The following is a 47,830-nucleotide window of genomic DNA, read 5'->3' as shown; positions in this document are numbered from 1 at the left end:
GCCGCCGGTGCCGCGCCCGCTCCGGCGCTGGCTGCCGCCTTCACATCCTCGCCGTCGCCGGCCATGACCGCGATGACGTCGTTGACCGGCACGTCCTGCGTGCCCTCGGGCACCAGGATCCTGGCGATCGTGCCTTCATCGACCGCCTCGACTTCCATCGTCGCCTTGTCGGTCTCGATCTCCGCGATCACGTCGCCGGACTTGACCTTGTCGCCCTCTTTCTTGAGCCACTTGGCGAGGTTGCCCTTTTCCATCGTCGGCGACAGCGCGGGCATGAGAATATTGATCGGCATTGTCAGTGACCTTGTTGCGACCGCGGTTTGGTTTGGCCCATGTCGGTCGGCCGGGCGATTTCGGCTTCGAACATCTCGACGATGCGCGCGAGCGCCTCGTCTTCGGTGTATTCGCTCTCGCGCGAATAGGCACGCGCAGCGTGACGGGCGATGTCGACGAGCATCAGCCCCCACATGTCCGGCTCCTCGAAGGCGCGCTGGAACGCGATCGACAGGCCGCCGTCGACGACAAAGGCGCGCAGCACCTCGATGGCGTCGTCGCGGCCCATCACGTCAGGCGGCAGCGGCTGCTCCTTGGGACCGGCCATCGGCGTTACCGGTAGGACACGGCCTTGGCGGCTGCGACCACCTCGGCGACGGAGGGCAGAGCGAGCTTTTCGAGGTTGGCCGCGTAAGGCATCGGCACGTCCTTGCCCGAGACGCGCGCAACCGGCGCATCGAGATAGTCGAAGGCGTGCTCCATGATGCGCGCCGCGACCTCGGAGCCGACACCGCTCTGCTGCCAGCCCTCCTCCACCGTGACCGCACGGCCGGTCTTCTTCACCGAGTTGATGATGGTCTCGGTATCCATCGGACGGATGGTGCGGAGATCGATCACTTCGGCCTCGACGCCCTCCTTGGCGAGCTCGTCGGCAGCCTTCAGCGCATAAGACATGCCCATCGCCCAGGAGACGATGGTGACGTCCTTGCCGGCCCGCGCAATGCGCGCCTTGCCGATCGGCACCACGAAATCGTCGAGCTTCGGTATCTCGCCGGTGTGGCCGTACAGCATCTCGTTCTCGAGGAACACCACCGGATTGGGATCGCGGATCGCGGCCTTGAGCAGGCCCTTGTAGTCGGAGGCCGAATACGGCGCGACCACCTTCAGGCCCGGCACCTGCGAGTACCAGGCGGCGTAGTCCTGGCTGTGCTGGGCGGCGACGCGCGCGCGGCACCGTTCGGGCCGCGGAACACGATCGAGCAGCCCATCTGGCCGCCCGACATATAGAGCGTCTTGGCCGCGGAGTTGATGATCTGGTCGATCGCCTGCATCGCGAAATTCCAGGTCATGAACTCGACGATCGGCTTCAGCCCGGCCATCGCCGCGCCGACGCCGACGCCGGCAAAGCCGTGCTCGGTGATCGGCGTATCGATCACGCGCCGGGCGCCGAACTCCTGCAACAGGCCCTGCGTCACCTTGTAGGCGCCCTGATACTCGGCGACCTCCTCGCCCATGATGAAGACGTCGCCGTCGCGGCGCATCTCCTCGGCCATCGCATCGCGCAGCGCCTCACGAATGGTCTGCGTGACCATCTCGGTGCCCGCAGGGATTTCCGGATCGGGCAGCGCTTCGCTGACCGGTGCGGCCGGCACCTTCGCCGCGGGCTGCGGCGCTTCCGCCTTTGCATCTCCCTTGGCCTCGGCAGCCTTCGGCGCCGGCGCGGCGGGCACCTTGGCAAGGTCGGCGGCGCTTTCGCCGTCGGCAAGGATGGTCGCGATCGGCGTGTTGACAAGGACGTCGGCGGTGCCTTCCGGAATCAGGATCTTGCCGAGCGTGCCCTCGTCGGTTGCCTCGACCTCCATCGTCGCCTTGTCGGTCTCGATCTCGGCGATGACGTCACCGGACTTGATGGTCTCGCCTTCCTTTTTCAGCCATTTGGCGAGGTTGCCCTTCTCCATGGTGGGCGACAGCGCAGGCATCAGCACTTGAATGGGCATATCGGCTCCCGAAATCGGTCTTGAAATTCGTCTGCGCGGGTGGGGTCAGCGGTAGATGTCGGTGTAGAGCTCGGCCGCATCGGGCTCCGGATCGTGCTGCGCGAAGTCGGCGGCTTCGTTGACGATCTCGCGCACTTCGGCGTCGATCGCCTTGAGGTCCTGCTCGCTCACGCCGTCGGCCAGCAATCGGTTGCGCACCTGCTCGATCGGGTCCTGGTCGTGGCGAACCTTTTCGACTTCCTCACGCGTCCGGTACTTCGCGGGATCGGACATCGAGTGACCGCGGTAACGATAGGTCTGCATCTCCAGGATGATCGGACCGTTGCCGCCGCGGCACCAGGCCGTGGCCTCATCGGCGGCGGCCTTGACTGCGCGCACGTCCATGCCGTCGACCTGCTTGCCTGGAATGTTGAAGGAGACGCCGCGCTTGGAGAAGTCCTGCTGGGCCGACGCGCGCGACACCGAGGTGCCCATCGCATACCGATTGTTCTCGATCACGTAGATCACCGGCAGCTTCCACAGCTCTGCCATGTTGAAGCTCTCGTAGACCTGGCCCTGGTTCGCCGCGCCGTCGCCGAAATAGGTCACGCTGACGTTATCGTTGCCGCGATAGCGATTGGCGAACGCCAGGCCGGTGCCGAGCGACACCTGCGCGCCCACGATTCCGTGACCGCCGTAGAAATGCTTCTCCTTGCTGAACATGTGCATGGAGCCGCCCTTGCCGCGGGAATAGCCGCCGCGCCGGCCGGTCAGTTCGGCCATCACGCCGCGGGATTCCATCCCGCAGGCCAGCATGTGGCCGTGGTCGCGGTAGCCGGTTATGACCTCGTCGCCCTGCTTCAGCGCCATCTGCATGCCGACCACGACCGCTTCCTGGCCGATATAGAGATGGCAGAAACCGCCGATCGCACCCATGCCGTAGAGCTGACCGGCCTTCTCCTCGAAGCGCCGGATCAGCAGCATGTCCCGCAGTGCCTTGAGCTCCTGCTCCCTGCTGAATTCGGGAGGAGAGCCCGCCTTCTCCTGCCCTGATTCTTTTGCGACGGTTTTCTTGGGTGTGGCCATGGCAATTCCGGGTGAGAGAAGTCGAAGAACCCTCTCTAACCCAACTCAAATCACCTTGGAAGGATTGCATTCGCCGGATGGAATTTTGCTATGCCGCACTGCAACGCGGCGCGACATTTTTGTGATGTTGATCGATCAATTTTGAAATTTGAAGAACGGGCGCGAGTTAATTTCGGACAAGCGCTGTCCAAAAATCACTGCCGGTGTCAGTTCGCCTTGTTGATCCGAACCAGATCGCGCGGATTGGCGTAGTCGAGCTGAAAGCGCGCACGCTCGTCCAGCATATCAGGGTCGACCCGGTCCGACCGCAGCAGCGACACCCGCTGCTCGCCCTCGGCTCGTTCCTTCTTCAGCCGCGCCAGCTCCGAAGTCAGCGCGATAATTTCCTGGTCGAGCTCCTGCCGCGCGTTCAGGCCGTATTTGCCGGTATAGGCGTTGACGCCGAAATAGCCGACCATCAGCGCCGCCAGCGTGTAGAGGGCGAGCCCGGTCAGAATCGATTTGAGGCGTGTGCGGGAAACCATGGCCGCGAAGATGCGGCCATGCGGTTAACGGAGTGCTAAACCAGAGCGTTTTCGAGCGAAGCCTGTCCCGGACTTGATCCGGGATGGATAGCGATTCGCGCGCAGAAACCCGTCAAAACAACAAGCCTGGAGCCCCGCTCCGATCCATCGGAACGGGGCGCCGGGTCAGCCGTTCTGCTTTTCGACGAAGGCGGCGAAGGCGGCGAGGTACTGCTGCAACACCGTCTTGAGCGCTTCCTTGGTCAGTTCGCCCTTGTCGTCGAAGGCATCGCCGACGCCGTTGAGATAGGTTTCCGGCTGACCGAGGATCGGGCCGGAAATGCCCGGCAGGATGTTCTGCAGGTGCTTCGCCGCGCTGACGCCGCCGAGCGGACCCGGCGAGTTGGAGATGATGCCGACCGGCTTGCCGATGAATGAACTCTTGCCATAGGGCCGCGAGGCGACGTCGATCGCGTTCTTCAGCACGCCCGGAACCGAGCGGTTGTATTCGGGGGTCACGAACAGCACGCCGTTCGACTTCTGCAGCTTCTCGCGAAAGGCCAGCCAGTCCGCCGGCGGCGCCGCCTCGAGGTCCTGGTTGAAGAAGGAAATGCCCTCGAGGGTCGTCACATCGAGCTTCAGCGAGGCCGGCGCGAGCTTGGCCAGCGCATTGGCGATCTTGAGCGAGAAGCTCTGCTTGCGGATGCTGCCGACAATGGTGACGATGTTATAGGCCATTGCAAAATTCCCCTCGGGTTGCGCGTAAGACTGGTGCACTTCACCTACCGGCACGCCAAGAAAGATGCAAGTGCATGGAACGTCTAATTCCGGAAACGCAGCGTTCGCGAATTTTGGACGAACGGCCCTGAGGCCCACTGCTCAGGCGCTGTCAGCTCGCCGCGGGGAGAACGCCATTCCGCCCGAAAGCTGCGTCGGGCGCTACCGGCGGCAAATTGTCGACACGTTCCTCGAAACATACTGCACCGATTCCACGCAGCATCGAGCCGACCGAAGAGCAGCTGATGGCAGAGCGCAAGATCCGGATTGCAATCCTGTTCGGCGGGCGATCGGCCGAACATGACGTCTCGCGGGCGTCGGCCGCCAATGTGCTTCGCTCGCTCGACCCGGATCGCTATGACGCCACGGCGATCGGCGTCACCCGCGACGGCCGCTGGGTTGTCACCGATGCGGGAAACGGCGCCGGCACCGGCAGCGGCGCGCTGATCATTCCGGACCAGGCACCGCAACTCGCTTTGCTGCCTGGCGGGCAGGGCCGCGTCGTGGTGCTTCAGGGACCGCCGGCGGCGCCAGCGGAATTGCCGGCGTTCGATGTCGTCTTCCCGGTCCTGCATGGCCCGAACGGCGAGGACGGCACGGTGCAGGGCGCGATGGAGCTGTCCGACGTGGCTTATGTCGGCTCGCGCGTGATGGGCTCGGCGGCCGGAATGGACAAGGACGTCGCCAAGCGGCTGATGCGCGAGGCAGGATTGCCGATCGTCCCCTTTGTCGCGATGTCGACCGCAGCACCCATCAGCTATGACGACGCCGTCGGCGCGCTCGGATCGCCGGAGGTCTTCGTCAAGCCCGCCAACATGGGATCGTCGGTCGGCGTGTCTAAGGCGCGCACCGCAGAGGAGTTCGAGGCCGGTTGCAGATTGGCGTTCCGCTTCGACACCAAAATCCTGATCGAGCGCTGCGTCGCGCCGATCCGCGAGGTCGAGTGCTCCGTGCTCGAGGATGCCGCAGGCCGCATCCGCGCCTCGCAGCTCGGAGAGATCGTTCCCTCCGACAAGCACGGCTTCTACTCCTACGACGCGAAATATCTCGATGCGGATGGCGCGCGGCTTCAGGTGCCCGCGAACGTCCCCACGGCCGTCGCCGATCGCATCCGGGAGCTCGCGATCAAGACGTTCGGCGTGCTCGGCTGCGAAGGCATGGCACGGATCGACTTCTTCCTCCATGGCGAGCAGGCGTTCGTCAATGAGGCGAACACCCTGCCCGGCTTCACCAACATCAGCATGTATCCGCGGCTATGGGAGGCCAGCGGCCTGCCGCAATCCGAGCTGATGGATGTCCTGATCCGCCATGCCCTGGAGCGTCACAAGCGCTCCAGGAAGCTGGCATTCGAGCGCGAATAGAGCGCTTTCGAGCGAAGTGGCCGCGCGGTTACGCGCCCTTGTTCGGGTTGATCAGGAATTTTTCTCCGGTCGCACGCTTGCCGTAGACGGCGATGTTGTCGAGCTGCAAGGTCTCCTGCAACGAGACCACCTTGGTGTAGTGGCTCGCGAAGGTCGTCTTCAACTCGGCCACTACGCGCTGGCGCAGCTTGTTGCCCGCCTCCGGACCGATCTTCATCAGGAACGGGAACAGCAGCCAGCCGCCGACGCCCCACGCCATGCCGAAGCCGCGCGGCAGCTCGATCGAGCGGTTGTCGAGGCTGCCGTAGACGTAGACCTGCTTGTGCACATTCGAGCCGTAACGGCTATAGGCCTTGGCGGTCTTGTTGATCGCGGTCTCCATCGCGACCAGGATCTGGCCCGCGAGCTTGCCGCCGCCGATCGCATCGAAGGCAATGGTCGCGCCCGTCTCGACCAGCGCGTTGGTCAGCTTGTCCATGAAATCGGGCGCGCTGGAATCGACGACATGCCTGGCGCCGATCTTGTGCAGGATGCCGGCCTGCTCCTCGTTGCGCACGATGTTGACGAGGCCGATGCCGTCCTTGAGGCAGATCTTGTTGAGCATCTGGCCGAGGTTGGACGCCGCCGCGGTGTGCACCAGCGCCTTGTGTCCCTCGCGCCGCATCGTCTCGGTCATGCCGAGCGCGGTCAGCGGATTGACGAAGCAGGAGGCGCCTTCCGCCGGTGTGATGCCCTCGGGCAGCGGCAGGCATTCGTTGACCCGCAACGTACGGTATTGTGCATACATCGCACCACCGATCATCGCGACCGTCCGGCCCATCAGCGCTTTCGCGGCGTCCGACGAACCGGTCCTGATCACGACGCCGGCACCTTCATTGCCGACCGGCATCGACTCGTCGAGCCGCGCGGCCATGCCGGCCAACGCCGCGTCCGGCACGCGCGCGGTCACGACAGGCAAGTCCTTGCTGCCGGAGACCTTTGCGGCCGACATGTCGGCCGGGCCGACCAAGAGACCGAGGTCGGACGGATTGATCGGGGTCGCCTCGACCCGGACCACGACCTCGTCGGGTCCGGGCTCGGGGGTCGGGACATTGACCAGCGACAATTCCAGCTCGCCATTCTTCTTGAGCAGCGAACGCAGTTGCAGACCGCTCTTGCCGTCGCTCATCCCGACCTCCCTTTTTTGCGTTTGTTCAGTCCCGATCAGTTGGGGCGTTACGCCAGTGCCTTCAAGGCCGCCCTGCCGGCGTATTTCGCCTGCGTGCCGAGCTGCTGTTCGATGCGCAGCAGCTGGTTGTACTTGGCGGTGCGGTCGGAACGCGCCAGCGAGCCGGTCTTGATCTGCCCGCAATTGGTGGCGACCGCGAGATCGGAGATGGTGGAGTCCTCGGTCTCGCCGGAGCGGTGCGACATCACGGCGGTGTAGCCGGCCTTGTAGGCCATCTCGATCGCCGCCAGCGTCTCGGTCAGCGTGCCGATCTGGTTGACCTTGACCAGGATCGAATTGCCGCGGCCGTTCTTGATGCCGTCGGCGAGCCGGGTGACGTTGGTGACGAACAAATCGTCGCCGACCAGCTGGCATTTCTTGCCGATCGCATCCGTCAGCTCCTTCCAGCCGTCCATGTCGTCCTCCGACATGCCGTCCTCGATGGTGACGATCGGATAGCGGCCGACGAGATCGGCGAGGTACTTTACCTGCTCCGAACGCGAGCGGGTCTTGTTCTCGCCGCCGTAGACGTAGGCGCCTTCCTTGAAGAATTCGGTGGAGGCGCAGTCGAGGCCGAGCACGACGTCGTCACCCGCCTTGTAGCCGGCCTTGCCGATCGCGTTCATGACGAACTCGAGCGCGGCGTCGGCCGACGGCAGGTTCGGCGCGAAGCCGCCCTCGTCGCCGACATTGGTGTTGTGACCGGCTTTCTTCAATTCGCCGCGCAGCGTGTGGAAGATCTCCGAACCGCAACGCAGCGCCTCGGCGAACGAGGTGGCGCCGACCGGCAGGATCATGAATTCCTGGAAGTCGATCGGATTGTCGGCATGCACGCCGCCATTGATGATGTTCATCATCGGCACCGGCAGCGTCCGCGCCGAGGTGCCGCCGACATAGCGATACAGCGGCATGTCGAAGGATTCGGCGGCGGCCTTGGCGCAGGCCAGCGAGACGCCGAGGATGGCGTTGGCGCCCAGCCTGCTCTTGTTCGGCGTGCCGTCGAGCTCGATCATGATCTGGTCGATCGCGACCTGCTCCTCGACCGGCTGATCGGCGAGCGCCTCGAAGATCTCACCGTTGACGGCGGCGACCGCCTTCTCGACGCCCTTGCCGAGATAGCGCGACTTGTCGCCATCGCGCAGTTCCACCGCCTCATGGGCGCCGGTGGAGGCGCCCGACGGCACCGCCGCGCGACCGATCGACCCATCCTCCAGCACCACATCGACCTCGACCGTGGGGTTGCCGCGGCTATCCAGGATTTCGCGGCCGATGATGTCGACGATGTCAGTCATGAGAACCTCTTATGGGCAGTGAGGGGGGCGGATGGCGGTGCTTCTACCGCAATGCATCGAGGGGGAAAAGGCCGGGTCACGGTCCCCCGCATTGCCGTTCTTTGCATGGGGTTGATTTGCAGGAAAACCGGTTTCCACTTTTCCGGATCATGCTCTATGAGACCTCACGGAGACCCGAATGGCAAAGAAATCCAGCAAATCAACGACCTCCCCCGGCCTGCAACTCGGCCGTGCGGTGGAATGGCCCGACACGCCGGAAAAGGCGCAGCTCGACCGCGTGCCCAATCCGCAGGCTGGTACCGATTATCTGGTCCGCTTCACGGTGCCGGAATTCACCTCAATCTGCCCGGTGACGGGCCAACCGGATTTCGCGCATCTGGTGATCGACTATGTGCCGGGCCGCTGGCTCCTGGAATCCAAATCGCTGAAACTGTTCGCCGCGAGCTTCCGCAACCATGGCGCCTTCCATGAGGACTGCACGGTCATGATCGGCAAGCGGATATCAGACGAGATCAAGCCGAAATGGCTGCGCATCGGCGGCTACTGGTATCCGCGCGGCGGCATCCCGATCGATGTGTTCTTCCAGACCGGCCGGCTGCCGAAGGGGGTCTGGGTTCCCGATCAGGGCGTCGCGACGTATCGCGGGCGGGGCTAGGTCAGGCAGCCAAGATTCGCGACGCGAAGCGGCCTTGCTAATAGGACCACTCTATGACGCGAGATAACGAGGCGATTGAACGGGTCCGATCTGATGGTCGGCAAAAGACCTTTGCCATTAGCTCAGACAGGGAACTTAAGATTGCCTTCCTGATCCGCGGTGATGATTGGCGTCCTCTCAGGGCGCCGTGGTGGCGGGGGAAAGATGTCTCGATTATTGGCGCAGACCTCGATGGCAACTTCATCCTTCGCCATTGTGATGGCTCGGTGCGATTGTGGGATCATTCAAAGCAGGCGGACGAAATTCTAGCGTCCGGTGTAGTGGATTTTTGCAGGCGTCTGGGGCCGCCATTCCAAGCTCGGCCATAACGAAATTCAAACTCGGCTCGCGCACGCAACTTGACCCGCCGGCTGCCGAAGGGACTCTGGGTTCCCGATCAGGGCGTCGCAACTTATCGCGGGCGGGGCTAGGTCGGGCCCCCGTCAGTTCGCCACGTCTGCTGATCCTCGGAAACCGGCGCAGAAGCCGACATGCATGTCGGCCTTGGGTCCAGGAACTGACGTGGCGCTCCCTTCGATGTGTGATATGTTCGATAATGGCTGCTCCGATAATGGCTGCGCCAATGTGGCCGAAGCGACCACGATCGAAGGCGAATGACACGCTCGTTATAGGCGGCGCGTAAGCTGGCCGGCCATGAGCCATCATTTGAATAAATCAGGCATAGTGAGCAGACGCGGGCATTATCGTGAGTGGGAGTAGTTCAGCACGGCGAATAGTATACTCGTATTGACGGAGGCAGATTTGGGTAGAATGTTTTTGGATTGCCGAGATTACCCAAGTGAAATGAACTGCACGATCGCGATTTCAGCTGATACTCAAAAGGAACTTCTGGAAGCGGCGGTACAACACGCTGTCGCGGTGCATGGCCATCACGATAGCCCGGAATTGCGCCATGAACTGGCGAAGATGATAAAGACCCAGTAGGCAGGCCAATGGGCCTGTGACCGCCACGAAGCGGAATTGAATGCATGCGCTTTCAACTTGCGCGACCCACGTAAGCGCGCTTCCTCTAGCGTCTCAGTGCTTTAGGAGAAGACGGTGACCGCTTTCAATGCTGTGCGTTTTCGAGTGAAGCCGGGGCGCGATCAAGAGTTCTTGGACGCTCACAAGACAATTGGAGCAACTTGGCCGGGTTTATTGCATGCCAACATCATCAAAACCGGTGACCGCTCCTACTGCATTATCGCCGAGTGGCAAGATAAGGACGCGTGCATCGAGGCTCGGCCAGCTATGATTTCCATTCTAAATTCTTTTCGCGACACGCTCGAAGACCTCGGCAACGGTCTCGGCGTGACCGATCCGGTTGCGGGTCCGATCATCTTATCTTTGAAATAGCCGTTGCGGAAATGAGCGGGCCGAGATGACCTGAGGGATCGCCAGGGCTCGACGTCTGGCCGCGCGTCGGCATCGGCCGGACGCCGCAGCTTCAGGATTCTCGCTCAGATGCAGCCGAGCACGACCATCGCGGCGGCCGAGACCAGCGTCTCTTGCCGTGCTGATTTCGCAGCAACACTTTCGTGATGCGCGCGGAACACGCGCGAAAGCGCTTGAGCCATCGGGACGACTCGCAATCGCGAAAAGGTTCCACCATCGTTGGAAAAATTCGCGCGGCCAATCGTCACACAGGCGTCGTCCACCCAGCGTTTCCTCCTGTTTCCAAAGATTGCAAACACATGGAGGATCGACATGGTCACGATCAGCGGGATGAAGACGTTCGCGTCGGGGACGACGATTGGCGCGACGGCTCCGGATTCCATCACGACAGCGAACGGGACGATCTTCGTCGAATACGGCAATGGCGCAGACTCGACCGGTGCCGGTGGCTCGAGCACAATCGTACAGTACAACAAGAACGGCAGCGTCGAGCACAGCTATGCGATCGCAGGTTCCGTCGATGGCTTGAAATACAACCCGTACACCGGCGAGATCTGGGCGCTGCAGAACCAGGATGGAAACTCCACGCTCACCCTGATCGATCCCCTCACCCACAAGGTGACCGGCCCGTTGAGCTTTGCCAATCCATCCGCAACGCGCGGCTATGACGACGTCGTGTTCAAGGGCGACAAGGTGTTCCTGAGCTACACCAATCCGAACGGCAGCGGCGATCCGACGCTTGTCGAACTGCTCAATGGCGACCATCCGAGCGGGACATTGCTGACGGCGACAATCCTCGCCGACGGTGCCACGGGCTTCAACACGGTCACCGGCGCGACCGAAGTCGTGCCGCAATCCGATCCGGATTCGCTCAAGCTCGCGCCCAATGGCGACCTGATCTTCACTGACGGTGCCGACGGCACCATCATCGATGTTCAGCATCCCGGGACCAGCAGCCAAGCGATCGCGTTCACGACAATCAAGGGAATCCCTGCCGGCTCCGTCGGCAAAGCCGGCCTCGATGACGTGATCAAGCCCGGTGCGACCGCGGGCACGTTCTACCTGACCGATACGAAATCGGGGGACGTCTACTCGTTCCACGCGAGCGGCCTCAACACCAACGACTACTACGCCTCGGTTGCGAGCCTCGGCGGTTTCGGCCAGGTCGATCCGACCACCGGCGTCTTCACGCCGCTCGTGACAGGCGCGAACTTTGCCGCCGCGCACGGCCTGACCTTCGTTCCCGACAAGAATGCCCCGCCGATGGCTCATGTCGATTCGGTCAAGACATTTGCCGCTCACCCGAATGGGGTGACCGGACTGGATTCGATCACCCTCGCAAACAAGTACGTGTTCGTGGAATACGGCAACGGCGTCGACTCGACGGGCGTCGTGCCGGGCAACAGCACGATCATCCAGTACGACCGCGCGGGACACTTCGTGCATGCCTACTCGATCGCGGGATCGGTCGATGGGCTGAAGTACAACCCCGAGACCGGAATGGTCTGGGCGCTGCAAAACCAGGACGGGCACTCGTCGCTGTCTCTGATCGATCCCAACACGCAAACGGTCACAGCGCATTTCAACTACGCCAACCCGTCGGCCTCGCGCGGCTATGACGACGTCGTGTTCAAGGGCAACGAGGTGTTCCTCAGCTACACGAATCCGACCGGCAACGGCGATCCGACTATCGTGAAGCTGCTGAACGGCACCAACCCGGAGCCTGGCGACCTGCTCACCACCGCCCCCGTGCTGCTCGACGGCGCCATCGGCTACGACACCGTGACGGGCAAGATGGAGGCGGTACCGCAGAGCGATCCGGATTCGCTGAAGCTTGCCGCCAACGGCGATCTGATCTTCTCGAGCAACGCCGACGGCGCGATCATCGATATCCAGAATCCGGGGACCTCCAGTCAGGCCATCGCCTTCACCCCGATCCAGGGCATTCCCGCCAGTTCGGTCGGGAACGCCGGCCTGGATGACGTGATCAAGCCGACCGCGACGTCGGGAACGTTCTACATTTCGGACGCAAAGGACGGCCACGTCTTGGCGGTGCACGCCAGCGGCCTCAATCCCAACGACTACTATGCCTCGGTCGGCTCGCTCGGGGCGTTCGGCCAAGTCGACGAGAACACCGGTATCTTCACCTCGCTGGTGTCAAGCGAGAATGCCCCGGGCTTCAGCTTCGGTTCGCCGCACGGCGTTGTGTTCGTTCCCGACAAGAACGCGGCGCCATTTCCTGAGATCGGCACGGTCAAGACCTTCCATGCCCCGGCCGACGGTTCGACCCAGCCTGATTCCGTCACGACCGCACACGGCTCGACCTTTGTCGAATATGGCAACGGCGCAGATTCGACTGGCGCCGGAGGCTCGAGCACAATCGTGCAATACGACAAACATGGCAGTGTAGAATATACATATTCGATCGCGGGATCGGTCGATGGCCTGAAATACAATCCCACGACCGGCGATATCTGGGCGCTGCAGAACCAGGACGGCAATCCCACCCTGACGCTGATCAATCCGGAGACGCATGCCGTCTCCGCGCCGCTCAGCTACGCCGATTCGAGTGCGAGCCGCGGCTATGACGATGTGGTGTTCAAGGGCGACAAGGTGTTCCTGAGCTACACCAACCCGGTCAATCCCGGCGACGCCACCGTGGTCCAGCTCGACAACGGCGATCATCCGTCGGGCACGCTGACCACCAAGCCCATCCTCGAATTTGGCGCCACCGGGCTGGACACCGTGACCGGCAAGATGGAGGTGGTGCCACAGAACGATCCAGACTCGCTGAAACTCGCGCCGAATGGCGACCTGTTGCTGTCGAGCGGCGACGACGGGACCATCATCGATATCAAGAACCCCGGTACGACCCACCAATCGGTGTCGTTCACGCCGATTGCAGGCGTCGGCGCCAAGGCGGGCCTTGACGATGTCATCAAAGCCGGTGCCACGTCAGGTACGTTCACGTTGACCGATACGGCCACCGACAAGGTCTACTCGTTTCACGCGACCGGCCTGAACACCGACGATTACTACGCCTCGGTCGGCAGCCTGAAGGGGTTCGGCCAGGTGGACCCGACGACGGGTGCCTTCACGCCGTTGCTGTCAGCCGACAATGCACCTGGCTTCAACTTCAGCTCCCCGCACGGCGTCAGCTTCACGCCCGATCCGTCTCCCGCGGCCGGTCATGTCGTTGCATCGATGCAGGGCGACGGCTTCGTGTTCCCCAGCGGTGGTGGCGCCGCAGTCAACGCCCCTCCGCCAATCTCCGTCGATGGTCCTTCGCATGCAGAGCAGCTTGCGCAACTCGCTTCAGACGTCTCGCATAACAGTTCGGATTGGCTGCATGAGAATGCGATGGTGTACGTCGCGATGGGGCACGATGCCTTCCATCTGACGTAGCGATCGCGTGACCCGAAATGGTGCTGCGAGGACGCCCTCGCAGCCGCGCTCAGGAGCCTGCATGCGCGTCGGCGGGTGCGCGCTCCCTGAGGAATCTCGCGCAGATAAATCCGAGCACGACCATCACGGCGGCAGCCGAGACCAGCGTTGCGGTCTTGCCGGCGTGTTGCAGGCCGAAGCCGTAGGCGATCGGGCCGACGGTCTGGCCCATGAAGAAGAAGAACGAGTGCAGCGACAGCGCGGTGGCGCGCGCCTCGACCGACAGCTCGCTGGCGAACACCTGCAAGCAGCCGTGGATCATGTAGAAGCCGAGGCCCATCACCAGGAGGCCCGCCATCTGCAGCTTCCAGTGCGGCCCGAAGGCGACGCCGACGAGTTGGATGGCGACCAGCGTCGCGCCAACGATCATCATCCCCCTCACCCCGATCAACGGCAAAAGGCGCGCCACCGTCAGCGTGTAGAGCAGGCCGCCGATCGCAAAGCCCGCGATCACGATGCCGGCGATCGACAGCGAGGTCTCGCCGAGCTCGAACAGGAACGAGGCGATGAAGGGGAACAGCCCGAGCACGCAGCAGCCTTCGACGAAGACGGCCGAATAGCAGATGCGCGCGTTCGGGTTGGTGAAGATGGTGCGATAGCCGTGGCGCAGTGCCCTCAGGCTGGTGCGCGGCGGACGGTTCAACTCAGCGCCGCGGAAGCCGGCCGCAACCGCGACCGCGACGATGATGACGAGACCGCCGAGCACCGCGAGCACACCGCGCCAGCCGAGCAGATCGCCGATCAGGCCGGAGGCCGTGGCGCCGAGCAAATTGCCGGTCATCGAGCCCGCCAGCGTTCGGCCGATCGCGAGCTGCCGCTTGTCAGCGCCGACGAGGTCGCTGGTCAGCGACAGCGCCACCGGAAACACGCCGCCCGAGCCGATACCGGCCAGGATGCGGGTCACGAACAGCATCGGAAACGAGGTCGAGAGTGCGCCGAGGATGTTGGCAACGCCGAGCAGCCCGAGGCAGATCGTCATCAGCCGCGCCTTGCCGAACAAATCGGCAGCCGCGCCGATCGCCGGCTGAATCGCGGCAAAGGTGAAGGCGAATACCGCGGCAAAGCTCGCCGCGGTCGCGATGCTGACGCCGAAATCCTCCGCGACATGCGGCAGCACCGGATCGAGCGCGCGCACCGACAGGCTCGCCGCGAAGGTCGCCAGCGTGATGACGTTGAGGGCCGGCGGCATGCCGCTCTTTGCGGTCATGTCGTTCCGCCGGTCAGGCTGCCGTCTTGGCGAGCGCGTCGAACTGCATCAGCCGCTTGACGAGGGATTCGAAGTCGCGGAGCGGCACCATGTTGGGGCCATCGGACGGCGCATGATCCGGATCCGGATGGGTCTCGATAAACACACCGGCGACGCCGACCGCGACCGCAGCCCGCGCCAGCACCGGCACGAATTCGCGCTCGCCGCCCGACGAAGTGCCCTTGCCGCCCGGCTGCTGCACCGAATGGGTGGCGTCGAAGATCACAGGCGCGCCGGTGGTGCGCGAAAGGATCGGCAGCGCGCGCATGTCCGAGACCAGCGTGTTGTAGCCGAACGACGCGCCACGCTCGGTGACCAGCACATTGGCGTTGCCGGCGCCGGTGATCTTGCTCACCACATTGGCCATGTCCCACGGCGCCAGAAACTGGCCCTTCTTGACGTTGACGGCCTTGCCGGTGGCGGCCGCGGCCAGCAGCAGATCGGTCTGCCGGCACAGGAAGGCCGGGATCTGGAGCACGTCGACGGCCTGCGCTGCTTCGGCGCACTGGTCGGGTTCATGCACGTCGGTCAGCACGGGCAGCCCGAGCGAAGAACGGATCTCGGCGAAGATCGGCAGCGCCTGCTTCAGCCCGATGCCGCGCGCGGCCGACGCGCTGGTGCGGTTCGCCTTGTCGAACGAGGTCTTGTAGACCAGACCGATCTTGAGCCGGGCCGCGATCTCCTTCAGCGCAGAAGCCACTTCAAGCGCGTGCGCGCGGCTCTCGAGCTGGCAGGGACCGGCGATGATCGAGATCGGCAAGGCGTTGCCGAATTTGGCCGATCCGACGGCAACGATCGGCGCGGCTTGCGCGGAAACCTGATTGGTCAAAATGCTGCATCCTTCTGGCCTGCGACCATGCAATCCCGCGCGGGAGGGATCAAGCCATCCTGCACGATGAGGGGGTTGCGCTGACGCCGTGGGTGCGCCGTGCTATCACAATCCTGCCCCAACCGCCCCTATAGACTGCCGGGGAACAGATTCCCAATGAGGAACGACATGCGCTCTTCGCCTGTGATCATAGCCGTGGCCGCCCTGTCGGCGATGCCGGGCCTCGCCTTTGGCCAGACCAGCAACCAGCCCGGCGTCGTCACCAGCGGCGCCACCGGCGTCACCATCAACGGCAAGCCGGCCGCGCGCAGCGGCGACACCACCAGCAATGGCGGCCCCCTGGTCGAAGGCGTGCCCAATGTCCTGATCAACGGCAAGCCAGCGGTCGTGATCGGTGACCGCACGCATTGCGGCGGCAAGGCGGCCTCCGGCGCCAATGGCGTCTTCATCAACGGCAAGCCGATGGTCCGCGAAGGCGATCAGACCTCGGGCTGCGCGAACTAGGGTCCGGACTGATCACGCAGCGGGACAGCAAGAGCTTGCGGCGCGGAAGTACGAGGGCGGCCCCCTGGCGATCATTCGTCACTGTGCCTTGGCCAAGGCCCACCATTTTCGGTCAGGATGTTTGATCGCGCGGCGTCCAGCAGTGAGGCGTAGTTTGACTTGAACGAGGTCACTTCGGATCGCTCGAGCGAGCAGTAGAAGCTGTTCAATGCCCAGATTTCGGCATCGTGGAGGCCCAGATCGACCAAGCGCCTGCCCTTCTCATCCTCAATGAGCCTGCCCAACAGATCAACGAGCACCAACCGAGCGTCGTCAGACAGTGTGATGGGTCGCTCGGGGGCTTCCCCCGATATCGGATTTGGCAATCTCGCCTCCGTTGCTGGAAGCGACAACCAATAGCTGGTCGTCGCCCCAATGCATCACTTGACGGCTGAGAACGACGTCGGCACCAGGAGCTGGTTTTCGATGGTGAGAACGATCTGGCCGTCCTCCTCGGTCTTGGCGCGCGCGGCGATCCATTCCGGATCGGTCACGAACGCGGTCCACTTCTTCTCGCGCTCGGCGAGAGATTCCCAGGCCAGCAGGTAAGTCAGATCCTGGTTGGATTCGCCGACCAGCGTCGTGAAGAAGCCGGCCTGCTTGATGCCGTGCTTGTCCCAGAGCTTCAGCGTGACGGTCTCGAAGCGCTTCAGCAGCGCCGGCAGCCGGCCCGGCAGGCAGCGATAGACGCGGGTCTCGTAGATCATTGGCGGTCCTTCCCGGATTTTGCTTGGCGGGCCGTTATAGCCAGCGGGTTCCGGACTGTCTTGAGGGGACGACGACATGGCACCTCTGCTCGCGGCAGGCGGCCATTTCCGCAATGTTGTTGCAATGTTACTTGCCCTACAACCGGCTGTTCGGGATCTGGACCCAAAGCACATGCGGATACTGCTGGTTGAAGACGAGCCGGAAATGGCTGCGGCGCTGTCGCAGGCGCTGAAGGGCTACGACATGGTCGTCGACCATGTGCCGAGCCTTGCCGAGGCCGAGGAAGCGATCTCCGCCGACGTGCATGGAGCCGTCCTGCTCGACCGCCAGCTTCCTGACGGCGACGGCCTCACGCTGATCCCGAAACTGCGCGCCAAGGCGGATGGCGTTCCGATCATCGTGCTGACCGCGCGTGGCGACCTCGCGGACCGCATCACCGGCCTCGACAGCGGAGCCGACGACTATCTGGCCAAGCCGTTCGCGGTCGAGGAGCTGCTGGCGCGGCTGCGCGCCGTGCTGCGCCGCCCCGCCGGCATGCAGCTCGACATCATCAAGGCCGGCCGCATGGCGTTCGATTGCAGCCATCGCGAGGCCAGCATCGACGGCCGCCCGCTCGACCTGCCGCGGCGCGAACTCCTGGTGCTGGAGACGCTACTGCGCCGCATGGGCCGTACCGTGCTGCGCGCGACGCTCGAAGACGCCGTCTACAATTTCGAGGACGAGATCCAGTCGAACGCGCTCGACGCCCACGTCTCGCGGCTCAGGCGCAAGCTTGCCGAGTCGGACGCCGGAATCGAGATCCACAGCATCCGCGGCGTCGGTTACCTGCTGAAGCAGGTGTCATGAGCGAACAGGCCGATCACTACTGCCTGCGGTCGCAACTGAGCTGGCGCCTGGTCGCGTTGCAGGCGGTGTTGCTGACGGGACTCGTGCTCACTGTGCTTGGCGCGCTGTGGGCTTCGGGTTTCCTGCTGGTCAATCGGGATGAAGAACGCGTCATCGACGTCGTGCAATCGGCCATCATGCGCAACGCGCAACGCGAACTCGTGTTGCGTCCGACCGACGATCTCAACAAGCTACGCGCCGAGATTCCCGATCTCTGGTTCGCCGTGCGGGACCGCGAGGGGCACACGCTCACCGAAGGCGAGGTGCCGCCCGATTTCGCACGGATCGGCAATGCTCTCGACCATATCAGCCAGGCGCGGCTCGGCTATCAGATGCTGGAGGACAGCCCAGGCAAGCCGGCGGCGCGGCTGAAGCGCGTCAACACCGATGCCGGCAACGTCCAGATTATGACCGCGACGCAAGGCCGGATGACCGGGACCAAGGCGCTGTTGGTGATGACGCTGACGTGCCTGGGCAGCACCCTGCCCGGCCTGTTGCTGATGGCATGTGCCACCTTCATCGCGACGCCGATGGTGGTGCGGCGCGCCTTTGCGGGCATCGATTCCGCGGCGCATGAGGCGCGCCGGATCGACTTCCGCCAGCGCGGCAGCCGGCTGTCGGCCGACCATCTGCCGCTCGAAGTCGCCCCACTCGTGACCGCCGTCAATGACGCGCTGAAGCGGCTCGACGACGGCTACTCGCGCCATCAGCGCTTCGTAGCCGACGCTGCGCACGAATTGCGCACGCCGATCGCGATCCTCAACACAAGGCTGGAGTCCCTGCCGGCGGGGCCCGAGAAAACGCGGCTGCTCGAAGATTCCGCCCGGCTTGCAACATTGGCCGAGCAGCTGCTCGACATCCAGCGCTTCGACCAGTGCCGCAACCCGTTTGGGCGCGTCGATCTGGTCGCGGTCGCGCGCACGGTCGCCGCCGATCTCGCGCCGCTGGCGATCGCGGCCGGCTATGAATTGTCGCTCGATGCAGCAACCGATCGGGTCGAAACATCAGGCGACCGCGCCGCGCTGGAGCGTGCGCTGACCAACCTCGTGCAGAACGCCATCCAGCATGGCGGCCGGCGCGGCACCATCACGATCCGTGTTGGCAGCGCCCCGACGATCGACGTGATGGATGAAGGCGACGGCATTCCCAAGGATCAGCGCACGCGGATCTTCGATCCGTTCTACCGGCTCGCACCGCTCGACCGCGGCGCCGGCCTCGGGCTCAACATGGTGCGCGAGATCGCAAGGCTGCATGGCGGTCACGTCTCCGTGCTCGACGGACCGAAGGGCGGCGCGTGCTTCCGTCTCACGTTGCCGCCGGCGCCGTACGTTTCGTGATGCGAGCGCGTGTCGAGCGAAGCGGGAAACGGTACGCGTGAAGAAAACGCATCACGACTAGAATCCAGCGCGACGTTCCGATTCAATCGGAACGGGACTCCAGCAACATTGCGCAATGTTGTCGCAATGCAGACCCCGCAAAGAAGAGATCGCGCTACGCAATCGAGTCGAGGCGCGACGACACTTTGCTGGGAATCCCAATGTCACATGATCTCCTGTCTTTCTTCACGGCGTGGATGGCGGCCCCCGGCCGCGTCGGCGCCATCGCACCGTCGGGCGCTGCGCTCGCCGAACTGATCACACGCGACATCACCGCCAACACCGGTCCGGTCCTCGAGCTCGGCCCAGGTACCGGCGCCTTCACCTATCAGCTGTTGAAGCGCGGCGTGCGGCAGCAGGATCTCACACTGATCGAGTACGGTTCGGATTTCATGCGGCTGTTGCAGCTGCGTTTTCCCGGCGCGCGCGTGCTGTGGATGGACGCCGCGCGGCTGGCCTCGGAACGGCTTTACGACGGCGCGCCGGTCGGCGCGGTCGTCAGCGGACTGCCGCTGCTCAACATGTCACCGCGCAAGGTCATATCGATCGTCAGTGGCGCATTCAGCTACATGCGTCCCGGCGGCGCGTTCTATCAATTCACCTACGGCATGCGCTGCCCGGTGCGGCGGCCGATCCTCGACCGCCTCGGGCTGCGCGCCACGCTGGTCGACCGCGCCATCCTCAACGTGCCGCCCGCCGCGGTCTACCGGCTGACGCGACGCCCGCAACACAAGCTGATGACGCGCGACGTCACGCCGGCGGCCGGTTCGAACGTCTCACCGATCAAGAAAGAACGCCTGGCCAGCGAGGACTGTGCCGCCGTGTAGCGGCACAGCCGACGGCCGCTTTACATCAGACGGCTCTGCTTCGCCGCCGCCTCGATGAACGACGCGAACAGCGGATGCGGCTCGAAGGGCCGCGACTTCAGCTCGGGATGGAACTGGACGCCGATGAACCAGGGGTGGTCCTCATACTCGACGATTTCCGGCAGCACGCCGTCGGGCGACATGCCGGAGAAGCGCAGACCATGCTGCTCGAGGCGATCCTTGTAGGCGGTGTTGACCTCGTAGCGATGGCGATGCCGCTCGGAGATCTCGGTCGCGCCGCCATAGACCTGGGAGACGCGGCTGCCGCGGTTGAGCGCCGCGGGATAGGCGCCGAGCCGCATGGTGCCGCCGAGGTCGCCGCTCTGCGAACGCTTCTCGAGCTCGTTGCCGCGCAGCCATTCCGTCATCAGGCCGACCAGCGGCTCCTTGGTCGGGCCGAACTCGGTCGAGTTGGCCTCTTCGATGCCGACCAGATTGCGCGCCGCCTCGATCACGGCCATCTGCATGCCGAAGCAGATGCCGAAATACGGCACGTCGCGCTCACGCGCGAACTGCGCCGCGCGGATCTTGCCCTCGGCGCCACGCTGGCCGAAGCCGCCGGGCACCAGGATGCCGTTGACGTGCTCGAGGAAGGGCGCCGGGTCTTCGTTCTCGAACACCTCGCTCTCGATCCAGTCGAGATTGACCTTCACCTTGTTGGCGATGCCGCCATGGGAGAGCGCCTCGATCAGCGATTTGTAGGCGTCCTTCATGCCGGTGTATTTGCCGACGATCGCGATCGTCACCGCGCCTTCCGGATTGCGGACGCGCTCGTTGATCACGTTCCAGCTCTGCAGCGCCGGCGGAATCTTTGCGGTGATGCCGAACGCAGCCAGCACCTCGTCGTCGAGGCCGGCGGCGTGATAGGCCTCCGGCACGGCGTAGATGTTGTCGACGTCGCGCGCCTCGATCACGGCGCTCTCGCGCACGTTACAGAACAGGCCGAGCTTGCGCCGCTCTTCCTTGGGGATTTCGCGGTCGGTGCGGCACAGCAGGATATCCGGCTGAATGCCGATCGAGCGCAGCTCCTTCACCGAATGCTGCGTCGGCTTTGTCTTGAGTTCGCCGGCACTTGGAATGTACGGCAGAAGTGTCAGATGAATGTAGACGGCATGATCGCGCGGCAGCTCGTTCTTGAGCTGGCGGATCGCCTCGAAGAACGGCAGGCCCTCGATGTCGCCGACGGTGCCGCCGATCTCGACCAGCACGAAATCGTAGTCGTCGTTACCCGACAGCACGAATTCCTTGATCGCGTTGGTGACGTGCGGGACCACCTGGATCGTCGCGCCGAGATAGTCGCCGCGGCGTTCCTTGGTGATGATGTCCTGGTAGATGCGCCCGGTCGTGATGTTGTCGGCCTTGGTGGCCGGACGACCGGTGAAACGCTCGTAATGGCCGAGATCGAGGTCGGTCTCGGCGCCGTCGTCGGTCACGAACACTTCGCCGTGCTGATACGGCGACATCGTTCCGGGATCGAGGTTGAGATAGGGATCGAGCTTGCGAAGGCGGACTTTGTAGCCCCGGGCCTGCAGCAAAGCGCCGAGCGCCGCTGATGCAAGACCTTTTCCGAGCGAGGAGACCACGCCGCCGGTGATGAATATGTACCGCGCCATGGGACTTTACCTTTAAGCCGACTCCACCGATTCGCAAAACGAATCGGCTGTTCCCGGCAAACAATCCACCGGGCTGTGGGTTACGTTAAATTGGAAGCGATTTCAGAGCATTAATGGGGGTTTTGGATGCAGGATACCAGCGCCGTATCCTGCATGGCCATCCTGCTTTATTGCGACCGTGGCGCCTGCGGACCGCTCGGCGCCTGCTGGCCCTGCTGCTCGTCGGACTTCTTCAGCGAATCGAGGATGCCACCGGAGGTCGGGGGCGTCAGCGGGGTACCGCCGGCCGGCTGGGTCTGCTGCGCCGGCGCGCCGGTGCCGATGATCGAGCTCGGCTTGCGGTCGTAGCCCGCGTACCAGGACAGGAACAGGCTGGTCACGAAGAAGCCGACCGCGAGGATCGCCGTGGTCCGGGTCAGCAGATTCGCCGTGCCGCGGCTCGACATGAAGCCGGCGCCACCACCCATACCGAGGCCGCCGCCTTCGGACTTCTGCAGCAGCACCGCGCCGATCATGACGCTGACGATCATGAGGTGAATAATGATAACGACAGTCTGCATCGCAAGCCTTCCGTCACAAGCCGCCAAGCGGCCAGACAAACGGCGCTATCGGCTTTGCGGGTTTCGTGAAAGTCGCGCCCTGTTACACGATTGCACCGGGCATTGTCACCCCCGAGATAGTCGCAGCGCGCATGATGGCAAGCGGCCTGCATCACCACCGCCTGGGCACTTGAACGAGGCCGTGATTTTCTACTAAAGTAGACAAATGGATATTTTAGTAGACGACCTCACCCAACGCCTGGCGCAACGGATTCGGCTGGAACGCGACCAACGCGGCTGGTCGCTCGCAGATCTCGCCAAAACGTCCGACGTCTCCAAGGCCACCATCAGCAAGATCGAGCGCGCCGAGGTCAGCCCCACCGCGGCCGTGCTGGTCCGCATTGCCTCAGCCTTCGATCTCACCTTGGCCGGGCTGATGCTGCGCGTCGAGGGGCCGAACGAGCGGGTGTCACGCGCCGCCAGGCAGCCGGTTTGGCGCGATCCTGAAACCGGCTATCTGCGCCGCCAGGTGTTCAGCAGCCCAGATCATCCGGTCGAGTTGGTGCGGGTCGAGCTGCCGCCAAAGCAGACGGTGACGCTGCCCGCCTCTTCCTACGCCCATATCCGCCAACTGGTCTGGGTCTTGAGCGGCAGCCTCGTCATCACCGAAGGCAGTGCGCGCCATGAACTCGCCGCCGGCGATTGCCTCGGCTTCGGTCCGCCGGCGGAAACGACCTTCGCCAACGAGAGCAATACCGCCTGTATCTACGTCGTGACGCTGGCGCGGAGCTGAATGCATGTCGCACTTTGTCATCAAGCCGCTCGAGGATGCGCCTGAGATTCGCAGCGCGCTCAGCGAACTCCTGATTGAGACCGTCGCCAGCGGCGGCTCCGTGAGCTTCATGCATCCATTGGCGCTGAATGACGCCGAGGCGTTCTGGCAGGACTCGCTTGGCGCCGCGGCCCGCGGTGAGCGAATCGTACTCGGCGCATTCGACGGCGACAATCTGATCGGCACCGTGACGCTGCTGCTCAAGCTGCCGCCGAACCAGCCGCATCGCGCGGAGATCGCCAAGATGATGACGCGCCTCAGCCATCGCCATCGCGGCGTCGCGACCGCCTTGCTGCGCGCCGCCGAGGCGCTTGCGATCGCGCACGGACGCGCGTTGCTGGTGCTCGACACCGCCGTCGACGACGGCGCCGCGCCGCTCTACGAGAGATCAGGCTTTCAGCTCAGCGGCATCATCCCGGATTACGCACTGAAGCCGCACGGCGGCCTCACCGGGACGATGATCTACTGGAAGCGGATCGGCGCGGCGGCCGCCTAGCAGCCCGCGGCGATCGCCAGGAAGTCGGACGCCTTCAGGCTGGCGCCGCCGACCAGCGCGCCGTTGACATTGGCGACCGCCATCAGCTCGGCTGCGTTCGACGGCTTGACCGAGCCGCCATACAGGATCCTGATCCTGTTTCCCTCGGCCTTGAAGCGATCGGTGAGCTGACCTCGGATAAACCGATGAACTTCCTCGACATCCTTGGCTGTCGGGGTCAGGCCGGTGCCGATCGCCCAGACCGGCTCATAGGCCACCACTAGGTTGGCTGCGGTCGAACCGTCGGGCAGTGAGCCCGCAAGCTGGGTGCCGCAGACATCGAGCGTCTTGCCGGCATCGCGCTGCTCGCGCGTCTCGCCGATGCAGACGATCGCGGTCAATCCGGCGCGCCAGACGGCCTCCGCCTTCTGCCGAATCAACGCGTCGGTCTCGCCATGGTCGGCGCGCCGCTCGGAGTGGCCGACGATGATCGCGACCGCGCCAAGGTCTTTGAACATCTCCGCCGAGAGGTCGCCGGTGTGGGCACCCGATGCCTTCGGGTGGCAGTCCTGGGCGCCGACGGCGACCTTCGAGCCGCGTGCCTTGTCGGCAAAGGCCTCGACCAATGTCGCCGGCGGACAGACCAGGAGATCCGCCTTGGCAGCGACGTCGCCGGCGCCCGCCAGCATTGCGTCGAACTCGGCAAAAGAGGATTTCAGGCCGTTCATTTTCCAGTTGCCGGCGATCAGCGGCCGGATGGCGTCGGTCATGTCGGATTTCCCATCGTTCGAGCGTGCCCCTGCGCTATCAGAGCCGGGCGGCGACTTCCAGAGCACCGGATCACGCCGGCCGCGCGGCGTCTTACCGCTTCAATCCGCCCCCTCACCCATGGTTGCGGGCGCGCGTCGGCCACTTTATAAGCGTTTTCAATTCGGTGACGCCCCTGCTGCCGGACAAAAAGTCCTGACTTTTGGTCCCACTTGGGCACGACCCGGTTCCCCTCCTGTAAAACAAGTTGGACCCATGCTTCGAGGAATGCGGAAAGCCTCATCAAACTGGCTCGGCAAGACGATTATGGCCGTGGTGATGGGCGTTTTGATCGTCAGTTTCGGAATTTGGGGCATTGCCGACATCTTCAAGGGGTTTGGCCAGTCGACCTTCGCCAAGGTCGGCGGGACCGAGATTTCGGCCGAGCAGTTCCGCCAGATCTACACCGACCGGTTGCAGCAGCTCGGCCGCCAGTTCGGCCGCCCGCTGACCCCGGATCAGGCGCGCCTTCGGGATTGACCGCCAGGTGCTGCAGCAGACGCTCGCGGAGGCCGCACTCGACGAGGAGGCGCGCCGCATGGGCCTCAACCAGTCCGACGCCGAGGTGCTGCGCACGATCTACAACGACCCGAACTTCAAGGGCCTCAACGGTCAGTTCGACCCGCAGCGCTTCCAGTCCGTGATCCGCAACTTTGGCTACACCGAAGGCCGCTACATCGCCGAGCAGCGCCGCGTCGGCCTGCGGCGGCAGATCGCCGGCACCGTCTCGTCCGGGATCGAGCCGACCAAATCGATGGTCGAGGCGCTGACCCGTTTCCAGAACGAGCAGCGCTCGATCGACTACGTCACCCTCGGCGCTGCACAGGCCGGCACCATCGATCCGCCCTCGCCCGAGGCGCTCGCCGCCTATTTCGAGGACCACAAGGTTCAATTCCGTGCGCCCGAATACCGCAAGATCGCCTTCGTCGCGATCACGCCCGAGGAAATCGGCAAGTGGGAAACGGTGTCGGATGAGGATGCCAGGAAGCTCTTCGAAGAGCGCAAGGACCGGCTCAGCACGCCGGAAAAACGTGAGGTATCGCAGATCGTATTCCCGGACGCCGGTGAGGCGCAGGCTGCCCGCGCCCGCATCGCGTCGGGCACCTCGTTCGACGACATTGCCAAGGAGCGCAAGCTCAATCCGGCCGACGTCAATCTCGGTCTGGTCGCAAAGTCGGCGATCCTCGATCCGGCGGTTGGCGATGCCGCCTTCGCGCTGCCCACAGGCGAAGTCAGCCAGCCGGTCCAGGGCCGCTTTGGCATCGCGCTGGTCAAGGTCGGCAAGATCGAGCCCGGCGTGACCCCGACCTATGAGAGCCTCGCCCAGCAGGTGAAGAACGAGATCGCATCCGAGCGCGCCCGCACCAAGGTCGCCGAGCTGCGCGACAAGATGGAAGACGAGCGCGGCGGCGGCTCCAGCGTCATCGATGCGGCACAGAAGCTGAAACTGACCGCCGTCACGATCGACGCGGTCGACCGCTCGGGGCGTCTGCCGAACGGCCAGGTCGCGTCCAACATTCCGCGCGGCCTCGACGTGGTGTCGCAGGCCTTCAACAGCGACGTCGGCGTCGACAACGACCCGATCCAGTTCAACAACGGCTATGTCTGGTACGACGTGCTCGGCATCACGCCGTCGCGCGAGCGCACCCTCGACGAGGTCCGCGACCAGGTCGAGGCCAAATGGCGCGAGGACCAAGTCTCCGCCAAGCTGCGCGCCAAGGCGACCGAGATCGTGCAGAAGCTCGATGGCGGTGCCAAGCTCGCCGACGAGGCCACCGCGGCCGGCGTCAAGGTGGAGACCGCGGCGAACTTCCGCCGCGAGGCAACCCTGCCGAACGTGCCGGCCGGCGTGATCGCAGCCGCCTTCCGCACCGCCAAGGACAGCGACGGACAGACGTCCGTCGCCGGCGGCAGCCAGTGGGTCGTGTTCCGCGTCACCGGCGTGACGGTGCCCCCGGTCGACTTTGCCTCCAACGAGGTCAAGCAGCTCACCGAGGCGCTGCGGCGCTCGTTGAGCGACGAGCAGGTCGCGCAATATGTCTCGAAGATCGAGTCCGACATCGGCGTGACCGTCAACCAGGCAGCCTTCGCACAGGTGACAGGCGCAAATAATTGAGCATGATCCCGGTGCAAGCGCTTTCCGTGTTTGCCGCGCTCCAACAACAGACCTGAGCCAGCGAATGGACGACCTGAAATCGATCATCGGAAAAGTCGCCACCGGCGCCACGCTGACGCGTGAAGAAGCGGCGTCTGCCTTCGACAGCATGATGTCGGGCGATGCCACGCCCTCGCAGATGGGCGGGCTGTTGATGGCGCTGCGGGTGCGCGGCGAGACCGTCGAGGAGATCACCGGCGCCGTGAGCGCGATGCGCGGCAAGATGCTGCCGGTCAAGGCGCCGGCCGAGGCCGTCGACATCGTCGGCACCGGCGGTGACGGCTCCGGCTCGGTCAACGTCTCGACCTGCGCCGCCTTCATCGTGGCCGGCGCCGGCGTGCCCGTTGCCAAGCACGGCAACCGCGCGCTGTCGTCCCGTTCGGGCTCGGCCGACGTGCTGGCCTCGCTCGGCGTCAAGATCGACCTGACGCCCGAACAGGTCGGGCGCTGCGTCAAGGAAGCCGGCATCGGCTTCATGTTCGCGCCGGCGCATCATCCGGCCATGAAGAATGTCGGCCCGACCCGGGTCGAGCTCGCCACCCGCACCATCTTCAACCTGCTCGGACCGCTGTCGAACCCGGCCGGCGTCAAGCGGCAGATGGTCGGCGTGTTCTCGCGGCAATGGGTCCAGCCGCTGGCGCAGGTCTTGAAGAATCTCGGCTCCGACAAGATCTGGGTCGTGCACGGCTCCGATGGCCTCGACGAGATCACTCTCACCGGCCCGACCTTCGTTGCCAGGCTGGAGAACGGCGAGATCACGACATCAGAGGTCACGCCGGAAGATGCCGGCCTCGGCCGCGTCGGCGGCGAGGCGCTGAAGGGCGGCGATGCCGATGCCAACGCGATCGCGCTGTCCAGCGTGCTGAACGGCAAGCCGAGCGCCTATCGCGACGTCGCTTTGCTGAACGCTGCCGCTGCGCTCATCGTTGCCGGGCGCGCCAAGGATCTGAAGGAAGGCGTTGCGATCGGTACCCAGTCGCTCGACAGCGGCGCGGCCGCGGCACGGCTGAAGCATCTGGTCGCGGTTTCCAACGGTTGAGAGTACAGAGATGTCGGACATCCTGACCAAGATCGAGGCTTACAAGCGCGAGGAGATCGCCGCTGCGAAGCGCGCGCGTCCGCTCGCCGACGTCGAGGCGCTGGCGAAATCGGCGCCGGCCCCGCGCGGCTTCGTCCGCGCCCTCAAGGACAAGCATGCAAGCGGCGAGTATGCCCTGATCGCGGAAGTGAAGAAGGCCTCGCCCTCGAAGGGGCTGATCCGCGCCGACTTCGATCCGCCCGTTCTCGCGAAAGCCTATGAGGCCGGCGGCGCGGCGTGCCTGTCGGTGCTGACCGATGCGCCCTCGTTCCAGGGCCATCTCGACTTCATGGTGGCGGCCCGTGCGGCGACCAATCTGCCGGTGCTGCGCAAGGACTTCATGTTCGACACCTATCAGGTGGCGGAGGCGCGCGCCCATGGCGCCGATTGCATCCTGATCATCATGGCCGCGCTCGACGATGGCGCGGCCGGTGAGATCGAGGATGCCGCGCTCGGCCATGGCATGGATGTGCTGATCGAGATCCACGACCGCGCCGAGCTCGATCGCGCCCTGAAGCTGCGATCGCCGATGATCGGCGTCAACAACCGCAATCTCCGTACCTTCGAGACCACGCTCGCGACCAGCGAGGCGCTGGCGCCGCTGATCCCGCGCGACCGCCTGATGGTCGGCGAGAGCGGCATCTTCACACCTGACGACCTCGCCCGCCTCGAACGCGTCGGGATGTCGACATTCCTGGTCGGCGAGAGCCTGATGCGCCAGCAGGACGTCACCGCGGCGACCCGCGCATTGCTGACGCGGCCGACCGCATCGCGCGCCACCGGCACGCGCTGACGCGATGGCGCGGACAACCAAGGCCAAGAGCAAGGTCGAGCCGTCGGGCACGGCCCTCACTCATATCGACGCCAAGGGTGACGCGCGCATGGTCGACGTCTCGGCCAAGCCGGCGACCGAGCGGACCGCGGTTGCCGAAGGCCGCGTCCTGATGAGCAAGGCAACGCTCGCGCTGATCGAATCCGGCGAGGCCAAGAAGGGCGATGTGCTGGCGACCGCGCGGATCGCCGGCATCATGGCGGCGAAGCGGACCTCGGAATTGATCCCGCTCTGCCACCCGCTGGCGCTGAGCAAGGTCACGATCGATATCGCAACCGACGCCAAGCTGCCCGGCTGCATCGTCCGCGCCAGCGTCAAGGTGACGGGGCCGACCGGCGTCGAGATGGAGGCGCTGACCGCGGTTTCGGTCGCTTGCCTGACGATCTACGACATGATCAAGGCGGTCGAGCGCGGCGTGCGCATCGAAGGCATTCATCTGATCGAGAAGATCGGCGGCAAGTCCGGGCACTATCGCGCGGGCGCGTGATCGCCGATGCGCTGGATTATTTCAGCGAGCCGCTGACCGTGCTGTAGGTGCCCGAGAGCTTGGTGCCGACGCCTTTCACCGCAGCGATGATTGCGATGGCAACGCCGGTTGCGATCAGCCCGTACTCGATCGCGGTGGCTCCGGTCTCGTCGGCACAAAAATTCTGCACAAGCTTTTTCATAATGACACTTTCACGCACTGAACGGCGTCCGACGGCACGCAAGTAACGTGCCGACGACGACGTTGTGCCGCGTCATGGACTTAGATCGTAAACGGATTATTGAACCGGCCTCGCACGCGGCAATCGATTCCGCGCATCGCGCTTTCGTCGGCAGAATGTGCAGTTCAGCTCTCGGAACTTGTTGTCCCGATATCAATCAGCCCCGACGCGGCGTACCGGGCGCGCAAGCTTCGTCGACGGCAATTTCCTCATTTCATTCGTTCGAATGGAAATACGTAGCGAAGGGGGCAGCGCCCACCCCATTCAGGCAACCATTCGTTAACCAATCTCGCTAACCGGCGCTCCATCTCGTTTGGATACGACTTTCGCGGGCCGGAGGTGTACGAAACCTACTTCCGGGTGAAACGCCTGGAAGCGATAGCGTCAGATGAATCCAAACGGCAACGCCTCGTTCAACATCAACTCGGTGATCGGCAGCGGTCCGATCCGCTGGCTGATCCTTGGCGGCGCCGTGCTGATGGCCGCGATCGCAATCGGCGCCACCCTGATGGCCGAGAATTTCCGCGAGCGCGCCCTGCACAACAGCGAGCGCGAGCTCGAGAACACCGTGCTGCTGTTGGCACGGCATTTCGACCAGCAGCTCGACGACCTTGAGGTTGTCCAGCGCGACCTGATCGCGTTCATGCGCGACAACGGGCTCGCGACGCCGGAGAATTACAAACGCCGGATGTCGGCGGCCGACATACATGCGATGCTCAAGTCCAAGATGGACGCGTTGTCCAATGTCGGCAGCCTCAATGTGTTCGACGCCGACGGGGTGCTGATCAACAGCTCGGGCGCCTGGCCGCTGCCGCAGGCCAGCATCGCCGATCGCAGCTACTTCCAGATATTCAAGTCAAGCCCCTACTCGCCCGACATGCTGGTGGCGCCGGTGGTCAGCCGCGTCAGCGGAGCCTGGACCACCGCCATCGTCCGCAAGGTCACCGGTCCGCATGGCGAGTTCCTCGGCGTGGTCGGCCGGGGTATCGAGCCGGCGACCTTCGAGAAATTCTTCTCCACCGTTGCGCTCGGCGAAGGCGCCGCGATCTCGATGCACCATCGCGACGGCACGCTGCTGGCGCGCTATCCCCATGTCGAGGAGATGATCGGGAAGAACTTCCGCACCGGCCCTGCCAGCCAGCAGCAGGTGTTCGAGCAGCCAGCGAGCACCTCGCGGCTGACCAGCCCGGTGGACGGCAAGGACCGTCTGGTGTCGTCGCGCGCGCTCACCAAGTTCCCGATCGTGGTCGTCGCGACAACCACGACGGAAGCGGCACTCGCCAACTGGCGCGAGCAGATCGCCATCCTGATCGCGGTGACCAGCATCTCCGTGCTGGCGATCGCGACCCTGCTGACGCTCGTGGTGCGCAAGCTGCTGCAGCAGCATCGCGCCCAGCAGCAGCGCCTGACGCTGGAGAAGCTCCGGCTCGACACCGCTGTCAACAACATGACCCAGGGTCTGCTGCTGTTCGATGCTGCGCAGCGCCTGGTGATCTGCAACAAGCGCTACATCGAGATGTACGGATTGTCCGCTGACGTCATCCGGCCCGGCTGCAGCTTCCGCGACGTCGTCGTCCATCGCCACCTGACCGGCTCGTTCCAGGGCGACGTCGAACGCTACGTCAACCTGGTGCTGCGCGACGTCGGCGTCCGCAACACCATGGTGATCACGACACCCGACGGGCGCTCGATCCAGATCGTCAACGAGCCGCTCGCCGACGGCGGCTGGCTTGCGACCCACGAGGACGTCACCGAGCGCCGCCGCGCCGAGGAGCGCATCACGCATCTTGCGCATTACGATGCTCTCACCGACCTGCCGAACCGCGCGCTGTTCCACGAGGAGATCAAGCGTGAGCTGCCGCATGTCACAGCAGACAGCCAGCTGGCGGTGCTCTATATCGACATCGACGAATTCAAGGGCGTCAACGACTCGCTCGGCCACATGGTCGGCGATGACCTTCTCAAGTCCGTGGCGAGGACGTTGAGCGGCGTGATCGGCGACGGCGATTTCGTTGCCCGGCTCGGCGGCGACGAATTCGCGATCGTGCAGACCGGCGTGCGGAGCGAGGTCGAGGTCACGGACCTCGTCGCACGCATCTACGAGGTGATCCGCTCCCCCTATCAATGCCTCGGCCACCAGGTCACGACCGACGCCAGCATCGGTATTGCGCTGGCGCCGAAGGACGGCACCGATCTCGACCAGATCATGAAGAATGCCGACCTGGCGATGTATGCGGCGAAGTCGGCCGGCCGGCGTGTCTCGCGCTTCTTCGAGCCGGCGATGGATGCCGACGCCCGCGCCCGCCGCGAGCTCGAGATGGAGCTGCGGCAGACGATCTCCGCCGGCAGCGGGCTCGAAGTGCATTACCAGCCCTGCGTCGACCTGCGCAGCAACGAGATCACCGGCTGCGAGGCGCTGGTGCGCTGGCGCCACCCGGCACGCGGCATGATCTCGCCGGCGGAGTTCGTGCCGATCGCCGAGGAGACCGGCCTGATCAACCAGCTCGGCGAATGGGTGCTGATGACGGCCTGCAAGGAAGCCGTGAACTGGCCCGATCAGATCAAGCTCGCGGTCAACGTCTCGCCGGTGCAGTTCCGAAGCGGCACGCTGGCACTCAAGGTGATCGCCGCCCTGGCGGCATCGGGACTGTCAGCCGGCCGGCTCGAGCTCGAGATCACCGAGGCCGTGCTGATCCGTGACGACGAGACGGCGCTCGCCGCGCTGCACCAGCTCCGCGCCATCGGCATCCGGATCGCGCTCGACGATTTCGGCACCGGCTATTCGTCGCTGAGCTATCTGAAGCGCTTCCCGTTCGACAAGATCAAGATCGACCGCTGCTTCGTCACCGACATCGCCGATCCGCAGGGCTCGGCCGGCATCGTCGAGGCGGTCGTCAACATCGCCGCCGAGCGCAGCATGACCACGACGGCGGAAGGCGTCGAGACCGCGCAGCAGCAGCAATTGCTGCGCGAGCTCGGTTGCTCGGAAATGCAGGGCTACCTGTTCAGCCCGCCGAAGCCGGCCGCCCAGATCCGCGAGCTGCTGGCCGGGCATCGCCAGGGGCCTTCAGCCGGCTCGGGTCAGCCTAGTCGGCGCAGACCTCTGGCGCGTACGGCGTAGTTCGTAATCTTTATCCTGAGCAGACCACAAAGCAGGCGTCTGGAAGGGAGCAAGTTGTCAGTCCAGCCACTCAGCGAGTTAGCCAAAACCTTCAGGATGCAATCGCTCGCACGAGCGGCACTATTCAACGATTCAATCCTGCAACCGGGACCTTCACTCCTTACCAATGATTTCAACGTTCTTTGAAATATTGAGTCCACTCCCGTTGAATACGGAAGCAGACGCTCGCCGGCTGCTTGGCCTGTGGGCCGAAGTGGCGCCCAATTTGTTGCCTGATCGAGCGGGAACGTACGAGCCGCTAAAGCAACCATTCTCCATCACGGACACGGCAAGCCTTATAGCGAGATGGGAATACCAAGTGCTCTTCAAGAGAGTGGCAAAGCCAAAATTGCAGTCGTCTGTGTTCATGCAATATGGGCCGCATAGACAGCATTCAACGTGGAAAATTTCGATTGATGACGGCGGACATCCAAACCTTCTCGAACTATTGAGCCTTGCCGAACGTGCCGCTACCGAATTCTCTGCGGATTTCGGTTTCGTACATAGACCGACCCAAAACGATCTCGATATCGGTTTGGCGTCGAGCTCAATTGCCTATCTGAGTAGAGCTAAGAGCAGGGTAAGTCTGTTTGTCACGACGCATCTCTTGAAGAAATATATTCCGGACATTTATTGGGTGACCTTGTTTGGAAAGCCGTACGTTGATCTCTTTTCAAGAGAGCGGCTGCTGTCGGCTCCGGCTTATCGTGTGCGAGAACTCGATAACGGCTCTGTGTTGGTTCAGCTGACCGAGCATCCTGTCACATCGCGAGAGCTGCCGAAGGACTATGAGGCACGAAAGAAGCTTGTAAAGGAGCACCTCAACCCAAATGCGTTCTTCAGTGTGGAGAAGGGCTTGGATTTCAAGTACAGCGCCCCTGATTTTCGTTGGGATACGATGCATTGAGCTGCCCTGCGGTGACCCGGAAGCGTCAACTTCTGAGTGTGCGTCAATCCGATTATGATCATCAGGTCATCGCGATCACCGTTTCCAGCGAGAGCGCGCAGACCTTCTTTGGCGATGGCGACTACACGCTTTATCGCGACCTGCTCGCCGCCCATTGCGCAGCGGCCGGCGTCGAGGTGTGGGCCTGGTGCCTGATGCCGAACCACGTTCACCTCATCCTAGTGCCGTCCGATCCCGACGGGCTGCGCCGCGCGCTGGCGCGCGTGCATCGCAGTTATGCCGGAGCAATCCAGGCGCGGCGCAAACGCACCGGTCATTTCTGGCAGGGCCGGTTCGGCGCCGCCGCCATGGACGAGCCGCATCTCGCGGCGCCGTTGCGCTAGGTGTCGCTCAATCCCATGCGGGCGCGTCTGGTGCAGCGTGCCCAGGACTGGCGCTGGTCGAGCACGCGCGCGCATTTGCGCGGCAAGGACGACGGCGTCACGGCGCTGGCTTGCCGGAAGTCCGGAGCTCGAGGCGGCACCTATACGATTTCGGAATATTAGAAGAATACCCTGAAATTGCCCGACGTGTCAAGTTGCCCAGTCGAGCGCCAGCCACCACCGGCTCCTTTGCATGGGGTTGTTTTCGATATTTTGGCAGCTGCGTAGCCCCGTTGGCTCCATCCGGGCTACGTGTGTGCGGCTTCTAGTTCGGCACCGGCCGCTTCTGCGCGGCCTTGTCCGCGTTCTTGGCGTCGGCGTTGACGGTGACGCCGCGCAGCTGGTTGAACGCCGCGGCCAGCGCCTTGTCGTTCTTCTCATCCGGCGGGACGTAAGACTGCGAACCGGTCTGCTCGGCGCCCTCGGCGGCGAGATGGCCGCGCATCGAGGCCTCGCCCTTCAACTCCGAGCGGGTCTTGAACTCGTCCGGCACGTCCTGCAGCACCTCGATGTCGGGCTTGATGCCGAGCGCCTGGATCGAATGGCCCGACGGCGTGAAATAGCGCGCCGTGGTCAGCGCCAGCGCGCCATTGCCGGCGCCGAGCGGAATGATCGTCTGCACCGAACCCTTGCCGAAGGAGCGGGTCCCGATCAGGGTCGCGCGCTTGTGGTCGTGCAGCGCGCCGGCGACGATCTCGGAAGCCGAAGCCGAGCCGCCGTTGATCAGGACGACCAGCGGCTTGCCCTTGGTCATGTCGCCGCCATGGGCGGTGAAGCGCTGGGTCTCTTCCGGATTGCGGCCGCGGGTCGAGACCACCTCGCCCCGCTGCATCAAGGTCGAGGTCACCGAAACCGCCTGGTCGAGCAGGCCGCCCGGATTGTTGCGGAGGTCGACGACATAGCCCGCGAGCTTGTCCTGCGGGATCTCCTTCTGGATCTCCGCGATCGCCTTGTGCAGGCCTTCGGTGGTCTGCTCGTTGAACGAGGTGATCCGGATATAGCCGATGTCGCCGCCCTCGACGTGATACTTCACCGGGCGGACTCGGATGATCTCGCGGGTGATCGATAGCTCGATCGGCTTGTCGGCGTCCTTGCGGACGATCTTCAGCCGGATCGAGCTGTTGGGCGCGCCCTTCATCTTGTTGACGGCCTGGTCGAGCGTCATGCCCTGGATCTGGTCATCATCGATCGAGGTGATCACGTCGCCCGACATGATGCCGGCGCGCGAGGCCGGCGTGTCGTCGATCGGCGCCACCACCTTGACGAAACCGTCTTCCATCGTGACCTCGATGCCGAGCCCGCCGAACTCGCCATGCGTGGTCTCCTGCATCTCCGCCCAGCCCTTCTCGTTCATGTAGCGGGAGTGCGGATCGAGCGAGGAGATCATGCCGTTGATCGCCCCTTCGACGAGCTTGGAGTCCTCGGGCTTCTCGACGTAGTCGGTCTTGACCTTCTCGAACACCTCTCCGAACAGATTGAGCTGCGAATAGGTGTTGTCGGAATGCGCGGCGGCATTGGCGACGGCGAACAGATGCGCCCCCTGCGGCGAGGCCACGAGCAGGGTGAGACACGCGCCCGCAACCGTTCCGAGGAAGAAGCCAACATGTTTGCGCATTATCCGTGATCCCTTCGCTAACGGCCGGCAACGTTTCGCAATATACGGCCTGCCTCACCCCGACGCGGGGCACCACACAACGGCTTTTTGGTCGGATCAAGGCCGCCTCGTCACCGGACCATTACGGTCCTGTCACGATGCCCTGGTCCGCCCAGATCGGCCCTCTCAAGTCAGCTCCGTGTCAGCCCAAAGTCGGCCTCTGGACCACCTTCCCGCAACCCGGTCTGCCAGGTCGAAGGCTGGGTCCCGAATCCGCGCTTGGCCCGCGTGCCCAACCAATAGCCAAACTGCGGAGGAACATTGCGAAATGGCCCTTCAACCCCGAGTTTCAATGCCGCGTCCATCGGCCAGTTGGGGTTATTGAGGATTTCCCGCCCGACCGCGATCAAATCTGCTTGTTTATCGTGCAGGATCTGCTCGGCCTGGTCGCCGTGAATAATCAACCCGACCGCCATGGTCATGATATCGGCATGGCTGCGGACATATTCCGCAAGCGGCACCTGATAGTTGTATTTGATCTCCTGGCCCAGAATCGGTGCCATCTCGCTGATTCCGCCCGACGAGCAGTCGATCACATCGACGCCCTTCGCCTTCAGGATCTTGGCCAGCCGGGCGCTCTGCTCCGGGCCCCAGCCGGCATTGTCCTCGACCGACAGCCGCACGAACAGCGGCTTGTGATCCGGCCAATGGGCGCGCACGGCCTCCGTCACCTCGATCAGGAAGCGCATCCGGTTCGATTCCGACCCGCCATAGTCGTCATTGCGCTGGTTCGAACGCCCCGAGAGAAACTCGTGCACGAGATAGCCGTGGGCGCCGTGCAGTTCGAGCACCTCGAACCCGGCTTGATGCGCGCGACGCGCCGCCTGCCCCCAGGCCGCGACCAGGTCCTTCACCTCATGCGTCTCGAGCGCGCGCGGCACCGGCCAGCGCTCGCTATGGGCGATCGCGCTCGGCGCCACCGGCGTCCAAGCATCCCAATCCTCGATCTCGGCGCTGCGTTCAAGCGGACGGTCGCCCTCCCAGGGGCGACTCGCGCGCGCCTTGCGGCCGGAATGGCCGAGCTGGATGCCGGCGACCGCGTTCTGCTGCTTGATGAAGCCCGCGATGCGGCCGAGCGGCGCGACGAACTTGTCGTCCCAGATTCCGAGATCGCCGATCGTGCCGCAGCCGCGGCGCTCCACCTTGGTCGATTCGACGATCACCAGACCGGCGCCGCCGGCGGCGAACTTGCCGGCGTTCATCAGATGCCAGTCGGTCGGAAAGCCCTTCTCGGCGGAATACTGGTGCATCGGCGGCACCACGATGCGGTTCTTCAGCGTGACGCCGCGGACGGTCATCGGCGAAAACAGCAGCTTGTCGGACATCGTTTCCTCATCTGACGTCGTTGCCCGGTGCACACGGCATCGATATTTGGCCGATCTTGTCTTTGGCGCCGACGATATACGCACCGCGCGATGGCCGATAGAGGCACGGCCAGGCACGCGGAAGTAGCAATCTCCAGACCGCTTCGCTACGCTGGGGAACCTGCCTCTCCGCTATCATCATCATGGCCACCTACCGCGCAAGTCCCGGCTTCTTCGAAACCCCTCATGCGGCGGTCTATACGCTGATGACGGTGACCGTTCTGGCGTCGGGGTTTTGCTTCATCCAGGCCGGCAGCGCATCGGCACCGGCGCAGTTGCTGTTCCGCTATGGCGGAATGTACACGGCCGCGCTGGCACGGCACGAATATTGGCGGCTGTTCGCCTACGGCTTCCTGCACGTCAACTTCATTCATCTCGCCACCAACATGCTGTGTCTCGTGCTGTGGGGCGGGCATCTCGAGCGGCGGGTCGGGCCCACCTACTTCGTCATCATTTATCTCTGCGCGATGGTGTCCGGCGCCATCGTCGGCAATGCGACCCACGCCACGCCCTATCTGACGGTCGGCGCCTCCGGCGCCACCTCGGGCATTCTGGGCGCATTGCTCTGCCTGTGGATCCTCGGCAAGCTCGATGTCCGCTTCGACTTCTTCGCCATCAACATCGGGCTGAATATCGCGCTCGCGATCAGCAATTCGCGGATCGACTGGGGTGTGCATCTCGGCGGCTTCGCGGCGGGCCTGATCGGCTGCGCGCTGCTCGACCTCGTCGAGAAGCTCAACGTCCATCTGCTTCGCTGCCGGTTTCCGGAGCCTGTGAAGATCAATCTCGCGCTGCTCGCCGGCGTGGCCGCGCTCGGGTTGTGGGCTGCCCGGGTGCAGACCCCGGCGGCAGACTTGCCGGGATGGATCGTGGTCGCAGGCTTTGCCGTGGCATGTTGCGCCGTGATCAAGCTGGTCGACCTCGCGCTGTCGATCAAGAAGGGCCTCGCCGCCGTCATCATCGCGCTCGCCTGTGCCAACGCGGCCTGCGTGGCACTCGGCGGCTGGGTGCTGGCAACGACGTCGGCATGTGGTGCACGCACATCAGGCGGGCCCGGGCCGCTCGAGAACCTGCTCAATGCATTCTGCGCCAATCCCCTGCTCGTGACCGCGCTGGTCGCGGTCGGCGCCGTCACGCTGACGCTCTTGCTCTGTTCAAGGGAAATCCATCGCGGGATCGAGGGCGTCGGATTCGTCGGCAGCTCGCTGCGCGCCGAGCGCAATCGCCGTCACGGGTTGTGAACCGCGCGCGGCCACGCCCGCCGAACAGGCCGTCAACCGACGTGGCGGCGGCCTAAAAAGAGCTGTTGAGCTGTTCTGATCCTATCGAGCGGGCTTGCGGATCGCCGAGACGTCCGTCGGGCAATTTGCTCCGCAATCGATCGATTTCTTGCGGTCGGCAACGCGCCACACCAGCAGCGCGACCAGGACAATGACGGAGACGGTGAGCTTGGCCAATGCGTCGTGGTTCAACTTCAGCTCCGCACAAAAATCGGCATCAACGGGAGAAATCCGATGCAAACACAACGTGGCCCAGCATCCTTGGAGGCCGGTGCCGGGGCCGACTACCCGACTCGCATTCGATACGAGTTGGTTGACGTCATCATGATACGGTCTTGGCGCGGCCTGCAACCTTCCCGGTCCGCATGGCAGCACGGCATCGCCGGCCGCAACGCGTTGGAACATCCGCACCTGTGTGCCGTTCAGTGGCTGTGCTCTGATCATTGCCCCAGAGGCACACAACACCTCCTGCGGCCCCAGCCGTCACGCTGGGGCCGTAAAACGTCGAAGTTCCACGTACAGCGGAATTGATTGACGGAGCTCGCTTAGCCCATATGGGCTACGTCCTCATGGCGGCCGTCATATCCGCGCGAGCTTGGCAGCGCCCGCGGCGATCGCTTCGTTGAAGCTCGTGTCCCAGAATTTGCCAACCTCCGTGCGCGCGTCGAGCACGCCGAGCTTGAGGAAGGTGTCGGCGACCTTCTGGTGGGTTTCCGGCACGTCGGGCATCACGCCGGCGAGCGAGAAGTCGTCGCTGCGACGGGCGAACTGGTCGAGAACGTCCTGCAACGGCAGATGGGTTTCCGCCACCTGCGCGGCCGCATAGATGGGAAAGTTCTTGTTGGCGAACGCATAGGCGCGCTGGATCCGCAGCAGCAGATCGCTCACCCCCGCGTGGCGCTGCGGATCGTCGACCGCCTTCGGATTGGCGTAGATCGGGAAGTTGCCCGAGAGATAGCCGACGCCGGTCTTGAGCAGGCGCGCACCCTGCTTGGCGATGGCGAGCTGTCCGTTGTAGCCGTAGATCGCCCAGGCATCGAGCTTGCCGGAGGCGAACGCCGAGTAACCGTCCGACGGCGTCAGATTGATGGCCTCGATATCGCCGAACCCAAGCCCGGCCTCCTCGAGCTGCTTGGCCAGGAAATAATGAGCAGTCGTCGCGCGCACATAGCCGACGCGCTTTCCCTTGAGATCGGCAATCGAATGGATCGGCGCGTCCTTCGCCGCCACCGTGACCTGGATGTTGAGATCCTCATGGGTAACGGCAATGAAGCGCACCTTGGCGTTCTGGCGCGCGGCGAACATCGCCGGAATCTCACTGCCCGATCCGATGTCGAGCGCATCGCCGTTCAATGCCTCGATGTGGAGCACACCGTTGTTGAGCTCCTTCCATTCGATCCGGTAGGGCGTCTTGTCCTCGCCCGCCGCCTCCAGCAGCGGACGCCAGCCGCCCTTATAGTACGCCACCCGCAACGTGACGCCACCGAGATCGGCACCCCCGCCCGCTCCGGTTTCCGCGCGCGCACCACCCGCAATCAGGCTGCCCGCGAGCACACCTAGCGCAGAACGTCGAGAAAGAAGGGATGGCGCGGTCACCGGCGGCTCCTGATCGGCAGTCACAACTGCCGCAAGCTTAGGTGAAAAGCCGGCTATGTATATGAGACGCTATTTCGTTTTTCGCCGCGCGCGAGAAAAGCCGTTCCAAGGATCGACGGCTTGGCGCGGTGAACCGTTTTTCGGTCAGCCTATCGTCCGCTACTTCGCAACCTCGTACACATCAGGATCGAAGCTCGAGCTCGGATTCTTGAACGCGTTGCGCAGCGCGGGCGAGATCGGGACGTTGTAGTTGATGCCTTTCGGCGGGGTCGGCTGCTCCAGCCACTTCTTGTACATGACCTCGATCTCCGGGCTCCGATAGAGTTCCGCCGTCGCGCGGTCGGCGAGCGCCTTGAACAGCGCGTCCTCCCGACGCAGCATGATGCCGAACGGCTCGGCCTTCGAGAAAGCCTCCTCGCTGATCATGTAGAGCGAAGGTTCTTTCGACCGCGCAATCGCGACCGCAAGCTGGACGTCGTCGAGTGCGTAGGCCTGGGCGCGATCGGTCTCCAGCATCAGGAATGCCTCGGCCTGGTCCTTGGCCGGCAGCACATTGGCACCAAGCTTGTGATCGGCATTGACCTTGATGAGCTGCGCGAGGTTCACCGATCCCGCCACCGCGGTGACCGACTTGCCCTTGAGGTCGTCGATCGAGTTAATGTTGGAGGATTTCTTGGCGGCAAAGCGCGTCGCGCTCAGGAAGTGCGTGTTCGTGAAGGTCACCTGCTTCTGGCGGTCCGCGCTGTTGGTGGTCGCCGAGCAGTGCAGATCGATCGTGCCGTTGACCATCAGCGGAATCCGGTTCGACGAGGTCACCGGGACGTAGTCGACCGCGATGTCGGGCATGACCAGCTTCTTTTTCACCGCATCGACGATCTTGAGGCAGATATCGAGCGCAAAGCCGATCGGCCGCGCATTGTCGTCGAGATAACTGAAGGGAACGGAGGCCTCCTGAAAGCCGAGCGTGACCTTCTTCGTCTCCTTGATCTTCAGCAGCGTGCCCGACAGCTCCTGCGCTGCCACGGGGCTCGCGGCGAGCGTGAGAGCGAAAAGGACGGCGGGCAAACGCATCGGCGGCTCCTGTGCGGGGATCAGAGCGCGGTGATAGCGCATAGATCAGCATGGAGCCAGATGACGGCGTGTCTAACAGCTATCGCACTTTGCGATGGTCGCCCGCGCCGCGCGCCAGGCCGTCGGCGTGGGCTCAGACCTACCGCTGCGCCCCGCCCTCGAGCAGGCGGTCGCCGACCAGGCGAACCGCGCCGCGGGTCCAGGAATAATCGGCGCCCATCCGCAGGCCGCTGTCGCCGCGCGAAACGACCGCGCCACTGCGGGCATCGCGCAGCTGGAAGCCGACCGTGTATTCGGTCCGGCTGACCCGCCTGATCACGCCGATCAGCGATTGATCCGCGCCGAGCTGTCGCGCAATCGTAGCTTCGCAGCCGCCGCAGTCGCGCAGCGTACGCGCCTTGACGGGCTCGGCGGTCGCGCCGCCGGTATCGACCAGGCGGTAACGGCCCGACTGCGCAAGCTGGTCGCGCACGCCCCGGGTCACGTCGGCGAGTTTGGCGGCATCGGCACCGGCAAGGCCGGCCGCAGGCGCCGCGGTGGTGTCCTCGAGCTCGAACTCGAACACCGCAAGCCCGATCAGCGCCGCCGCCGCGGTCTGCGCCGGTGGCAGCGCGGCCGCCAGCGCAGCGCGCACCTCGCGCGACACGAACATCGCCGCATGGTCCCATGCCTCATCAGTGTCGCCACGAAACGTGTAGAGCTTCTCGTACAGCACCTTGCTCGCGCCGACATCAATGACCGCGACCTTGGCCCACTGGATCAGCGTGCTCATCTTCTGCACGCCGCCGATCACCTTGATCCGCGCCTCACCCGCGGGCGCCGTGGGCGCTACCAGGCGATATTGCGGCTCCGCGGCGACATCGGCGCGCAACTTTTGCATCAGCGCATCCAGCCGCGTCTGGTGCGCGGCGGTCTGGTCGATCACCTCGCCCGAGGTGTCGAGATAGCTGAAATCCTCGATGCTGACGCTGAGCGGAGCAGCCACCGCGGCGCCAGTTTCGGCGCGCAGGGGAGCAATTCCGGCCAGCAGGCCGATCAGGGCAACAGAGAGCAAGACGAGACGGGACTGGCGCATGATTTGGGCCTTTCAGCTGCTGGAGCGAGCGGGTCGATCGCAACCTAGGCCGGCGGGCCTCCGCGCCGCAGCGGCGCGCCTCCCGGCCGGTGCCGGGAAAATTTCACGACAATGATCTTCGGCCAAAGAACGCCCATGGCGGCGCTTCTCGGCGCTTCCGTTCTGCCGTTTAATGTGCGGGACGGCCCTGCCCGCGACCGGGCGCCGGAGGCCGTCTGCGACCCCTTGAGGATACGCCGATGTGGATTTGGTCCGGAAGCGATCTCAAGCTGCGGCTGACGCTGCGTGTGGCCGCGGTCTCGACGCTCTGCTTTGCCTGCATCTCCGGCTACTTCCTGATCGATTCCGACCGCACCGCGCGCGCCAGGATCGCTGCCGTTGCCGATGTCGCCGCCAAGACGCTGGAGCTGCAACAGAGCAAGATCCAGTGGCTGAACAATCCGCGCTCCAAATTCCCCGATCTCGACAGCGTTGCGGCCTCGGTCATGGCGCCGGGGCTGTGCCTCGCATTTCGCAGCAGGGGCGGTGAGATCAGCCAGCGCTTCTGCGGCGGCGCGCAGACCGACCAGGCGCCGCCGCCGCTGGCCTTCGCGGCGCTCTATCGCCACCTGTTCGATCCCGGCCGCGAGGCCGTGCACCCGGTGGTTTCGCGCGACCAGGTAATCGGCGAGGCCGTGGCCTGGGTGGATCCGGCCGTTCCGACCGCCGAGGCCTGGCACGACGCCGGACGGCTGATGGCGGTGTTCATGATCGCGTTGCCGCTGCTCTGCGGCCTCATCTATGCGGCGCTCTCGCGGGCGCTGCGTCCGACGCTTTTGATCCGCGACGGACTCGAGCGGATCGCAGCAGGCGACCTCGCCGCACGGCTGCCGCCGTTCGATCTCGCCGAATTGTCGGCGATCGGCGACGTCTTCAACCACCTCGCCGAGCGCCTCGCTACCGCGCTCGCTGACCGCAACGCGCTGACCCAGAAACTGATCCTGGTGCAGGACGAGGAGCGAAGGCATCTCGCGCGCGAGCTGCATGACGAGTTCGGCCAATCGCTCGCCGCCATCCGCGCACTCGCCGCCTCGGCGCGCCAGACCGCGGCGCAGGAGTGCCCACCCCTGCTCGCCGAATGCGACGGCATCGCGCGGACCGCGACCGACATGATGGAGACCTTGCGCGGCGCCCTGTTCAGGTTGCGCCCGCCCGATGTCGACGAACTCGGACTTGCTGCCAGCCTGGAGGGCCTGATCGCCGGCTGGAACGGCCGCAGCCGCGGAGCGCCGCGGTTCGAGATCACCATCGCGGGATCGTTCGAGCGCCTGCCCTCCTCGGTCGGCGCCAATCTCTACCGCATCGTGCAGGAGGCGCTCACCAACGCGGCCAAGCACGCCGGCGCCACGCGCGTGACGCTGCGGCTACAGATGCGCGAGGCGGCCTCCGGCGGCAACGTCGGCGAAATCGCGCTTGCGATCGACGATGACGGCCGGCCCAGCGAACCTCCGATCAAGTCCGGCATGGGCCTGCTCGGCATGCGCGAACGGGTCGCGGCGCTGGGCGGGCGATTGAGCTTCACGGCCGGGCAGCCCAGCGGCTCTTCGCTCCGCGTCATCGTTCCCCTCGCTGCCGGCCTGGATGCCGCGCCCGTGGAGTGCGCGGCATGAGCAGTACGGCGCGCACCATCATGCTGGTCGACGACCACGCCGTCGTTCGCGAGGGCTACCGGGCGATGCTGCAAAAGCAGCCGGGCCTCTCCGTCGTCGCCGGAGCCTCCGGCGGCGCCGAGGCCTACCGCCTCTACAAGGAGACCGGACCCGACCTCGTCATCATGGACCTGTCGATGCCCGGCATCGGCGGCATCGAGGCCATCCGCCGCCTTCGCCAGTGGGACAAGCGCGCAAAGATCCTGGTGTTCACGATGCACCAGAACGCGGCCTTTGCCGTGCAGGCGATTCGCGCAGGCGCGAGCGGCTATGTCACCAAGACCAGCCCGCCGGAGACGCTGGTCGACGCCGTGATGGATGCGCTGTCGGGCAAGATCGCGATCAGTCCGGATATCGACCACGAGCTCGCGCTCAGCCACCTCGCGGGCGAGACCGCCGCCGCCGACCTGCTCACCGCGCGGGAATTCGAGGTGCTGCGCATGCTGCTCGCGGAAAAGACCACCGACGAAATCGCCGAGGCGCTGCACTTAAGCCCCAAGACGGTCGCGAACCTGCATTCCCTGATCAAGGACAAGCTCGGTGTCGGCACGGATATCGAGCTGGTCCGCCTCGCGCTGCGGCAGGGCATCCTGACGCAGATCGATCTGGGCGAGCAGTGAGCCCGAGGCGGCGCGAGCTAGCTACTGCGTGTGCTCGTGACACGAGCCGCGGCGGCTTTCGCGAACCGGGGAGCGAGCCGCAGAAAGTGACGCGATGTTTCGCGTCCTTGTTTCCATCAAGACCGCCTGACGTCGAGAATGTCCAAGACGGGACAATCTGGCACCCTGCTTCCGGAACATTGTGTGATTGTCTTGGCGAGCAGTCTTTCGAGCTTTCTCAGGTCGGCGATCTTGGTACGGATATCATCCAGATGGTGCGACGCGATCTTGCGCACGTCCTCGCATGACGCCTTTCCCGGTCCTCCCAGGGCGAGCAAGGCGCGGATGTCTTCGAGACCGAACCCAAGCTCCCGGCCGCGCCGAATAAAGGCGAGCACACGGGTCTCCGTCGGTCCATAGATACGACGGCCACCTTCGGTACGTGGCGGCGGTTGCAACATCTTGATCTTCTCGTAGTAGCGAATGGTCTCGATATTGACGCCGGTCAGCCGCGACAATTCGCCGATCGGAATTCCGTCCAATCTTCCCGCTCGCGAAGCCGTGACTGGGGGGATGTTCAAAGCTCCTTGCTTCTGTAGTCACTACAGGATGCATGGTGTAGTCCATGAAAATCAATCAGACCGATCACATTGCCGCCAGCCGGCGACGACAAGGCCTCATGGCGGCTGGTGGGCTGCTGGGCGCGCTTGCGGCGTCGTCATGCTGCATCCTGCCGCTCGCTATGTTTGGGCTCGGGGTGAGCGGAGCGTGGATCGGAAATTTCACGCGGCTTGCTCCCTATCAACCCTATTTCATAGCGGCAACGCTCGCGTTCCTGGCGTACGGCTATTGGTTGGTTGGAAGGCGCGCTTGCTCGGATGGCGATGCCTGCGGGTACCCTCTACCGAGCCGCATCGTCAAAGCCAGTCTCATCGTCGCAACTTTCCTTGTTGTTGCCGCGCTCGGCCTCGACTTCGCCTCGTCCTTCTTTCTCAACTCGTGATCGGAAATATCCATGAACAAGGTTCTCGTCGCCTTCGCTGTCACCATCGCCGCCGCGACAGCAGCGACGGCCGCGGAAAAAACGATAACGTTGGCCGTGGAGAACATGTACTGCGCGGCATGCCCATCCATCGTCAAAGGAAGCCTGGAAGCGATTCCCGGTGTTGCCAAGGTTGCAGTGTCCTACAAGGACAAGACGGCAACCATTGTCTATGACGATGCCAAAGCCGACGTAAGTCAACTGACCTCGGCGACCACCAAGGCCGGGTACCCGTCCGCACCCAAGGGCTAATTGCAATGCTCCTTCAATCGACGATCACCTGCCCGCACTACTCGGTCGCGAGAATGGAGATCATGCCCACCGATGCTTGTCAGTTCTTTTATGAATGCAGCGGTTGCGGCACGACGTTAAAGCCAAAGTCGGGCGATTGCTGCGTGTTCTGTTCGTACGGTTCGGTGCCGTGCCCACCCATTCAGGCCGAGCGTTCCGGCGAGAGCGGAGGGACATCCTGCTGTGCGACAAGATAGCGACACTGACGCGAACACGCGTGAAGCCCGACAAGGCACCGTGAGCCTCCGGGAACGCTCCGGTGCTGTTTCCGTTCTCCCGCTGGATGATGCGGTCCGGGCGCTTCGACAGCATGCTCGTCCGAGCCCGGTCAGGGATTGAAACTTGCCGCGCGTTGCTCCGCTCGACCGGGAAATCGGCGGCACAAAGAAAGGCCCCAGCGAGGGGGTACACACGCTGAGGCCAGAGCAACTTAGTCACCCAATCCTAGACCTCGCCCCCGACACTTTCATCTGCTCCTCCGGAGTACCGGAATCATACGGAGCCGAAGGTGTGAACCCTTTTCCGCGCTCGTCCGTATCCGTACAGGTCAGGATTTTGCCATTCCTCCTGGGGCTAGAACCAACGCCGTCCGCCGTATTTCAATGCGGGCGGCGTTGTTCATGTCCGGTTGGGATGCGAGATATCGGTGTGCTCGCATGGCCGACATCCTCGAAACCCGAGGAGGAACCGGAACGGACACGAACCCACGTTAGTTGGATAGAATGATTTCTCGAGACGGAGCGTCCAACGCCGTGACCCGGAAAACCTTGCAGGCACGTTCAGAGCAGGCGCTCGTCGTCATCATTCTCAGCACGGGCGCGCTCATCGCCTATCTCGGCCTGGCGCTTTCGAGGATGTAAGCGGCCTGGTCCGCCAAGCGGCGCTGAACCGGTTCCCTTCCCGCCCCCTCAAGAACTGCCATTCCGGATAATGGCGAGTGGATCGAATCCAACGGTTGGTACCCGCCCACGACCGTTCTTCCGATTCGTGGAGGTCGCAGGAGGGTGAGAATCGGTCACTCACCTTCCAAGACCGGCGGCTCCCATGCGTCGATCGCCGTCTCTGGGTAAATCTGCACCGAGCCAGGCTCGAAGTAGCTCTCGATCGCGTATCCGAGCTTGGTCAAATCCGTACGATACCAACCAACGATTCTACCGCGCCATGATGCCCGCCCCTTCTTTGCGGCATAGTCACCCATTTGAAACTTTGCATCTGGGGGCCACTGATCGACCATCTCGCCTCCGACCGAATTGCCTTAAAGAGAAGACATTATGGCCGACCTACCTACGTCCGCAACGGGTCGATTTTGTCCCGTCGATCTCGGTCCGGTATCTGTCCGGCGCATGATCTCGTTGGTGCCGACCTCGTCCGCGCCCAGCAGCACGATCATTGTCCGCCACGCATGCTTCTGGCGGTGTTGCAGCGTCGACCGATAGGAATCCCAATCAGGATTCTTCCGTCAGGAAGAGATCACCGGGTTCAGCCCGAGCCGTCGATCAGATCTCCCAGCTGCCTTGCGGTGATCAGGATCGGCTCGCTGCTTCACGCGCAGCCACCAACCGCGCGACCGACTTCATTCGCGAGCGTCGCCAGTTCGGCAAGGCCCTCAAGGATTTTCAGGCGATCCAGCATTCTGTCGTCGAGATGACGACCCTCACAAAGGGCATGGAGTTGTTCTTCGAGAACGCCGTGCAGATGCAGGAGAGCGGCGACGACGCGACGCAGGCGATATCCATGACCAAGTATTTCTGCTCGGAGCAGCTGCAACGCGTGGTCGAAATCGCCGTCCGCGTAGTCGGCGGTCGCGCCTATTTCGAATTCGAGCCGGTTTCCCGCTATTACCGCGAGGCGCCATTCTGCCTGTTTGCCGGAGGGACCGTCGAAATCCAGAAGATGCTGATCGCGCGCACCCTCTCGATATAGGAACTATTCGATGACCAGCACGCCTCTTGCAGTCGGCATCCGCCATACGTTGACGATCCCCGTCGACGGCCGGCTTACGGTGCCAGCCGTGGCCGAGGCTTTCACGGGGTTTGCCGACATGCCGCCGGTCTTCGCCACCGCGTTTCTGGTTGGCTTTGTCGAATGGGCGTGCATCGAGGCTCTGAAGCCTTATCTCGATTCCGGACAGAAGACCGTGGGCACCCACGTCGATCTGAGCCACAGTGCCGCGACGCCGGTCGGCATGAACGTCACGGCCGAGGTCGAACTGATTTCGATCGACGGACGAAAATTGCGCTTCAAGGCGATTTGTCGAGATGAGGTCGAGACCGTCTCCGAAGGCTTCCACGAACGCGCCATTATCGACGTCGGCCGATTCCTGGGTCGTCTGGAGAAGAAGGGTGGCCTGACTGCGGCCCGCTGAGGCATCGCGCAGGGAAAGTCGGGTGATACTACCCCCGTGCTTTTCTCCATTGCTCGGGCTCGAACCACATATTCGGTGTCGTCCCTGCGAAAGCAG

Annotated in this window: 49 protein-coding genes and 3 pseudogenes; 27 read left to right on the top strand and 25 right to left on the bottom strand. The window is 64.0% G+C overall.

What is annotated here, in order from left to right; translation table 11 throughout:
* The 6 genes and pseudogenes from H8A95_RS16370 to H8A95_RS16345 all read right to left on the bottom strand — a co-directional run.
* On the bottom strand, positions 1-293 hold a 293-nt coding region (locus H8A95_RS16370), incomplete at its 3' end, for a biotin/lipoyl-containing protein (RefSeq protein WP_229184052.1).
* Between the two features lie 2 nt (positions 294-295).
* The gene (locus H8A95_RS16365; RefSeq protein ID WP_024583574.1) at positions 296-601 is read right to left on the bottom strand and encodes a DUF5076 domain-containing protein; all 306 of its coding nucleotides are present in this window, start codon (positions 599-601) and stop codon (positions 296-298) included.
* 5 nt (positions 602-606) lie between these two features.
* A pseudogene (locus tag H8A95_RS16360) lies at positions 607-1,991 on the bottom strand (pyruvate dehydrogenase complex E1 component subunit beta).
* A gap of 45 nt (positions 1,992-2,036) precedes the next feature.
* The gene (gene pdhA / locus H8A95_RS16355; protein WP_229184051.1) at positions 2,037-3,056 is read right to left on the bottom strand and encodes a pyruvate dehydrogenase (acetyl-transferring) E1 component subunit alpha; all 1,020 of its coding nucleotides are present in this window, start codon (positions 3,054-3,056) and stop codon (positions 2,037-2,039) included.
* A 206-nt stretch (positions 3,057-3,262) separates the two neighbouring features.
* Positions 3,263-3,580: an FtsB family cell division protein gene (locus H8A95_RS16350; protein WP_092114550.1), complete on the bottom strand. Its 318-nt coding sequence runs from the start codon at positions 3,578-3,580 to the stop codon at positions 3,263-3,265.
* A gap of 165 nt (positions 3,581-3,745) precedes the next feature.
* Positions 3,746-4,297 (bottom strand): NADPH-dependent FMN reductase, encoded by a 552-nt coding sequence (locus tag H8A95_RS16345; RefSeq protein ID WP_229184050.1) that lies wholly within the window; start codon positions 4,295-4,297, stop codon positions 3,746-3,748.
* A 284-nt stretch (positions 4,298-4,581) separates the two neighbouring features.
* On the opposite strand from H8A95_RS16345, the gene H8A95_RS16340 reads away from it, so the two are divergent.
* Positions 4,582-5,697, top strand: coding sequence for a D-alanine--D-alanine ligase family protein (locus H8A95_RS16340; protein WP_229184049.1), 1,116 nt, complete (start codon positions 4,582-4,584; stop codon positions 5,695-5,697).
* A gap of 28 nt (positions 5,698-5,725) precedes the next feature.
* Here the strand turns inward: H8A95_RS16340 and H8A95_RS16335 are convergent, their stop codons facing one another.
* Complete coding sequence (locus H8A95_RS16335) at positions 5,726-6,865, bottom strand: zinc-binding dehydrogenase (RefSeq protein ID WP_229184048.1); 1,140 nt, start codon at positions 6,863-6,865, stop codon at positions 5,726-5,728.
* A gap of 47 nt (positions 6,866-6,912) precedes the next feature.
* On the bottom strand, positions 6,913-8,196 hold the full coding sequence (gene eno, locus H8A95_RS16330) for a phosphopyruvate hydratase (protein WP_229184047.1): 1,284 nt from the start codon (positions 8,194-8,196) through the stop codon (positions 6,913-6,915).
* A 178-nt stretch (positions 8,197-8,374) separates the two neighbouring features.
* Here eno and queF point away from each other — a divergent pair, with 178 nt between their 5' ends.
* The 3 genes from queF to H8A95_RS16315 all read left to right on the top strand — a co-directional run bounded on the left by queF (position 8,375) and on the right by H8A95_RS16315 (position 10,246).
* On the top strand, positions 8,375-8,851 hold the full coding sequence (queF, locus tag H8A95_RS16325; RefSeq protein WP_229184046.1) for a preQ(1) synthase: 477 nt from the start codon (positions 8,375-8,377) through the stop codon (positions 8,849-8,851).
* 810 nt (positions 8,852-9,661) lie between these two features.
* Entirely contained in the window at positions 9,662-9,835 is a 174-nt protein-coding gene (locus H8A95_RS16320) for a DUF1059 domain-containing protein (protein ID WP_456763291.1), read from the top strand.
* 114 nt (positions 9,836-9,949) lie between these two features.
* Positions 9,950-10,246 (top strand): antibiotic biosynthesis monooxygenase, encoded by a 297-nt coding sequence (locus H8A95_RS16315; protein ID WP_229184045.1) that lies wholly within the window; start codon positions 9,950-9,952, stop codon positions 10,244-10,246.
* Positions 10,247-10,350: 104 nt separating this feature from the next.
* Here H8A95_RS16315 and H8A95_RS16310 read toward each other — a convergent pair whose 3' ends face one another.
* Positions 10,351-10,599: a hypothetical protein gene (locus H8A95_RS16310; RefSeq protein WP_229184044.1), complete on the bottom strand. Its 249-nt coding sequence runs from the start codon at positions 10,597-10,599 to the stop codon at positions 10,351-10,353.
* Here H8A95_RS16310 and H8A95_RS16305 point away from each other — a divergent pair.
* The gene (locus H8A95_RS16305; RefSeq protein WP_229184043.1) at positions 10,598-13,690 is read left to right on the top strand and encodes a hypothetical protein; all 3,093 of its coding nucleotides are present in this window, start codon (positions 10,598-10,600) and stop codon (positions 13,688-13,690) included. The two genes, H8A95_RS16310 and H8A95_RS16305, sit on opposite strands and share 2 nt — an antisense overlap.
* A 49-nt stretch (positions 13,691-13,739) precedes the next feature.
* On the opposite strand, the gene H8A95_RS16300 is transcribed toward H8A95_RS16305, so the two are convergent.
* Together H8A95_RS16300 and kdsA are read right to left on the bottom strand one after the other, a co-directional pair.
* A complete protein-coding gene (locus H8A95_RS16300) occupies positions 13,740-14,936 on the bottom strand; it encodes an MFS transporter (protein ID WP_229184042.1) in 1,197 nt (398 codons plus the stop codon).
* A gap of 13 nt (positions 14,937-14,949) precedes the next feature.
* Entirely contained in the window at positions 14,950-15,804 is an 855-nt protein-coding gene (kdsA, locus tag H8A95_RS16295; protein ID WP_229184041.1) for a 3-deoxy-8-phosphooctulonate synthase, read from the bottom strand.
* A 168-nt stretch (positions 15,805-15,972) separates the two neighbouring features.
* Here kdsA and H8A95_RS16290 point away from each other — a divergent pair, with 168 nt between their 5' ends.
* Positions 15,973-16,308: a PAAR domain-containing protein gene (locus H8A95_RS16290; protein ID WP_229184040.1), complete on the top strand. Its 336-nt coding sequence runs from the start codon at positions 15,973-15,975 to the stop codon at positions 16,306-16,308.
* Between the two features lie 71 nt (positions 16,309-16,379).
* On the opposite strand, the gene H8A95_RS16285 is transcribed toward H8A95_RS16290, so the two are convergent.
* Positions 16,380-16,607, bottom strand: coding sequence for a hypothetical protein (locus H8A95_RS16285; protein ID WP_229184039.1), 228 nt, complete (start codon positions 16,605-16,607; stop codon positions 16,380-16,382).
* A gap of 120 nt (positions 16,608-16,727) precedes the next feature.
* A complete protein-coding gene (locus H8A95_RS16280) occupies positions 16,728-17,054 on the bottom strand; it encodes an NIPSNAP family protein (protein WP_229184038.1) in 327 nt (108 codons plus the stop codon).
* A 172-nt stretch (positions 17,055-17,226) separates the two neighbouring features.
* Here H8A95_RS16280 and H8A95_RS16275 point away from each other — a divergent pair, with 172 nt between their 5' ends.
* The 3 genes from H8A95_RS16275 (at position 17,227) to H8A95_RS16265 (ending at position 20,143) form a co-directional block, all read left to right on the top strand.
* Entirely contained in the window at positions 17,227-17,901 is a 675-nt protein-coding gene (locus H8A95_RS16275) for a response regulator transcription factor (protein WP_163162119.1), read from the top strand.
* On the top strand, positions 17,898-19,277 hold the full coding sequence (locus H8A95_RS16270) for a sensor histidine kinase (RefSeq protein ID WP_229184037.1): 1,380 nt from the start codon (positions 17,898-17,900) through the stop codon (positions 19,275-19,277). Before H8A95_RS16275 ends, H8A95_RS16270 begins: the two co-directional genes overlap by 4 nt.
* Before the next feature lie 200 nt (positions 19,278-19,477).
* Positions 19,478-20,143 carry a class I SAM-dependent methyltransferase gene (locus tag H8A95_RS16265; protein ID WP_229184036.1) on the top strand — a complete coding sequence of 222 codons (666 nt, stop codon included), beginning with the start codon at positions 19,478-19,480 and terminating at the stop codon, positions 20,141-20,143.
* Between the two features lie 20 nt (positions 20,144-20,163).
* Here H8A95_RS16265 and H8A95_RS16260 read toward each other — a convergent pair whose 3' ends face one another.
* Complete coding sequence (locus H8A95_RS16260) at positions 20,164-21,795, bottom strand: CTP synthase (RefSeq protein ID WP_092114569.1); 1,632 nt, start codon at positions 21,793-21,795, stop codon at positions 20,164-20,166.
* A 167-nt stretch (positions 21,796-21,962) separates the two neighbouring features.
* Positions 21,963-22,355 (bottom strand): preprotein translocase subunit SecG, encoded by a 393-nt coding sequence (gene secG, locus H8A95_RS16255; protein ID WP_229184035.1) that lies wholly within the window; start codon positions 22,353-22,355, stop codon positions 21,963-21,965.
* Between the two features lie 205 nt (positions 22,356-22,560).
* Between secG and H8A95_RS16250 the strand changes: the two genes are divergently transcribed.
* Together H8A95_RS16250 and H8A95_RS16245 are read left to right on the top strand one after the other, a co-directional pair.
* Positions 22,561-23,127 carry a helix-turn-helix domain-containing protein gene (locus H8A95_RS16250; RefSeq protein ID WP_229184034.1) on the top strand — a complete coding sequence of 189 codons (567 nt, stop codon included), beginning with the start codon at positions 22,561-22,563 and terminating at the stop codon, positions 23,125-23,127.
* 4 nt (positions 23,128-23,131) lie between these two features.
* Complete coding sequence (locus tag H8A95_RS16245) at positions 23,132-23,662, top strand: GNAT family N-acetyltransferase (protein ID WP_229184033.1); 531 nt, start codon at positions 23,132-23,134, stop codon at positions 23,660-23,662.
* Here H8A95_RS16245 and tpiA read toward each other — a convergent pair.
* Positions 23,659-24,411: a triose-phosphate isomerase gene (gene tpiA / locus H8A95_RS16240; protein ID WP_229184032.1), complete on the bottom strand. Its 753-nt coding sequence runs from the start codon at positions 24,409-24,411 to the stop codon at positions 23,659-23,661. The genes H8A95_RS16245 and tpiA overlap by 4 nt on opposite strands.
* A gap of 253 nt (positions 24,412-24,664) precedes the next feature.
* On the opposite strand from tpiA, the pseudogene H8A95_RS16235 reads away from it, so the two are divergent.
* From H8A95_RS16235 to moaC, 4 genes and pseudogenes are all read left to right on the top strand, one after another.
* A pseudogene (locus tag H8A95_RS16235) lies at positions 24,665-26,564 on the top strand (peptidylprolyl isomerase).
* A gap of 64 nt (positions 26,565-26,628) precedes the next feature.
* Complete coding sequence (gene trpD / locus H8A95_RS16230; RefSeq protein ID WP_229184031.1) at positions 26,629-27,642, top strand: anthranilate phosphoribosyltransferase; 1,014 nt, start codon at positions 26,629-26,631, stop codon at positions 27,640-27,642.
* 10 nt (positions 27,643-27,652) lie between these two features.
* Positions 27,653-28,474 carry an indole-3-glycerol phosphate synthase TrpC gene (gene trpC / locus H8A95_RS16225; RefSeq protein WP_229184030.1) on the top strand — a complete coding sequence of 274 codons (822 nt, stop codon included), beginning with the start codon at positions 27,653-27,655 and terminating at the stop codon, positions 28,472-28,474.
* A 4-nt stretch (positions 28,475-28,478) separates the two neighbouring features.
* Positions 28,479-29,000: a cyclic pyranopterin monophosphate synthase MoaC gene (moaC, locus tag H8A95_RS16220; protein ID WP_229184029.1), complete on the top strand. Its 522-nt coding sequence runs from the start codon at positions 28,479-28,481 to the stop codon at positions 28,998-29,000.
* Between the two features lie 16 nt (positions 29,001-29,016).
* Here moaC and H8A95_RS16215 read toward each other — a convergent pair whose 3' ends face one another.
* On the bottom strand, positions 29,017-29,181 hold the full coding sequence (locus H8A95_RS16215) for a Flp family type IVb pilin (RefSeq protein WP_229184028.1): 165 nt from the start codon (positions 29,179-29,181) through the stop codon (positions 29,017-29,019).
* A 427-nt stretch (positions 29,182-29,608) separates the two neighbouring features.
* Here H8A95_RS16215 and H8A95_RS16210 point away from each other — a divergent pair, with 427 nt between their 5' ends.
* From H8A95_RS16210 to H8A95_RS16195, 4 genes are all read left to right on the top strand, one after another.
* A complete protein-coding gene (locus H8A95_RS16210) occupies positions 29,609-32,341 on the top strand; it encodes a bifunctional diguanylate cyclase/phosphodiesterase (RefSeq protein ID WP_229184027.1) in 2,733 nt (910 codons plus the stop codon).
* 166 nt (positions 32,342-32,507) lie between these two features.
* Positions 32,508-33,287 carry a hypothetical protein gene (locus tag H8A95_RS16205; RefSeq protein ID WP_229184026.1) on the top strand — a complete coding sequence of 260 codons (780 nt, stop codon included), beginning with the start codon at positions 32,508-32,510 and terminating at the stop codon, positions 33,285-33,287.
* Between the two features lie 38 nt (positions 33,288-33,325).
* Positions 33,326-33,670: a transposase gene (locus H8A95_RS16200; RefSeq protein WP_229184025.1), complete on the top strand. Its 345-nt coding sequence runs from the start codon at positions 33,326-33,328 to the stop codon at positions 33,668-33,670.
* The gene (locus H8A95_RS16195) at positions 33,671-33,832 is read left to right on the top strand and encodes a hypothetical protein (RefSeq protein ID WP_229184024.1); all 162 of its coding nucleotides are present in this window, start codon (positions 33,671-33,673) and stop codon (positions 33,830-33,832) included.
* A 142-nt stretch (positions 33,833-33,974) separates the two neighbouring features.
* On the opposite strand, the gene H8A95_RS16190 is transcribed toward H8A95_RS16195, so the two are convergent.
* Both H8A95_RS16190 and H8A95_RS16185 read right to left on the bottom strand, forming a co-directional pair.
* Positions 33,975-35,324, bottom strand: a complete 1,350-nt coding sequence (locus tag H8A95_RS16190; RefSeq protein WP_229184023.1) for a S41 family peptidase — start codon at positions 35,322-35,324, stop codon at positions 33,975-33,977.
* A gap of 170 nt (positions 35,325-35,494) precedes the next feature.
* Positions 35,495-36,688: an NADH:flavin oxidoreductase/NADH oxidase gene (locus tag H8A95_RS16185; protein WP_229184022.1), complete on the bottom strand. Its 1,194-nt coding sequence runs from the start codon at positions 36,686-36,688 to the stop codon at positions 35,495-35,497.
* 182 nt (positions 36,689-36,870) lie between these two features.
* On the opposite strand from H8A95_RS16185, the gene H8A95_RS16180 reads away from it, so the two are divergent.
* A complete protein-coding gene (locus H8A95_RS16180) occupies positions 36,871-37,968 on the top strand; it encodes a rhomboid family intramembrane serine protease (RefSeq protein WP_229184021.1) in 1,098 nt (365 codons plus the stop codon).
* Between the two features lie 81 nt (positions 37,969-38,049).
* Here the strand turns inward: H8A95_RS16180 and H8A95_RS16175 are convergent, their stop codons facing one another.
* The 4 genes from H8A95_RS16175 to H8A95_RS16160 form a co-directional block, all read right to left on the bottom strand.
* On the bottom strand, positions 38,050-38,451 hold the full coding sequence (locus H8A95_RS16175) for a hypothetical protein (protein ID WP_229184020.1): 402 nt from the start codon (positions 38,449-38,451) through the stop codon (positions 38,050-38,052).
* A gap of 135 nt (positions 38,452-38,586) precedes the next feature.
* Positions 38,587-39,603 carry an ABC transporter substrate-binding protein gene (locus H8A95_RS16170; RefSeq protein ID WP_229184019.1) on the bottom strand — a complete coding sequence of 339 codons (1,017 nt, stop codon included), beginning with the start codon at positions 39,601-39,603 and terminating at the stop codon, positions 38,587-38,589.
* Between the two features lie 159 nt (positions 39,604-39,762).
* Entirely contained in the window at positions 39,763-40,674 is a 912-nt protein-coding gene (locus H8A95_RS16165) for an amino acid ABC transporter substrate-binding protein (protein ID WP_229184018.1), read from the bottom strand.
* A 139-nt stretch (positions 40,675-40,813) separates the two neighbouring features.
* Positions 40,814-41,749 (bottom strand): DUF3280 domain-containing protein, encoded by a 936-nt coding sequence (locus tag H8A95_RS16160; RefSeq protein WP_229184017.1) that lies wholly within the window; start codon positions 41,747-41,749, stop codon positions 40,814-40,816.
* A 239-nt stretch (positions 41,750-41,988) separates the two neighbouring features.
* On the opposite strand from H8A95_RS16160, the gene H8A95_RS16155 reads away from it, so the two are divergent.
* The gene (locus H8A95_RS16155; RefSeq protein ID WP_229184016.1) at positions 41,989-43,398 is read left to right on the top strand and encodes a sensor histidine kinase; all 1,410 of its coding nucleotides are present in this window, start codon (positions 41,989-41,991) and stop codon (positions 43,396-43,398) included.
* Entirely contained in the window at positions 43,395-44,057 is a 663-nt protein-coding gene (locus tag H8A95_RS16150) for a response regulator (protein ID WP_229184015.1), read from the top strand. Before H8A95_RS16155 ends, H8A95_RS16150 begins: the two co-directional genes overlap by 4 nt.
* Before the next feature lie 116 nt (positions 44,058-44,173).
* Here H8A95_RS16150 and H8A95_RS16145 read toward each other — a convergent pair whose 3' ends face one another.
* On the bottom strand, positions 44,174-44,578 hold the full coding sequence (locus H8A95_RS16145; protein WP_229184014.1) for a MerR family transcriptional regulator: 405 nt from the start codon (positions 44,576-44,578) through the stop codon (positions 44,174-44,176).
* 83 nt (positions 44,579-44,661) lie between these two features.
* On the opposite strand from H8A95_RS16145, the gene H8A95_RS16140 reads away from it, so the two are divergent.
* The 3 genes from H8A95_RS16140 to H8A95_RS16130 are packed head-to-tail and all read left to right on the top strand — an operon-like array spanning position 44,662 to position 45,566.
* Entirely contained in the window at positions 44,662-45,039 is a 378-nt protein-coding gene (locus H8A95_RS16140; protein ID WP_229184013.1) for a mercuric transporter MerT family protein, read from the top strand.
* 12 nt (positions 45,040-45,051) lie between these two features.
* Positions 45,052-45,330 (top strand): heavy-metal-associated domain-containing protein, encoded by a 279-nt coding sequence (locus tag H8A95_RS16135; protein WP_229184012.1) that lies wholly within the window; start codon positions 45,052-45,054, stop codon positions 45,328-45,330.
* Positions 45,331-45,335: 5 nt separating this feature from the next.
* Complete coding sequence (locus H8A95_RS16130; protein ID WP_229184011.1) at positions 45,336-45,566, top strand: GDCCVxC domain-containing (seleno)protein; 231 nt, start codon at positions 45,336-45,338, stop codon at positions 45,564-45,566.
* 818 nt (positions 45,567-46,384) lie between these two features.
* Here H8A95_RS16130 and H8A95_RS16125 read toward each other — a convergent pair.
* Positions 46,385-46,621: pseudogene (locus H8A95_RS16125) on the bottom strand (hypothetical protein); the annotation flags it as partial.
* A 137-nt stretch (positions 46,622-46,758) separates the two neighbouring features.
* Between H8A95_RS16125 and H8A95_RS16120 the strand changes: the two are divergent.
* Positions 46,759-47,292: an acyl-CoA dehydrogenase family protein gene (locus H8A95_RS16120; protein ID WP_229184009.1), complete on the top strand. Its 534-nt coding sequence runs from the start codon at positions 46,759-46,761 to the stop codon at positions 47,290-47,292.
* A gap of 49 nt (positions 47,293-47,341) precedes the next feature.
* On the top strand, positions 47,342-47,734 hold the full coding sequence (locus tag H8A95_RS16115) for a thioesterase family protein (RefSeq protein WP_229184008.1): 393 nt from the start codon (positions 47,342-47,344) through the stop codon (positions 47,732-47,734).
* Positions 47,735-47,830 lie beyond the last annotated feature (96 nt).

This window comes from Bradyrhizobium oropedii, from assembly GCF_020889685.1.
Lineage (GTDB): Bacteria > Pseudomonadota > Alphaproteobacteria > Rhizobiales > Xanthobacteraceae > Bradyrhizobium > Bradyrhizobium oropedii.
The sequence above is the reverse complement of the archived record's forward strand: the minus strand, read 5'-3'. Positions and strand labels throughout refer to the sequence as shown.

Coding starts and splice junctions, on each gene's coding strand:
- tpiA (WP_229184032.1), bottom strand. CDS start 24,411: ATGACCGACGCCATCCGGCCGCTGATCGCCGGCAACTGGAAAATGAAC.
- H8A95_RS16265 (WP_229184036.1), top strand. CDS start 19,478: ATGTCACATGATCTCCTGTCTTTCTTCACGGCGTGGATGGCGGCCCCC.
- H8A95_RS16150 (WP_229184015.1), top strand. CDS start 43,395: ATGAGCAGTACGGCGCGCACCATCATGCTGGTCGACGACCACGCCGTC.
- H8A95_RS16270 (WP_229184037.1), top strand. CDS start 17,898: ATGAGCGAACAGGCCGATCACTACTGCCTGCGGTCGCAACTGAGCTGG.
- H8A95_RS16305 (WP_229184043.1), top strand. CDS start 10,598: ATGGTCACGATCAGCGGGATGAAGACGTTCGCGTCGGGGACGACGATT.
- secG (WP_229184035.1), bottom strand. CDS start 22,355: ATGCAGACTGTCGTTATCATTATTCACCTCATGATCGTCAGCGTCATG.
- H8A95_RS16335 (WP_229184048.1), bottom strand. CDS start 6,865: ATGAGCGACGGCAAGAGCGGTCTGCAACTGCGTTCGCTGCTCAAGAAG.
- H8A95_RS16310 (WP_229184044.1), bottom strand. CDS start 10,599: ATGTCGATCCTCCATGTGTTTGCAATCTTTGGAAACAGGAGGAAACGC.
- moaC (WP_229184029.1), top strand. CDS start 28,479: ATGGCGCGGACAACCAAGGCCAAGAGCAAGGTCGAGCCGTCGGGCACG.
- H8A95_RS16345 (WP_229184050.1), bottom strand. CDS start 4,297: ATGGCCTATAACATCGTCACCATTGTCGGCAGCATCCGCAAGCAGAGC.
- H8A95_RS16210 (WP_229184027.1), top strand. CDS start 29,609: ATGAATCCAAACGGCAACGCCTCGTTCAACATCAACTCGGTGATCGGC.
- H8A95_RS16290 (WP_229184040.1), top strand. CDS start 15,973: ATGCGCTCTTCGCCTGTGATCATAGCCGTGGCCGCCCTGTCGGCGATG.
- H8A95_RS16185 (WP_229184022.1), bottom strand. CDS start 36,688: ATGTCCGACAAGCTGCTGTTTTCGCCGATGACCGTCCGCGGCGTCACG.
- H8A95_RS16130 (WP_229184011.1), top strand. CDS start 45,336: ATGCTCCTTCAATCGACGATCACCTGCCCGCACTACTCGGTCGCGAGA.
- H8A95_RS16300 (WP_229184042.1), bottom strand. CDS start 14,936: ATGACCGCAAAGAGCGGCATGCCGCCGGCCCTCAACGTCATCACGCTG.
- H8A95_RS16260 (WP_092114569.1), bottom strand. CDS start 21,795: ATGGCGCGGTACATATTCATCACCGGCGGCGTGGTCTCCTCGCTCGGA.
- H8A95_RS16350 (WP_092114550.1), bottom strand. CDS start 3,580: ATGGTTTCCCGCACACGCCTCAAATCGATTCTGACCGGGCTCGCCCTC.
- H8A95_RS16190 (WP_229184023.1), bottom strand. CDS start 35,324: ATGCGCAAACATGTTGGCTTCTTCCTCGGAACGGTTGCGGGCGCGTGT.
- H8A95_RS16155 (WP_229184016.1), top strand. CDS start 41,989: ATGTGGATTTGGTCCGGAAGCGATCTCAAGCTGCGGCTGACGCTGCGT.
- H8A95_RS16365 (WP_024583574.1), bottom strand. CDS start 601: ATGGCCGGTCCCAAGGAGCAGCCGCTGCCGCCTGACGTGATGGGCCGC.
- H8A95_RS16320 (WP_456763291.1), top strand. CDS start 9,662: ATGTTTTTGGATTGCCGAGATTACCCAAGTGAAATGAACTGCACGATC.
- trpC (WP_229184030.1), top strand. CDS start 27,653: ATGTCGGACATCCTGACCAAGATCGAGGCTTACAAGCGCGAGGAGATC.
- H8A95_RS16215 (WP_229184028.1), bottom strand. CDS start 29,181: ATGAAAAAGCTTGTGCAGAATTTTTGTGCCGACGAGACCGGAGCCACC.
- H8A95_RS16205 (WP_229184026.1), top strand. CDS start 32,508: ATGATTTCAACGTTCTTTGAAATATTGAGTCCACTCCCGTTGAATACG.
- pdhA (WP_229184051.1), bottom strand. CDS start 3,056: ATGGCCACACCCAAGAAAACCGTCGCAAAAGAATCAGGGCAGGAGAAG.
- H8A95_RS16180 (WP_229184021.1), top strand. CDS start 36,871: ATGGCCACCTACCGCGCAAGTCCCGGCTTCTTCGAAACCCCTCATGCG.
- H8A95_RS16245 (WP_229184033.1), top strand. CDS start 23,132: ATGTCGCACTTTGTCATCAAGCCGCTCGAGGATGCGCCTGAGATTCGC.
- H8A95_RS16250 (WP_229184034.1), top strand. CDS start 22,561: ATGGATATTTTAGTAGACGACCTCACCCAACGCCTGGCGCAACGGATT.
- H8A95_RS16175 (WP_229184020.1), bottom strand. CDS start 38,451: ATGATCAGAGCACAGCCACTGAACGGCACACAGGTGCGGATGTTCCAA.
- trpD (WP_229184031.1), top strand. CDS start 26,629: ATGGACGACCTGAAATCGATCATCGGAAAAGTCGCCACCGGCGCCACG.
- H8A95_RS16340 (WP_229184049.1), top strand. CDS start 4,582: ATGGCAGAGCGCAAGATCCGGATTGCAATCCTGTTCGGCGGGCGATCG.
- queF (WP_229184046.1), top strand. CDS start 8,375: ATGGCAAAGAAATCCAGCAAATCAACGACCTCCCCCGGCCTGCAACTC.
- eno (WP_229184047.1), bottom strand. CDS start 8,196: ATGACTGACATCGTCGACATCATCGGCCGCGAAATCCTGGATAGCCGC.
- H8A95_RS16135 (WP_229184012.1), top strand. CDS start 45,052: ATGAACAAGGTTCTCGTCGCCTTCGCTGTCACCATCGCCGCCGCGACA.
- H8A95_RS16280 (WP_229184038.1), bottom strand. CDS start 17,054: ATGATCTACGAGACCCGCGTCTATCGCTGCCTGCCGGGCCGGCTGCCG.
- H8A95_RS16275 (WP_163162119.1), top strand. CDS start 17,227: ATGCGGATACTGCTGGTTGAAGACGAGCCGGAAATGGCTGCGGCGCTG.
- H8A95_RS16140 (WP_229184013.1), top strand. CDS start 44,662: ATGAAAATCAATCAGACCGATCACATTGCCGCCAGCCGGCGACGACAA.
- H8A95_RS16165 (WP_229184018.1), bottom strand. CDS start 40,674: ATGCGTTTGCCCGCCGTCCTTTTCGCTCTCACGCTCGCCGCGAGCCCC.
- H8A95_RS16160 (WP_229184017.1), bottom strand. CDS start 41,749: ATGCGCCAGTCCCGTCTCGTCTTGCTCTCTGTTGCCCTGATCGGCCTG.